Genomic DNA, 57,671 nt, shown 5'->3' on the forward strand with positions numbered 1-57,671 from the left:
AACAATTCCACTTCGCAAGGTGATTGTTCTTGATCCTGAAGCCCTAAACAAACACAGGCTGGATTGACATACACACGGGTTTGATCCACATAAGCGCCACGCACTGATAAATCATATGCATAGACATCATATTCAACCGTAATCAGTTCATGGTCGGTATTGAATAAACGCCAGCGATTCTTTTCTGTTTTTTTAATACTGAGTAAACGCCCTGCTTCATCCGATGCTTTCACCGACTCGATATGTTTTGAAAACTCACGAATCAGGTAACTCCCTGGAATCCAAGTGGGCAGCCAAAGCTCTTGATTTGGATTGGCGAGAAAACGAAGCGTGACATGAATGAGGTGTTGGCGATAATCATCGAACTCAATTTGATAGTGCAGCATAGTTCAAAATAAAAATAGAAAAATTTCTCACAGCTTATCATTTTTTTACAAAGTCTTGCGCAGTTGTCGAAATTGTCTGCAAAAGTTGCTAGATTCTTCAGCAGAAAAGTCATAGCATGCTTTCCTTGCGTTCATGCCACTGGATCGGCTGTATAAGGTATTTAAGTGAAATTTCTCCTCTCCCTCTGTCTATTCCTTAGCGTGTTTTTTGCTCAGCTAACACATGCCAATTTACTCAACATTATGCCTGAAACAGTCGATGCTCAGGCATGGTCGATCATTGATGTACAATCCGGACAAATCATCGCTGAACATAATAGTCATGTACAGCGCGCCCCAGCGTCTTTGACCAAAATGATGGTCGCCTATATCGCATTAAAAGAGATTGAAGCAGGTAAATTAAAAAAAGAAGAAATCATCACGGCTACACCGATTGTTAGCACAGTCATGTGGGATGAGTCACAGATGTATTTAAAAGCTGGCGAACAAATTTCGGTGGATCAGTTGTTAGCAGGTCTTATTATTATGTCGGCCAATGATGCTGCGCTTACACTGGCTGAAAAAATATCAGGCAGCGTACCGCAATTTATCGTACGCATGAATCAGGAAGCGCAAGCTCTCGGCATGAAAGATACCCATTTCAGTAATCCTGCTGGAATCACCATGGTGGATCATTATTCGACAGCAGCCGATCTTGGTTTATTGGCGCAAGCGATTGTGACTCAAGCACCAGACTATTTACATTATTCAAAAATGCCTAGTTTTAGTTACAATCAGCGCTTTCACCGTGCAACTAACCTTGCGCTTAAAACAGACCCAACCGCTGATGGCTTAAAAACAGGCTATACCAAAGCGGCAGGCTACAACTTGGCTTTAACCGCAGAGCGCCCTACTTTTGACTCAGTCGATAAGCGTCGTTTGATTGTGGTTGTACTTGGAACACCAAATGCAGTAAAACGCGCTGAAGTGGCACAGAAATTAATGAGCTTGGCTTATACTTATACCCGCGATGAAGAAGTCATTCCAAAGCAAAGACTAATTGCAGAGCTTCCCGTCATTAAATCGACCTTGAAAATGTTTAAAGTAGAGACTCAACAACCCACCATTGTGACCACGTCTTTATATGCGCAATCCACACCGATTGATTTAAATACTTTTGATTTACTCACGCAACGAATTCATCTGCCTGATCTAAACCAACAAATCACCTCAGTTGAACCACTGCAAAGTACCAATACCCATATCAATATTGAATTGAATCAACAACATTTGACTGCGCCATTGACCCAAGCTATGAATTTGGCCACAGTTTCGATTTATCAAAATAATCAGTTACTTCGTAGCTTACAAATTGAAAATGATGTGCAAATAGAAGAAGCCAATCTTTTTCAAAGAATCATAAACTGGTTTTCAAACCTATTTTCGTTATTTTCAACACATGATTCTTCCAAGACTGCCAAACTCTACCCACTAAATCAAGGTTAAAAACAGACTATTTTGCTCAAGATTAACCATACAGCCTTGTACATAAGGATGGCATAATCTAGCCATCCTTTCACAAAAATAATGAGGCTCATCATGAGCAAAACCTTACATCATATCGTGATTGTGGGTGGTGGCGCAGGTGGTTTAGAACTTGCGACACAACTAGGTGAACGTTTTGGTCGACGAGAGAAAGCCAAAATCACCTTAGTCGATCAGAACCTCACTCACATATGGAAACCGCTCCTTCATGAAATCGCCGCTGGCTCGCTAAATCCTCACGAAGAACAAACCAATTATTTTGCTCATGCAGAAAAACATCATTTTGAGTTCGTTCTCGGAACCTTACTTGATGTTAATAAAGATCAAAAACAAATTACTATTTCTCCTCCCCAACTCTCCAAAGAACACACCCCACTCATTCAAAACTTAAGCTATGACACTTTGGTGCTGGCGGTTGGCTCAGTCTCCAATGATTTTGGTACTGAAGGTGTGCGTGAATATTGTCATTTCTTGGATAGTCGTCAACAAGCCGATATTTTCCAACAAGATTTATTCCATCTGTATATTGAAGCACAAAATCAACCGACTGAACGCGCCTTGAATATTGGGATCGTTGGTGCAGGTGCAACTGGGGTTGAGTTAGCGGCAGAATTGATCGAAACCACCAAGAACTTTTATCGTTATGGATTAAAGAAAATTAATCCAAAGCAAGTCAAAATCACGCTCATTGAAGCATCTGACCGTATCCTGCCTGCACTCAATGAAAAGACTGCGGCACATAGTGCCAAGCAACTCAAAAAAATGGGCATTGAGGTTCTGACTCAACACAAAGTGCAAAAAGTCGATGAGTCCAATGTCTATTTCAGTAATGGCAATGTCATACACTCAGATATTACGGTATGGGCTGCTGGGGTAAAAGCACCTAAAGTTTTAGAGTCATTTGATGATTTTAAACGCGATAAAATTAATCGCTTAATGGTCTATGCAACCCTACAAACCTATTCAGATCCAAATGTATTTGCATTTGGTGACTGTGCAAACTGTCAATTAGATGCACGACAACCGCCGCTCGGTCCTCGCGCCCAAGTTGCAAGTCAGCAAGCAACCTTTTTGGTTGATGCAATGGCAGCACGTTTATCAGGCTCACCTCAACCGATGTTTGTCTTTAACGACAAGGGATCACTGGTGTCGTTAAGTCGTAATCAAGCTGTAGGCGAATTGCTTGGTGATGTAAGTGTGCAGGGTTTTATTGCCAAAACCATGTATGTTTCTTTATATCGACTACATCAAGCCAATATTCATGGTTATACCCAAGCGGGAATGCTCACCATGAAAGATTTGCTTACAAGACGCGTCCGTCCAAAAATTAAACTATATTGAGTTGAAATTTGATATTTCGTGCCTATTTATAACGAAATCGTTTCAAAAAGTGGAAAATGGTCTACAAAAACCATTTTTCACTTTATGATATACACCTAAATTAATGACATGGATTAAAAACATGACTGCTATTGCAAATAATCACGTGGTTTCATTCCACTACACTTTAACAAACGCTGAGGGTGAAACACTTGATAAATCTCAAGGTGAACCACTTGCATATTTGCACGGCGCAGGCAATATCATTCCAGGTTTAGAAAATGCACTTACAGGTAAAACTGTTGGCGAAAAATTCACAGTAAACGTTCCAGCTGCGGAAGGTTACGGTGAATACAACCCTGACCTCGTTCAAGAAGTTCCAGCTCAAATGTTCCAAGGCGTGGACAACATCCAACCAGGTATGCAATTCCAAGCTCAAACTGATGACGGCGTACAGATCGTAACAGTTAAAGCGATTGAAGGTGACAACATCCTTGTTGATGCAAACTTCCCGCTTGCAGGTCAAGATCTTACTTTTGAAGTTGAAATCGTTGAAATCCGTGATGCTTCTCAAGAAGAATTAGATCACGGTCACGTTCATGGTGCAGGTGGTCACCACCACTAATTCATTTTTGAATTAGATGATCAAAAGCAAAGCTTCGGCTTTGCTTTTTTATCAGCTACTACTTTTACAAAACAACAAAATCACTTAAGGTCATTCTATTCAATTTTACTGATTTTGATTTATGTCGCATGTCCATCAATTGATTTGGTTCCGTCAAGACCTAAGAATCCGTGATCATGCTGCACTTTGGCACGCCACTCAAGCTGGCTCATGTATTGCGATCGCTATAGTGTCGCCTGAACAATGGCAGCAACATGATGATGCCCCAATTAAAATCGAATTCTACTTACGCCAACTACAACACTTAAAACACGAGCTTGCTGCGTTCAATATTCCACTCATTATCGTGACAGTTCAGCACTGGCAACATATCCCTGAATTCTTCGAAAACCTATTCAAACACATTCATTTTCAACATGTATACGCCAATATTGAGCTCGGCGTAAATGAGTTAAAACGTGATCATGACACTCAACGCATGTTAAATCGACATCAAAAAGATCTTATTTTACTCAATGACCGTACGCTTTTCCCTGCCACCTCTATTCGTAATCAATCCAATTTACCTTATCAAGTCTTCGGGGCATTTAAGAAAACCTGTTATCAACGTTTACAACATGGTTTACCCCAATGTTATCCCACACCTGCGACTCAACCCCGAATTACGTGTGATTTTCCATCACTCATGCAAACTGATATTGAGGCGTTACAGCATCACTATGCGGCAAAGTTTAATCCATCATGCATGGATACTTGGAACATTGGTGAAACACATGCACTGCATTTACTCGACCAATTTATCGATGAAAAATTAACAGACTATAAAAATGAACGTGATTTGCCTGCCCTATCAGGAACCAGCCAACTCTCGGCTTATTTGAATATCGGAATCATCTCCATTCGCCAATGTATCCAAGCCTTGTTTCGCCAACAACAAGGTGATTTTATTATCCAATCAGAAGGTCAACAGACATGGCTGGATGAACTGCTATGGCGTGAGTTTTATCAACATATCCTCTTTGATTTCCCGAAAGTTTCGAGACATTTGCCGTTTAAACCATCTACCCAAAATATTGGCTGGCGTAATGATCCCATTGGACTGGAAAAATGGCAACAAGGGCAAACAGGCATTCCGATTGTGGATGCTGGTATGCGCCAACTACTTGCCACAGGTTGGATGCACAATCGAGTCCGGATGATCTGTGCCATGTTCTTAAGCAAAAATCTACTCATTGACTGGCGTAAAGGCGAACAATGGTTTATGCAACATTTGATTGATGGTGACTTGGCTGCCAATAATGGTGGATGGCAATGGTGCGCATCAACAGGTACCGATGCTGCACCTTATTTTCGTATTTTTAATCCAGTCAATCAATCGCAGAAATTTGATCCACACGGAGATTATATTCGCAAGTGGCTACCTGAGCTTGTTGATTTAGATGACAAATCAATCCATGAGCCTTATGCTAAAAATGCAGTTAAACGCCTAAATTATCCAGTGCCGATAGTCGATTTAAAAACCAGTCGTGTACGTGCAATTGAAACATTCAGAGCATATCTGCACGAAGCTATATGCAATGCCAATAAACTATAATCCAATAAAATAGACGTTGTTTTTATTTCAAGTCTTGTGCAATAAAAATACAGAACTCACTGTATCTTGTTGTTTATAACAACTATTCCATAACATTAATAACAGAAAAACTATCGTAATCATCAAAAAATAATGATAATTTGATCACAAAATAGACTAAATAAAACTAAAACTACTATGCAGAAGAATCCCGCTCCAGCACTCCTCTTGTGGATTATCTCAGCTCAAGTATTTATGGGTATAGTTGCTTACGAGTGGCTGCCAGCAAGTTATCGCGGCAGTTGGATCCTCCTTCTGATGCTCGTCATCGCGGGAGCATATTTAAATGTCGGCAAGGCGCTCATCCTGGGCTTGGTCACTTTTATTGCAATTGCAGTCTATTTCTTTTTAGATCTGGCCAATCAAACCTATATTGAACGTCAACTGCTACTCTTATTTGTAGCACCAATCGCTCCCATCTTTTTAAGTGCAATCCGCCATAACATCAAAAATGCCTTAGCAAGCTATCGTGCAATTCAAAGTTATGATCGAAATTATCAACACGATATTCTCCCACTAACGGCATTAAAACACTTTCAAGATGAGCTCAAGAAATTATTAAAACTGACACAAAAAAACCAATATCAAGTCATTAGCACCCAGATTGCAAATACATTGCTGATCAGAGAAATGTTGGGTGAGGATATTTGGAAAGAAACTCAAAATAAGATCATGGCAATCTTATCGACTGAACAAGATAGTGTGATTTATCATTTCATCAATGAAGAGCTCAGTGAAATTAAAAGTATTGTTATCCACGAAAATAAAACCGATCAACAATACGACCATCCTCTGTTTATTCAACAACTACAAGAACTCACAGTATTAAAACTTAAAATTGAACAACACACTGAGTACCTATCCCAAGCAATGAGAGAGGTGCCCTGATGTCAATACTGCTTAATATTTGTGGTTTGCTGATAGCAACCGAGCATTTTCCTGATACGACTCTGCAACAGTTTTATCAGCAGTATTATCATTGCACCATTCAGCCAGCAAAAACTGACTTAAGATCACAGATTCAATCTCCTCAAGCGGTTACACAACTATTTTCTTATCCTGAAACGTGGTGGCCAATTTTTACCGCTGATCAATTACAATCAGATAGTTTCAAGCAATTAATTGAAAAAGGCGTCAAACCAGGAGTCATTCTGCCAGATAATTATTTTAGTCTCATTGAATATTATCAAATTAAAAAGGCGGTCAATGCGGGTGCCATTCCAATTGCGCTCTTTCAAATGCACCATTCAAAATATTTTGCGTCGAAAGCAACCTTCTCCACTGCACTAGGTCTCAGACCTCTAGCTGCACTGATCGAAACAGGTTGGGATGAAAACCTGATTGCTCAACCCGCAGGTAATTATATTATTCAATCAGATGATCGCAATCACTTGTCTATTCCTGCACGCAAGATTCAGCACCATCAGCATTATTTTTATCAGGCCAGTACCGATTCATCACAGACCTCAGGCTATCAAGTGCTCATTAATCCGCCAATAGATATGCCTGTAACCAATATCGAATATCCGCAATTAGGCATCTCATGGAACTTAAACAAAATTAAATATACCAGCACAACGACAGGCGTCGAAACCAACATATTCGGTTATTTGATGATTGTGATGAGCACCATTGTGATTCCACTAGACTATTTGTTGACATCCCACTTTCCAAGTTTACTGAGTAGCTTTGGAAGTTCGATCTCATGGATTTCACTTTTACTCGGAGGAATCCTGTTGCTTCTCTTGAATATTGCCATCATTCGGAGGAGAAGAATAAATGCCCGCAATTGATATTCTTTTCTTATTTGGCTTTCTCGGAATCTGGATTCCACAGGCATTTTGGGCATGGTTGAGTTACCAAGCGTGGAAATATTCAAAAAAAGCAGCAAAAGAGCTAGAAAACTTACCCATTCCAGCCGAATGGCCCATGTTAAGTGTGCTCATTCCAGCCTATAACGAAGGCGTAGTGATTGAAGCCACCTTACATGCCATTGCACAGCAAGACTATCCAGCACATGCCTACGAAGTCTTATTGATCAATGATGGCTCTAAAGACGATACGCTTGAAATTGCCGAACGTATGGCAGCGATTTACCCATGTATTAAGATCGTCAATGTCCCTAAAGGTATGGGCGGTAAAGGTAAATCTCGAACACTCAACAACGGTCTACCACATGCCGAAGGCGAACTCATCATTGTTTATGATGCTGACAGTACCCCTGAACCTGACTGTGTACGCCTACTCGCCCAAACCCTACTTGCTGATAAAAAACTGGTTGCAGTGAATGGTAAAGTACGTACCCGTAACTGGCGCGATAGTATTTTGACTCGCTTTATTGCGATTGAATTTATTTTCTTTCAATGGATCTTTCAGGGAGGCCGTTGGCAACGCTTTGAACTTTCAACGCTCATGGGAACCAACTATGTAATTTGGCGTGATGCCTTAGAAACACTAGGCGGTTTTGATGAAAAATCATTGGTTGATGACACCGAGATGAGTTTCCGAATTTTTCTCGGTCAAAGGCGGATTAAATGGGTCCCTTATGCAGTGGGTTGGCAGCAAGATCCACCATCATTAAGCGTTTTTATCAAACAACGATCGCGGTGGACACAAGGCAATTTCTATGTGACCAGCAAATATTTGCCCATCGCTTTAAGGAAACCCTTTCCTATTGGCATCGAAATTTTTAACAACATCATGTGCTATGTGTTATTCGTTCCTGCACTGATTTGGAGTCATATTACGCTTACTTTAGGCTTACTCGGTATTGCTGGTATTACCTTACCTGGACCCTTTACTCTGTTATGGGGCTTATCTTTTTGCCTATATGTGGCACAAATGTGGTTCACCTTATCTTTAGAACGAGCGAAACCTCAACTATATTTCTTCTCAGTTTTATCCTATGTCACTTATTCACAAATATTTTTGTTTATCGTATTTAAAGCGGCTTATGACATGCTGAAAAATAAGATACAAGGAAATTCATTACAGTGGTATAAAACTGAACGTAGCAAGGAGAGAAAATAAAATGAAAAAAAACCAATTGCATCATCCCATTTTCAAAACATTATTAGCAAGTGCTGCCCTCTCTTTGCCCATATTTGCTTTTGCAGACACATGGAATACGTGGACATTTGACAATATTAGCACCTCCAACAAATACACCATTGAGCCGCACTTCTTTTATGTCGGTAAAGGGTCTGAATGGCAAAGTATTCGTTTTAGCAGTGACTATTCAACAGAACATTCCACCACCTTATTAGTCAAATATGATGATAAGTTGATTTATAACACCATTCTAAATGGTTCTGGTGAATTGAATTTTGATATTCCAGCTGCCGCAAGTGGTTTTCACCGTTTAGATTTTATTTTACAGCAATATTCTCCTCGAACATCTCCAGCAGCAGATCGGACGACCTTCTGTAGTGAGGATATTGATCAGGTCACTTATTTAAGCAATTCGAAAATTGATTACACACGACACCGAGCACTTTATCGGTTAAAAGATTTACCCGATGCCCTATTTAATCCACAGGTCGTCCGCCCAACACCCTTTAATGGCGTACTGAAATACAATTCAGCCAATATTCATGAGGCCTCTATGCTGGGACGTTTAATCAGTGCTTGGGGATCTGTTACGCCAGTCAAATGGTATGAACAAACACCACCCACTGATCAGACCGCAGATTTTTTCATTGAAATTTCTAAATCAGCAACCCCATTACCCAATGGAACTTTAGTACAAATTAGCGCGCAGAATAATGTTCCAACTTTACATATCCAATATGATCAACCTAATAAGTTAGTATCTGCAATTAATGGACTGTTAAATCCAGCCTACTTACAACAACTGAATACCTCGGCAACTTTTTTACCCGATAAACTTGCGGCACCCACATGGGCCAAAATCAAACAAATCAATACGCTTGCGGACTTAGGGATCAGTGACTTTCGTTTAAACCAAGCTGAAAAAAATCTTTTCCTGACCTTTCCTGCGGTTTGGCAACCCACAGATATTTTGCAGGGACAAATTGCACTACGGGTGCAAAGTGGTTTACTGGAAGGTTCTAATATTACCACTTGGATTGATGGTGGGCTCGCAGGTAGTCTAAAAACGGCTGAATTAGATTCAGACCCTGTCAATCGTCAATTTAATTACTTTGCGAAAACGATTTCAAATAATACAACCTTCAGTATGAAGTTGGAAAACTCCGTGATTGTCAATTCACAATGTTTACCAACCGCAAAAGGTTCTTTATGGATTGATACTAAAAAATCAACGGTTAAACTGCCGCATAAACTCAAAAATGGAGTTGCATCACTGCCCATGACCTTTGCAACACATCCGAAAATTGCAATTGATGGTCGACCAGGAAGTTTGGAAATCGCTTTGATCGTGAGCCAAGCGGCCAAAAGAATGCTAATGACCAATGATCCTGTTCCATTAAATTTTGTTAAATTTGATCCAGCAAAACCAGAGCTTATTAATGTGCATGTCAATCCGAATATCTATCGTCAACAAGTCTTAATGCATCAAGACAAGGTTTATCTCCCTGCTGCAACCAATGGATTCTTAGTGAGTGTCAATGATCAGCGCTTTGACATTCTCACTGATTCAGTCAACGGTGCTCAGAATTTCACTAAACTTTGGGAGAAAATTCAACAAAATATTCCAAACAATGCCAGCAAGATATTGGTTACTGAAAATGGGCAAGTATTTACTTTACAGAAAATTATTGTAGGAAATCAGAAAGTACCATTAGTTCAACAATCCTCCTTTTTTATCTTGGTTTCGATCATCTCTGCTATTATGATTCTTATCATCTTGCTCTGGTACTGGCGAAAAAAACCAAATGCTAAAAATAAGGCCGAATAATTTAAAATTTATAATTACTTTAATCTTATCAACTTTAATATTTTTGGGAGGTTGCATGCATTTTCTTCAATCAGAAATGCAGCCTCCACAAATTGAAGGTGTGTTTTGGCAGCCCGATTTAAAAACAACCCCACCTACAGGTAATTGGGATTTATTGGGTGTTTCAACCTTTGTCCCACAATGGTCTGTTGTGCAAACCAAATCTTGGTTCGACCATGATATTGGTTTTACTAAATGGGAAAAAAACATCAACCTGAAACAGCTCAATCAACAGCCATGGGCAGAAAATATTATATTGGGCTTGGCTGGTGAATATGATGAAAAATTAGCGCGTTCTAAGGTTGTTCACCTTGCAGAAAACTCTCAACAGATTATTGATAAAACCCAGTCAATCCCATTGAAAGGATACTATTTTCCAATAGAGGCCGACCCAACTTGGCTCGGTGTGGGGATTTTAGGACAGGCCTTAAGCACGCTCCCAAAACCACTTTGGGTCAGTATCTATAGCGCTGAAGCAATGCCACAACACTTGGATGTATGGTTGAAAAGTTGGCTACCTGAACAAACCAACGTATTTTTTCAAGATGGCGTTGGTGTAGGCACGCGTTCACCTCAACAAGCCAGAGTCATCTTAGATGACTTACAACAAGAATTCGGACAAGAAAATATTATTATTGTGTTAGAAGCCTTTCGAACCACCAAAAACGGTAAGTTTCGTTCAGCCTACCCTTGGGAAATTATTGAGCAACTGAACGCTTATGAAGGGCAAACCGTCTATATTTTTGACGGTCCACATTATATGAACCGTATGACCGTCTATATGGTGGCATTGTGGTATAAACTTAAATATGGCTCAAATGCAAAGCCGAAATCAGCATATTAACCTTGAGCAATCTGATCCAGAATGCGTTGGGATGCTTTACCATCACCAAACGGATTCGGCACATTTGCCATACGGGCATAATGTACTTGATCTGAAAGTAGTTTTTCAGCTTCTGCTACGATTTTGGCTTGATCTGTACCCACTAAAATTCCTGCACCGACTTGAACCACTTCAGGACGCTCAGTTGTTTCTCGTAGAATAAGCACAGGCTTATTAAATGAAGGGCTTTCTTCTTGTAGGCCACCTGAGTCTGTTAAAATAAATGCTGCACGATCAATCACCGCAAGTAGACTTGGATAGTCTAATGGTTTGACGAGATGAACCTGTGAATAGTGAGGAAATTTACGATGTACCACATCATGTACTGCTGGATTTAAATGCACTGGCCAAACGAAGTGAACGTCAGGATAGTGTTGTGCTAAATATTCAACCGCATTACAAATATTTTGTATGCCCTCACCAAAGTTTTCACGACGATGGGCTGTGATCAATACAATTCGAGCATTTTCAGGAAAGACTAAACCATGCTGCTGTAAATGATCTTGTTGCGTGGTTTGTTGATGAATCAGCGCTCGGCCAAGATATACGGCATCAACAACCGTATTGCCTGTTACAGTAATATTTTCTGTTGGAATATGTTCCTGTAATAAATTCTGTTTAGACTGCTCTGTTGGAGCGAAATGCCATTTGGTGATTCTTGAGACCAATTGGCGATTTCCTTCTTCAGGAAATGGATGATCCAAATCATAAGAGCGTAAACCGGCTTCCACATGCGCCACAGGAATTTTCATTGAAAATGCCACCAATCCCGCCGCTAAGACCGTGGTGGTATCCCCTTGAATCACAATTGCATCACGTTGTTGCCCATCATTAAAAATACCTTCTAATTGACTCAGACCTTGAATCAACAATTGATTTAAACTTTGCCCAGCATTCATCATTTTTAAACGGTGATCTATTTTGATTTGGAAAAACTCAATTGCATCACGTACCAACTCATCATGCTGCCCCGTAAAAATAACTTCGACTTGAAAACGCTCATCTTGTTGAGCTAATAAAATGACGGGTGCAAGTTTGATCAATTCTGGACGAGTACCAAACACAATTGAAATTAATTTTTTCATGATTAGAAATCCTTATAAAATACAAGTTCAGTACGTGTGTTGTTATAGCGATCTTGACCGTTGGCCAAAGCATCTTTGAGGTAATGTCCATATAGCCGTTCTACTCGTAGTTTTACGGGTACATAATTAAAAGGCTGCCAAGCCACACCTGCACCATATTCAAATAAATTATTGTAATTTTTACCTTCTGAGTCAGCTAATGTATGCAGTTTAGCGTAAGCCTGTACCGTACCTGTGTCACCACGATAAATATTAAAACCTGAACGCAATCGCAGGTCAGCGATCACATTATAATCTTCACGTGAATAACTCGCGACATTGCCATACAGATCCGTAAAATAATCATTCCAAATGTAACTTTGCTCTAGGCTTGGATTGGCATACCATTCCTGATAGCCCGTTACCCCACCAACCACACTTTCACGAAACCTATCTCGATTTCGATCAATCAAGTCATAACTACCACCAACTTCTAAATATGCTCGAATAGGTAAAGATAACCACGGCTGGTAATTCGCCCCTACACCGATAGTCGCAGCATTTTCATCAATGATTTCTGGACGGACACCGCCTTTAGATTTTGTATCGCGGTTAAGATTTACAAAACCATAAACCTGTGCACGACCATTGTCCAAGTTACGCCCATAGCGCATTTTTAACGGAAAAATAAAATCGTCATAGCGTGACTCATAAGAGGGAGCAAAATAAATATCTTTAAATATAGGTTTAACCGTTGCGCCACTTAAATTTTGTACCGCTTGTTGTGCTTTAGCCGCAATATCAGCATCGCTGGAGGTTGTTAAACTTTTGAAAATCGACAATGCTTCTTTATTGTTTTTTTGTTGATTGAGTAAGTAAGCAAGTTGTAATTTGAGTTGCTCATCTTCTGGTGCAAGCTGAGATGCCTGACGCACACTTTGCAGCGCTTCGTTTTGTTTATTCAAACGAATTTGTAAATAAGTCAGGCTTTTCCAAACTTTGAGGTCTTGTGGCGTCAGTTGCGCAAGCTCCTGTAAGATTTTTTCTGCTTGCTCAGGCTGGCTTTGTTCAATTTTATAAAAAAGATCCCAACGATCATAGATTGGATTGCCTGGCTTATAAGCACCATCCCCCTCTTTGACAAAATCAGACTCGGCACTCATCACCTGCTGTATCGGGAATAAAAGACCCAACATAAACAAGGTATGACTCAGCAGCTTAATTTTTGATTTTTTCATCGCAGATCTCAACTCAGAATACCGATATAGAATGTTAGGAAAGGTCAATTCAACTCAATTTATAATGTTATGTTATTCACATATTATAACTAAATCATCGTTATCGAATGGTTAAAATAAGTTATTTTATAAGCAAGTTAAGTTGATGAATCATTGATAAAAATCAATATCTATAACTCAAAAATGAGCTGATGCTCTGTTTTTTTGTATTCAAAATTAAATGAAATGTAAATAGAGAACATTATGACTTTTTCACACCATGCTGAACCTCATGCGATACAACGTTCTGGCTGGCTTCGTGCGGCAGTACTTGGTGCAAATGACGGGATTATTTCTGTTACCAGTTTAGTCATGGGCATGGCAGCCAGTGGCGCGCACGCTCAGACGCTGTTAGTCACCTGTATCGCTGGACTGATTGCTGGTGCAACCTCAATGGCGGCAGGTGAATATGTGTCAGTAAAATCACAAGAAGATATTGAAAAAGCTGACTTAAAATTTGAAGCTAAGGAATTAAAAAGGAATCCTGAAGCCGAATTAAATGAGTTAACACAGATTTATATCACTCGAGGATTAGCACCAGCATTGGCTCTAGAAGTTGCAACACAATTGACTGCGCATGATGCTCTGGGCGCGCACGCTAGAGATGAAATCGGCATTCATGAAAATACAGCAGCCAATCCGATTCAAGCAGCGCTCTCATCTGCTGCCGCTTTTTCTTGTGGTGCAGCACTTCCAATGTTCGCGATATTGCTTAGTGCTGAAACCTATATTTCGCAGACGGTGATGTTCACTGGAATTTTATCTCTCGCGTTATTGGGTGCAATGTCAGGATATATAGCCAACACCTCAATACTCAAGAGTAGCCTACGCATTACACTGTGGGGAATTCTCGCTATGTTATTTTCTAGTTGGGTCGGTTCTCTATTCAATGTGCAGACCCTTTAGAGATGCTTGCTTTTTCGAAATCCGAGTGGATGTATAAGAATTAATTTACGGCGGAATAAAGCTTTTTTTATCGTTTGGTTGTATGATCAGAGATAACTGAATGATCCATAATTAGTGTGAACATTCCACTAAATTAGATTCTCGCAGTTCTGAACTGACCAATGTAGAGAAGTGTTTTGATACATCGACTTGGGATATTGTTTGCATTTGCAACAATTGCATTACAGATTGCTGTTTTTCTACAGCCACTATTGCCAGAGAAATATCAAATTTCTCCTGCATGTGAGACTGTGTTGCATTTGTCATCCCAATTTAGACCTCAGCAAGATCTGCATGCACATCACTCACATGCTGAACATCATCATAGTATTGCCTCAGATCAGGTCGTTTCAAATTCAACCAATCATGGACATCAACATGATTTTAACCATCAATGTCCATTCTGTTTTTTCTACGGACAATTGGTTGTTCCTCCAACATTAGGTGTTAAAGAAGTTTTGGTTCGCTTACAGGTGCGTTATGTGCATCTACAACAAGTGTTCATCAGCTTCTTCTTTTCTTTACAACGACTATTTCTTACGCCCCAAGGTCGTGCTCCACCACTTGCTTTTTCAGTGATTTAGTTTGTCTAAAATTATTTATTGAGAAAGTGAGTTATATATGCTTTATCGAGTCTCTTTTGCTATCGTTCAGCAAGAGCCAGCGATATACATCGCTAAAAAAATACAGTGTTTAGATGATATTCAACAGACTCCCTCTGTACTGGAGAATTCGCTATGGACTTAGGTTTAACTGCATTAGAACTGGCACGTATCCAGTTCGCTTTTACTGTTTCATTTCATATTATTTTTCCTGCTACCTCTATTGGACTGGCTTGTTTCCTGGCGGTTTTAGAATGGAAATGGCTAAAAAGCCACGATCCAATTTACAAAGATTTATATAAGTACTGGCTTAAAATCTTCGCCGTCACTTTTGGTATGGGCGTGGTTTCAGGTGTGGTGATGAGCTATCAGTTTGGCACCAACTGGAGTGAGTTCTCCCGTATTTCAGGAAGTATCACAGGGCCATTACTGACCTATGAAGTGCTTTCGGCTTTTTTCCTCGAAGCTGGATTCCTCGGCATCATGTTATTTGGCTGGGGGCGAGTCAGTGAAAAAGCGCATTTCTTTGCGACGCTGATGGTAGCCATCGGTACATGTATCTCAATGTTCTGGATATTATCCTCCAATAGCTGGATGCAAACACCGCAAGGCTTTGCGATTGAAAATGGCATCATCGTTCCTACAGATTGGTTTGCGATTGTCTTTAATCCGTCATTCCCATACCGTTTTGCACACATGGCAGTGGCTGCATTTCTTGTTTCTGCATTAGTTGTGGCTGCTACGGCTGCTTGGCACTTACTTCGTGGTCGCCGTGATGCATTGGTCAAAAAATCGTTTTCAATGGCGATGTGGATGATCTTATTTGCTGCACCAGCACAAGTGGTGATTGGTGATCATCACGGTTTAAATACTTTGAAATATCAACCTGCAAAACTCGCTGCGATGGAAGGACACTGGGAAACCAATGTCAATGAACCTATGCCGCTTTACCTTTTTGGTATCCCTGATATGCAAGCAGAGACCACCAAATATGCAGTGGGTATCCCCTATTTGGGCAGCTTGATTCTTACACATAGTCTCGATGGCGAAGTCAAAGGTTTAAAAGAGTTTGCACCTGAAGATCGACCAAACTCAACCTTGGTGTTTTGGAGTTTCCGTATCATGGTGGGTCTCGGCACACTGATGGTTTTATTGGCGCTTGTCGGGTTAATCCTACGTAGAAAAGATCAAATTTATGAGAAAAAATGGTTTCATAAATTCGCTCTAATCATGGGACCAACGGGCTACATCGCTTTATTGGCAGGCTGGTTTACCACTGAATTAGGGCGTCAACCATGGGTGGTTTATGGTGTTTTACGGACTAAAGATGCCTTATCCAGTGTTTCTGCTGAGCAAGTTGGACTCACGCTGATTATCTTTGTAGTGGTCTATACCATCGTCTTTGGTACAGGTATTTACTACATCCTCAAGCTAATGCACAAAGGTCCTCAGTTTATCGATACACCAATACCAGAGACTGGAGGCGTTGGACATTTTAAAACTCCAATGCGTCCTTTAAGCGCTGTTGATGACAGTCTTGAAAACAAAGATCAAGGCAAAGGAGAATAACATGTTGGATATTTCTCTCATTTGGGCAATGATCATTGCCTTTGGTGTATTGATCTATGTGGTGCTCGATGGTTTTGATCTCGGTATCGGCATTTTGTTCCCTTTTATAAAAGGAAAACAAGAACGAGACGTGATGATGAATACCGTTGCACCTGTTTGGGATGGTAACGAAACATGGATGGTATTAGGCGGTGCGGGGTTATTCGCTGCTTTTCCAATCGTGTACGCCACTGTTTTATCTGCCCTATATATGCCAATTACCTTAATGGTCATCGCCTTGATCTTTAGAGGCGTGGCATTTGAGTTTCGTTTTAAAGCCAATCGTTCTAAAGCACTTTGGGATATGGCATTTATCTGGGGTTCAACACTGGCAAGCTTCTTTCAAGGTGTCATTTTAGGTGCTTATATTCAGGGCTTAAAAACGGAGAATGGCATATACATCGGTGGCGGTTTAGATTGGCTAACACCTTTTGCACTGTTTACTGGGTTTGGCGTGGTGGTAATGTATGCCGCTTTAGGTTGTGGCTGGCTGATCCTGAAAACGGATCAGGAATTGCAAAATAAAATGTACAACCTGATGCCAAAACTGATCTTTACGCTATTGGCTATTTTCGCTGCCGTCAGCCTGTATACCCCCTATAGCCAGCCCGCTATCGCTGAAAAATGGTTTGCCTTACCGCAACTGCTTTATTTTAGCCCTGTGCCAATTTTAGTGATTGCATTTACGTTTTTAACATGGCGTGCGTGTATCAAACGCAGTGAATACAAACCTTTTGTTTATACCCTCATGTTAATGTTTCTTGCGTACTCAGGCTTTGTCATCAGTCTTTGGCCATACATCATCCCGCCGTCAGTCACGATATGGGAAGCTGCTGCACCAAGAAATAGCCAACTATTTTCCTTGGTTGGTGCGGCCATTATGATTCCAATTATCTTGGTCTACACCTTTTGGGGTTACTGGATTTTTAGGGACAAAGTTCGTATTGGTGACGAAGGCTATCATTGAGGTGAATTGAAATGAAATTTTCGCAAATCAAATGGTTTATTGGCTTATGGATCGTCGGCTTTTTAGGTTTAGCAATCATTGCTGGGCTCTTTAAAGGCTTATTGATGCTTGCTTACCAATAATTTCTTTTCTGGGTGTTTGACTGACTATTGGTCAAACACCTATGGACTTCTCCACTACGCGTTCCATTCTTCAATAAAATAACCACTATTATTTGCTATTTTTTTTAAATCTAAGCTATGTTGAGTCAAAAGCAATTAGGTGAATAACATGACAATTTTAGAATTATTAGAAATAAAACATCCTATTTTTCTTGCACCTATGGCGGGTGTTTCTACACCAACACTCGCGGCTGAAGTTTCCAATCAGGGTGCTTTCGGTTCATTAGGACTCGGTGCGAATAGCCCAGAATCAGCCAAAGAGCAAATTTTAAAAACCCAACAATTGACTGATCGTCCATTTCAGGTCAACTTCTTTTGCCACCAACCACAACCACTCGATGCTGAAATCGCCAAACAATGGATCGAATATTTACGACCTGAATTTGCGAAATTTGATGCTGTTCCACCAACACAATTGAACTGCATCTATCCCAGTTTTTTAGAAAATGATGATTTTCTCAATGTCGTCTTAGAAACTAAACCCAAAGCCGTCAGTTTTCATTTTGGAATTCCACATCCACATCAAATTCAAGCACTCAAAAACGCTGGAATTATCACCATGGTTTCAGCCACCAACCTGATAGAAGCACAGGAAATTGAAGCTGCTGGCATTGATCTCATCATTGCGCAAGGCATTGAGGCGGGTGGACATCGCGGTATTTTTAATCAACATTTTGATGCTGCCATCAAGACCAGTGACCTTGTTCAACTGCTCAGCAAACATTGCACCTGTCCTGTGATCGCAGCAGGTGGCATCATGAATGGTGATCAAGCAAAAACCATGTTTAAACTGGGTGCTGTAGCGGTACAATTAGGCACAGCCTTTGTACAATGTAAAAGTTCGAGCGCCAACACAGCCTATCGCAAAGCTTTATTCAATCAAAAGATTACCCAAATCAGTGCCAGTTTATCAGGACGTCCTGCTCGTGGTTTGCTCGGAACATGGCATACCCAAGTTGATACACCACATCGCCCCACTGTTGCTGCGTACCCATATAGTTATGATTTAGCCAAACAACTGATAGGAATCGCAAATCAACACGATGATTTTAGTTACGGTGCATTTTGGGCAGGCAGTAATGTTTCACAGATTCGAGAGTTGGAAGCTGCGGATTTAGTTAATCAGCTCATTGTAGAAATCACAACACGTTAAAAATAGTCATAAAAAAAATCGACCTGTATCGGTCGATTTTTCATTCCTGTTTATTTAAACAGTTCTAACAACTCTCTTTGTGCATTATAAGGTGCTTCACCCTCTGCTGGTGTGGCACGTTGCCAACGACCATCCGCTTGTAATAACCACGCTTGTTGATTGTCTTTGAGGTAATTCAATAGACCCTGTTGATAAATTCGTTTTTTCAAGGCCGGTTCCTCAATTGGAAAACAGGCTTCTACACGATTAAATAGGTTGCGATCCATCCAATCTGCACTCGAACAATAAATACGTGGATTACCATTATTGCTAAAATAATACACACGGGTATGTTCCAAAAAGCGTCCTACAATTGAACGAACACGGATGTTTTCCGACAAATTGGCCAAACCTGGACGCAAACAGCAAATAGAACGGATGATTAAATCAATTTGTACGCCTGCTTGCGATGCTTCATACAATTTATTAATGAGCTGCACTTCAGTTAAGGCATTCACTTTAATAATAATTTGTGCGGATTTACCCGCTTTCACATTGGCAATTTCATCATCAATAAAGTTAATCAAATGTGCATGTAAGGTAAACGGCGCATGCAGTAACTTTTTCAGTTTTGCCATCTTGCCCATACCCGTCAACTCTTGAAACACGCGATGTACATCTTCACAGAGTTCTTTATCGGTGGTCATGAGTCCATAATCGGTATAGATTCGAGCATTACCTGCATGGTAGTTTCCTGTGCCCAAATGCACATAACGAACCAATTTATTGTTTTCACGACGGACTACCAAAATCATCTTGGCATGGGTTTTATACCCCACGATACCATAGACCACCACTGCGCCTGCTTCTTGCAACACATTGGCGACTTCGATGTTGGATTCTTCATCAAAGCGTGCACGCAGTTCAATGACCGCAGTCACTTCTTTGCCATTACGCGCAGCTTCAGCAAGTACCTGTACAATTTCCGAATCTGCACCACTGCGATATAGTGTTTGTTTAATCGCTAACACCTGTGGATCACGAGCCGCTTCTCGTAATAGTTGAATCACAGGTGCAAAAGACTCAAACGGATGATGTAATAAAATCTCTTGTTTTTGCATCGCTGCAAAAATGTTTTCTGATTTCTTAAATACTCTTGGTAAAACTGGAGTATGTGAGTCATAACGCAAATGCGGACGTTTAAAATTGGATAATAAACGCGCTAAATTAACAGGCCCATCAACTTTATATAGTTGCTCTTCACCCAACTCAAACTCAGCTAATAAATAATCATAGATATGCTTTGGACAATTCTGTGTGACTTCCAAACGTACCGCACGCCCAAAACGACGTGAACTCAACTCACCTTTTAATGCTTTGGCCAAATCCTCAACATCTTCGTTCAATGCTAAGTCAGCGTTACGCGTGACTCGAAATTGATAACATCCTGTTGCTGTCATTCCAGGAAACAAGTCCGATACATGCTCATGGATAATGGCAGACAACATCACATGATGCTCTTTACCATCTGTGAGTTCATCTGGTAAACGTACCACACGCGGCAAAGAACGTGGCGCAGGAACCACCGCCAAATCAATCTGACGACCAAAAGCATCTTTACCTTCTAAGGTCACCACAAAGTTGAGGCTTTTGTTCACCAAACGTGGAAATGGATGTGCTGGATCAAGACTAATCGGTGTTAGAACAGGGGCAACTTGTTCTTGGAAATATTTTTTAATCCAAGCAGACTGTGCAGGTGTTAATTCACCACGGCGGAGGAAGCAAATGTCTTCTTCACGCAACTTCGGTAAAATTTCTTCATTGAGAATACGATATTGATGTTCAATTGCAGCATGTGCAGTGATGGAAATTTGCTCCATCACCTGCTTCGGGGTAAGACCATCAGGCGTACGGCTTTCATTGCCTAAAGTCAATTGCTCCATCACGCCTGCCACGCGAATTTCAAAAAACTCATCTAAATTACGTGAGAAAATCAGCAGGAAATTCATCCGTTCCAGTAATGGATGAAGTGGATCAACCGCCTGTTCAAGCACACGTAAATGGAAATCGAGAATAGAGAGTTCTCGATTAATATAACGATCGTTGTAACTATATTCTATGGGCGCTGTTGTCGTCACTGCAGTATTCATACCGAACCTTGTGCATTATCATTCATCAAGTGATAATTTAAGTATGCTGCAAAATTATTTCAATTTGGTAAAAAAGCCAAAAAATATTGCGTTTTTTCTCATTTAAATATCTTACTGAGGCTTTTGTGTCCCATTCATATATTTCAAGATCACACTTTTGCGATATTGCAGCTTTCGATCATTGCGATTGTCTTGGTAATACTTAGGATTGGGTAATAATGCAGCAAGAAAGGCCGCTTGCTCACGCGTTAAACTTTTAGAACTTTTACCATAATAAAACTGCGCTGCCGCCTCTACGCCATAAATGTTCTGTCCAAATTCAACCGAGTTCATATACACTTCTAAAATTCGGCGTTTTGACCACATCCGCTCCATCATCCATGTCGCGGCTGCTTCTTGTCCCTTCCGAATGAATGAACGCTTGTTATACAAGAATAGGTTTTTAGCCAACTGTTGTGAAATGGTTGAACCGCCAGCAACGACCTCGCCCTTTTTATTATTTCGTTCTAAGGCAAATTGAATGCCCGCCCAGTCAAAACCATGATGATGAATAAATTTAGCATCCTCTCCAGCTAAAACAGCATGTTTAAAGTTATCGCTAATCTGATCATAATCGCGCCAGTCATGCTGAATCGGTTTCAAGTCTGACCAATAGTCTAAACGCATAAACATGGTTGTATTGACAGGATGAGTCCGCCACCAAACCAAACTACTAAAAATCCAAAGCTGGATCAGTAAAATTACACCGATGACCAGCATCACAACACGGGCTAAAAAGGCTTTCATTAAAGTGCATCACTCCTTCTGCATAAGGCCTATGAAATATCAACAGACCTTGATTCATGCTAAGCTATTTTTTATTTCAATGACTCGCCAAGCATATGACTGAAACAACTCCACCACAAATCAATCAAAAATTACAGATACAAACATGGTGGTTTACTGCGCTATTAATCGCCGTCAATGTCGGATTATTTAGCTGGCAAATTCTTTCAGGTGTGAATATTACCGATCCTTCACCCGTCGACGCAATTGCTTGGGGTGCTGATTTCACCCCACTGACCTTCTTAGGTCAGCCCGAACGACTATTCAGCAGCATGTTTTTTCATTTCGGCATGATTCACTTGATGCTGAATATGTGGGCATTATACATTTTTGGTAGTATTGCCGAACAACTGTTTGGTCGGACTTATTATGTTGCCATGTATTTTCTTGCTGGGTTAATGGGCAGTGTACTTTCCAGCTATCTCAGTATTTTAGATGCTTATCAATTATTACAACACTTTGATGTAAAGCTATTACCTCGAATCAGTGCAGGTGCATCAGGTGCAGTTATGGGCTTAGGTGCGGCACTCACAGTTATTTCACTATTTCCAGCTTTAGCAAGACAACGATTTTTGTTAGATAAAAAATCCTTACTCTTTATTATGGGGATTAACCTTGTGTTTGGCTTTACCGTTTCAGGCATCAATAATGCTGCACATATTGGCGGTATGATGATGGGTGCCTTACTCGCAGGCGCTTGGTATTTCAGTCAAAAAGTCGTAAAAACAAATGTCGTCCAAGTCACAGCCATCATCATTGCTACGTTATTGCTAGCTGCATTTTATTTTTACTGTACTCAATTAGGCACCGAACTTCATCCATTATGGCATGAGATTTTGATGCAGAATCAATTATATTAACAACATGTTATCTGAACTTATCTAGGTATCAGCTATGCAGGGCGGCATCCATGCCGCCCCACGATAACAAATGATGATTAGACTCCAATTTAAAATCTCACCATATTAAATCTCAAGACTGATTCATTTCCCTCAAGCTCTGCAACGGTGGAATATCACACAAATAGCTGAGACGATAACGTCCAATCAAGGTACAAATCAACATCATTGTTAACGGTAAAATCAACCAGATTTCAGGATGCCATTGCACTGCCATTTGCATCTTATGACTGGCTATCGCACTGATGACTTCGGCAAAAAGACATGCCACTATCCCTGCCAACAACCCAATAAAACCAATTTCTAAACTCAGCATCCGCTTTAATTTATTTTTGGCGATCCCAAAGGAACGTAATAAAGCCACTTCTTTACGACGCTCATCCATCAACACATTCAAGCATGCGATCAAGACCAATATCCCCGATAGCCCAACGAGCATGGCCAGTACTGTCACGATCTGAACCAATACATTCATTAAACGTTTCACTTCATCCAAAATCCGTCCAACATCGATAAATACTGTATTGGAAAATTGTTGAATCAGTTGCACCATTTTTGTCTGCTCAGCAGGTGGTACATAAAAGCTGCCTAAGTAACTACCCGCATTCTCATCCATCGTTTCAGGGGAAAAAATAAAGAAGAAGTTTGGACTAAAACTTTCCCACTCAACGGTACGCAAGTTAATCACTGTTGCCTGTAAAGTGCCCTCTGGTAGACTAAAACTAAGTTGATCGCCAATGTGAATACCAAGCTCATTGGCTAACTTTTCTTCCACCGAAACTTGAGCAACTTGGCTAAATTCAGTCGCCCCTTTTGTAATGACATTGTCCGTTGGAAAATGCGTTGATTGAGTCAAATTAAGTTCACGGCGCAACGAGTTATTTTGCTGAATCAATTCAGGTGCAAATGCTTCACCATTCTTGGCAATCAAGCGTCCTCGAATATTCGGGTAAAGTGGGGTTGATTGCCATTCATTTTGTTCAAGTTGTTGCTTAAGCTGTGGCATATCAAAAGGAGGCAAACCATAGACAAATTGATTGGGTGTTCCCTCTGGCAATTGCTGCTGCCAACGTTCGAGTAAATCAGTTCGCAAAACGCTCAGCACCGTAATCAAACTCAAACCTAAAGCCAATGCAGTAATTTGTAATGCGGTTTGATGTGGTATGCGGACATAAGCCGATAAAGGGTGTTTCAGTTGTTTAATTGCTTTGAGTAATAACCAAATCAGCACATACAGAACGGCACAAAGCACTAAAATTGCAGTTAACACCAACAAGCTTAACTGGATGTTATCACTCAAGACCAAACTAAAAATTACTAAACTGGCAACACCTACTGCAAACATGGCAATATGAGATTTACGCGAACGCTCTTGTTGGCGTATCACTCGAATAGGTGGGGTATTCAGCAACTCCCAAATACTCGGCAAGATAAAACCGATCAGTACCATCACACTAGTAAAAATTGCAATAGGCAATGCCAAGAGTAAATCACCCATTGCAAAGCTCAGTTGTAATTGTGGAATAAGCTGCAACATCAATTGCAATAGGCCATAGCCCAAAGCAATCCCCATTAAACTTCCAATCACAATCGACAAAGCACTGACAATACCAAGTAAGACCAAATACGCCACCAAGATTTGCCATTTACTCGCGCCCAAACAACGCATCAATGCAATATGATCTTGGTTTTGTTGCACATAACGTTGACTGGTTAATGCAATCGCAATACCGCAGAGTAAAATGGTCAATAAATTGGCGAGCTGTAAAAAAGTATCTAGATTTTCAATGGGTTTCATCAATCGCGTATTGGATTGACTGGCATCACGTAGTTTTAATGTGGTTTGTTCAGTATTTTCGATCTGTTGATCTATCGCCTGATTGAAGGGTTGCTCATGACCAGTGTCTTGTTTGAATATCTGTTGAAAGGCATTCACGTGTTCAGGCAAACCTGCCATTAACAAGCGATATTCAATACGACTACCGATTTGAACTGCATTGGTTTTTGCAATATCTGCACGATGAATGATGACGGTAGGTGAAAAACCTGAAAAACCAAGTTCTTGATTTGAATCATGCTCAATCACCCCTGTGACCGTAAATTCACCGTCCGCAATTGCAACCTGATCACCAAGCTGCGTATGCAATAAATCCATTGCTCGTGGACTTAACCAAACTTGTCCTGGCTGAATGGATTCGGTCTGAGGTGAGATCTCTAATTTCCCTCGTAATGGGAACTGCTCGTCTACAGCTTTGACATTGACCATGACAAACTGATCTTGAGTATGTGCCATCGAGCCAAATATGGTCACAAAGGCCTGTTGTAAATTCAGTTTTTCGGCATGCTGCAGCCAGTTGGATTGAATCGGCTCATGATCGGACAGTACCAAATCTGCGCCGAGCATTTCCGCTGCTTGCAAGGTAACGGCATTTTGGACTTGAGTATTACTAAACTTTAAAGCGGTGGTTGCACTAATCGCGAGGGATAGCGCAATAATCAATAAATATAATCCACCCGTACGAAAGCTTTGCAGGAGTAAGGGTTTTACAATCGAATTCATACCCTTTCCTCAGTGCTCTCGTCTTCAGCTTTCACAATTTCTTGAATTTGACCATCCACAAGTCGTACATGACGTTGGCACAATGCAGCTAGATTTTGGTCATGCGTCACCAGCACTAAAGTCGTGCCTAGCTCTTTGTTTAAATCAAATAGAAGCTGCTCAATCTCTTCTGCTGTTTGTCCATCCAGATTTCCTGTCGGCTCATCGGCGAAAATGATTTTAGGTTCAGCGATCAATGCACGTGCAATTGCCACGCGTTGTTGTTCTCCACCTGACAAGACTTTGGGTGTTTGTTGCGCCTGACGAATTAAGCCTACACGCTCTAACCACGCCAAGGCTTTTTGTTCCGCTTGTTTGAAATTAAAATCGGGTTGTAAACGTAATGGCAACATGACATTTTCTAGAGCACTGAGCTGTGGTAAAAGCTGAAATGACTGAAATACAAAACCAATATTTTCCAACCGAACTTGCGCTCGTTGTTCTTCAGTTAAAGCATGTACCGCCTGTTCACAGACCCACAACTCGCCCAAACTTGGTCGATCTAGAGTAGCTAAGATCCCCAATAGAGTTGATTTTCCTGAACCTGAACGACCTGTAATGGCAATTTGCTCACCCTGATAAATGTCTAAATCAATCTCTTTTAAAATGGTTAAAGTTTGCTGATTAATTTGAATATTTTGTGTAACTTTTCGGGCAGAAATAATCGGTTGTGGCATGATGTCACGTATCCTATAGAACAAATTTTAACAGTTATGCAAACACCTAAAGTGATCTTATCTATATCTAAACTGCTTGCCACAATGCTGATAGCTTTGCTACCAACGCTGGTTTCGGCAAAGACGATTTTGATTCTGGGTGATAGCCTGAGCGCAGGTTATGGTATTGAGGCCAAACAAGGTTGGGTTCATTTATTACAGCAACGTTTAGACCAACAGTATCCGAAACAGCATAAGGTGGTCAATGCAAGTGTCAGTGGAGAAACCACCAGTGGCGCACTGGCAAGATTACCTAAACTATTGCAGACCTATAAACCTGAGGTTGTGGTCATTGAACTGGGCGGAAATGATGGATTACGTGGTCAACCACCACAAATGATTCAGAAGAACCTAGCTCAGTTGGTACAACTCAGTCAAAAACAAAAAGCCACAGTTTTACTGTTTGGTATGAAAATACCACCAAATTACGGAACGGCATATAGCACCGCTTTTGAAAATAATTATAAAGTTGTCAGTCAGCAATATCGTATTAAGCTACTGCCCTTCTTTTTAGAGGGTGTTGCTGGCAATAAAAGTTTAATGCAAAACGATCAGGTTCATCCGAATGCCAAAGCACAAGCGATTATGTTGAATTTAGCTTATCCATATATTCGAGGGGCACTATAAATAATCGCGCTTCAAGTTTAATTGATCTATCTTTTTATTAAACTAACCAACTTTCTGAAAACCAAAAAAGAAAATGGCTAACTTTCAGGTTAGCCATTTATATTAATTTTAAAAATCAAAGAAAGTGACTTCACCCGTTTCTAACGAATACTCTGCACCAACCACAATCAACTTACCTTTTTCAATTAAACTTTCCAATACCGCTGAACCATGACGTAATTGATTGACGGATGCAAATACATTTGAACGCACGGCATGTGCTGATAACTTTTTCAAATCATCTTTTAATTCCGTTTGCATCAAAATTTCAACAGAAGGACGTACCCGATTAACAATCGACATCAGATTTGATGACGGTGGCTGATCAGGATGCATCAATGTATCAATCGTCGCTTGAATCGCACCACAAAAACTATGTCCCAATACCACAACGACAGCACAATCATATCGCTCCGCGGCAAACTCCACGCTGCCCACTTGTGAAGGCGCAACAATATTTCCTGCAACACGAATTACAAACAAGTCACCTAAGCCTTGATCAAACACCATTTCTGCAGGAACACGCGAGTCGGAACATCCTAAAACGATGGCAAAAGGATTTTGTTCTCCAGCCAATGCTGCACGCTCTTGGTGAGTAAGATGATTTTGTGGGGTGGCTTCTCCTTTCACAAAACGAGCATTACCAACTTTTAAACGTTCTAAAGCTTCTTTCGCGGTGAACATGCGTACAATCCATCTATGATTAACATGAGCAACGAGTTTAATCTGCGTAAGTTTGAAAGTCACTGACCAAAATAGAAACTCATCGGCCAAAGGACACGCCTTTGATCATAAAAATAACCTTTATATGATGATTTCATTGGCAAGAATTTCCATACATCTGTAGATTATGCAAATGACTCTCAGAGCAACATCCTCAATAATCAATTGACTGAAGAATAGATCAAGGACTGAGCAAAAATGAATATCCTATTTTCGGGACCATTACGTAAAACATTATCCGCCGCCTTACTGGCATGCAGCCTAAGCGCAGTGACAATAAGTACAACTCAAGCTGCTGAAATAGAAATGAGTTTCCAAAACCTATTACAACAAGAACGTGCTTGGGCGCGCTTACAAAGCAAAAGCTTAAAAGTAGGTGATATCACTTGGTCCTATAGCGAAGGTGGTCAAGCTGGAAAGCCAATTATCGTCTTGATTCATGGCTTAGCAGGCAGTCGTGACAACTGGAATCGTGTCGCACAAGCATTAACTGCAAACTACCACGTGATTATTCCTGATTTACCAGCAAGCGGTGAAACTCAGGTTCCGAAAGACTTTGATTATTCAGTGCCAAACATGACTGAGAAATTACGTCGTTTCATGGAAGCTGCCAATCTCACTGGCCCAGCACACATTGCAGGTCATTCATTGGGTGGTTCTGTTGCGATGCTCTATGCAGGTCAATACCCATTTGAAACCAAGAGTTTATTCTTAATCAATGCAGCGGGGGTTTATCGCTCAGCAACAACATCATATTTAAAAGATCCGAATCAAATTAGAAATATGGTGGTGAGCAAAAAAGGCGATTTTAATTTCCTCATGCAACAAGCCATGTACGCGCCTCCTTTCATTCCAAAAGAAATTGCGCAAGCACAAGAACGGATGATGATTGGGCAAGCGGAACAAACAAAGAAAATGGTTGATCAGGTGATCGCGCTCAATAAATTGTACACACCTGATTCCTTTGCTTTATTGACCAAATCTATTGATGCGCCAACCCTGATTTTGTGGGGAAAACAAGATAAGATCATCAATGTAGAAGTTGCATCTGAACTGAAATCACTGTTGAAAAATGCCCAGCCCCCTGTGATTTTGGATAAAGTCGGTCACATGCCGATCTTAGAAGCAGATCAATTGGTGGTGCAGCAATATTTGCCCTTCTTGAACCAAACTCAGGCAGCAAAGCCTACCACTGCTCCATCGCCATAAATTTAAAGAAGTGATTTGAACTTTTATGTCTAAACATCCAATGATAGAACAACTGATCGATGCACAACTTAACTTCCTCGATCATGAGTTTGCACAAACAGAAACCATTCAACATGAGTTTAAACAGTTCTATCATTGGTTACGTTTACAACAACTCCAACATATTTGGTCATTTCCACAGATTTTTGCATTGATTGAAAAACAAATCTTAGCAACGCCTGCAAGTTCATTTTTGGTTGAACAAATTGCGGAACATATTCGTTTTGCTTTGATTCATCCACTCAATGACCAAACGACAATTGAAGATGTGATTTCAGTATTAACTATTGATTCGATTGCCCAATACGTTGCCAGTAAAAGTGGACATCGCCAACGTTTGATTAAAACCATTGTCAATAATCCAGCCTTTTCAGCTCTGATTACACAATTGATTCAACACTCGATTCAAGACTATTTAGATAACTCCGTGATGTCTAAACGAGTTCCAGGGGTTGGGCATTTTATGAAAATGGGCAAATCAGTTTTGGAAACGGTGACTGACTCCAATCTGAATGAAACCATTGGACATTATCTACAAAAGAACATTCTTAAAATCAGTCAAATGAGTGAAAAAGTTTTAAATCAACATTTTAATGATGACAAGCTCTACCACTTCCAAGCCAATCTTTGGCATAAAATTAAAGTGATGCCTTTATCGGTATTACGTAATTATGTCGAAGTACAAGACTTACCTAAAACGGTAAGCATGGGACACGAGATTTGGGATCATATGCGCCAGACACCCTACTTGAAGCAACAAGTGCATGATGGGGTTTATGCGTGGTATGCACGTAATCAGGAGCGAACCTTTGATTTGTTATTACGTGATCTCAATATTGATGAAGATTTAATTGAAAACGAATTAAGCCAGCTCTTAACGCCTGTTTTACAACAAGTGATTCAAACAGGTTATTTAAGACAACGCGCTCGTACTTATTTAGAACAGTTTTATTATTCGGAACAAGTCACTGAGATATTCAAAAAACAAGGCGCTTAATGCGCCTTGTTTGCTCTTATTGTCTACTTAGAAACTATAAGTCACACCAAGATTGTAACGGCGACCATCTAATACATAATTATAAGTCTCTGTATCAATCTCTTTATCAAACAGATTGTAAACACCCGCAGCAATCGCGATATTTTGTGTTGGTTTATAGTTCAATCCAACATCAACCATGGTATACGCAGGTTTACCTTTTGCCATCGCAGTACGACTTAAATAATCCGATGTTTTACTACGGTAATTAACACGTCCCCAACTTGAGAACTGATCATTGATGTCCCAGTCTGCCGTGGTATTGAACATATGTTTTGGCATTTCATTTAATGGTTTACCTTTATTTATACCACTTTTTTGTTCTGTATCAGTAAAGGTATAATTGGCACTCAAGTTCACATTTGGCAAAACTTTCCAGCCAAAAGTCATTTCTGCACCACGCATATTGGCTTTATCAACATTTTCTTTTAGGCTAACAAAATCAAATTTTTCACCTAGCCAATCACAGCCACGTGACCCTGCATCGCCCTGACATGTTCTTACCTCAGTAATTTTATCTTTAAATTCGCTGTTAAAAATCGTTAATCCAGCATTTAAAGTATCGAGATTATCCCAGTTAAATGAAACTTCATAGTTAATACTTTTTTCAGGTTTTAGATTCGGATTTCCAACAATCACACCATTACTTTGACTTCCACCTGTTGCTTGTCCCCATTCAGCCACAGTTTCACGTAATGTTGGTGTCTTATAACCCGTCGATACGCCACCTTTGATCACCCAATTATCATTTAAGCCCCAAACCCCATAAACTTTAGGACTCCAATGATCTCCGAAATTTTCATCTTTATCCAAACGAAGTGAGCTGGTTAGAGTAAAGTCATCGACAATATTCCAAGCATTTTCAGCAAATAATGCCCAGCTATAACGATCAAGATTTGAAATAGGTTGTGCGCCGCCCACACTTAACTGGTTGCCTTTATCATCTAATTCTTCTTTTAGGTACATCCCACCAAAACTGAGGCTATGACGATCAAAATTAACTTTATTGATTGTATTAAATGTGGTGTTGGTCGCTTCCATATTACGTGATGGATTTTTATTTTCTTCACGCTGGATATAGGAATGGGTTTCAACAGCACCAATTTGACCACGATGTGTCAAGCTATATTCAGTACGATAATAGTCTGTTAGTGAATCTACAGGCGGATTTCTGCCTGTTTGTACTGGTGAAATACTTTTCCCAACTGTTCCATTTCGATTTTGAATAGAACGCTGATACTCTAAATCAATGGTGTGATCATCATTTGGTGTCAAACTCAATGCAGTTCCACCCGCACGGATTTTTTGCTTCTTATATCCGCCATAGATCTCGTCCTCATCTCGTTGAGAATACAATCCATTGGCTTTAAAAGATAACAGATTGGCAATCAATGGGCCTGCAATATAAGCATTTGTTTGATAAAGATGACCTGAATTTGAATCTTCTTGTAGTGTCGTATCGAGTTTAATCGACCCTGTCCATTCTGTCGTATTTTTCTTAGTAATAATATTAATTACACCACCCATTGCATCTGAACCATATAAGCCAGACATTGGACCGCGAATCACCTCAATACGTTCAATTGCACCGATATTGGGTAACCAACCTTGTTCAATACCTGAGTTATCACTGTTTGGTCGAACTGAGCGTGTATTTACTTTCTTCCCATCGACCATAATGACCGTATAAGCACTACCCATACCACGAATACTAATATCGCTTGAGCTACCACCACCCGTCACAACAACGCCAGGTACATCTTTTAGCGCATCAGTCACATCACGATATGCTTTTTTATTAATTTCTTCTTGAGTAAGCACAGAAATAGATGCTGCTGCTTTTTTAATATCTTGTTCAAATCCACTTGCAGTAACTACAATTTTGCCAAGTTGAGCCGTATTATTCCTATAATTATCATCTTTATTATTCGTTTTTAATTCAGCTTCATTTGCTGAAGCATTCCCAACTGAACACATCCCTATTAGAACAGATATAGATAGCAATGAGAGAGCTGATTGTTTAGACATACAAATTCCAATAAATTAACATATGATTTAAAAGTGGATATTTCACATATTATGGTAACAATATTGGATATCAATGTAAACAGTAGTGATAATTACTATCATTAATAAAACTGGTTTTGATAAAAAAATAGCCTCGTATAAGAGACTATTTAGATCTTACTTTTAGCGCTTTATTACTTAAAATAAGCACCTTCTGCTTGCGTATGGTCAGTCTGATCAACCACACGTTTTAATTCAGGGATATGCTGTTGCAAAGTCGTTTCAACGCCCTGTTTCAAGGTCACATCAATGGCAGAACAACCTTGACAGCCACCACCAAATTTCAAGACAGCAGTAAGGCCGTGTTCAGGATCATCTTTAACCTCAACCAAACTACAATTACCGCCATGCCCTTCCAAGCCTGGGTTAATCTCAGATTGCAAGATATAGGTAATACGTTCTTCAATAGATGCATCAGGTCCTACACGCGGCACTTTGGAGTTCGGCGCGCGGAAAGTCAATTGACCACCAAAACGATCTTTATTGTAGTCAATCACCGCATCGACTAAATACGGAATTGATGGCGCATCTACATAAGCAGGAAAATCTGGATAATCCTGTTTGTAGTCCGTTGGTGCAACCTCATCTGGTGCGCTGTAAGCCATACAGCACTCAGCACGTGGCGTACCCGGATGCTCTACAAAAACACGAACGCCAATTCCTGGAGTATTTTGCTTTTCTAATAAATCGCTCAAATACTCTTGTGCAGAGGGAGTAATTAAAAGGTTTGGAATTTGTTCTGCTGCGGCAGTGTTGGTGTTCTCAGTCGACATAACATTAATCCTCAAGCTGATGTCGTTATATTAACCGAAGATGGAGGGTAATTAAAAAAAATCAACCATTTTTGTAGGAATTCTATGCAAGATCATTGTTAATTCGCTTTTTAATGGCATTATTGCCTAGACACTGATCAATTCGAAACGTTTATGTTACATCTACCTTTTAACCATACTGTGACCCTTATTATTATCACAGTCGCAATTTCTTTACTGGCATTCTCCAACGCACGTGTGATGAACCGTTTGATCTTTTGGCCTCCCGCGATGCAGCGTGGGCAATATGATCGTTTTATCTCACACGGTTTCATCCATGCAGATGGTACACATTTACTTTTCAATATGATCACGCTGTTTTTCTTCGGCAATATCATTGAAAGTTTTTACCGTCAGTTTTTCTTTGACATGGGTTTTGTGCTGTTTTATTTAGGTGGACTAATTTTTGCCATTTTACCGAGCTATTTAAAGCATCGACATGATACACATTGGGCAAGTCTTGGCGCATCAGGCGCGGTTTCTGCGGTTCTATTTGCTTATATTCTATTTCAACCTTGGAACCTAATTTTTGTGTTCTTTATTCCAGTTCCAGCCATTATCTTCGCTATTTTGTATGTGGCTTATAGTATCTGGTCAGGCAAGCGTGGTAACAGTAACATCAACCATAGCGCTCACTTGTGGGGAGCTGCCTACGGTATTGTAGTTACGATCATCTTAGAACCAAGAGTGGTTCCTCATTTCCTAAATCAACTGACCAAATTACCATTCTAAAATAACAAATATATAAGCACCTAGGCTTAAAAAGCACTCCAAAAGTTAGACACGCTTGCTCTAATTTAAGGGGTGCTTTTCTATTTTTTTGATTAACTATTAAAAATTAATTATTTTTTTAATAAAAATCATATCTCTAAACTCGCTCTATTCTTCCAGAAAATTAGATCGACTCCAATGCCTCATAAAAATCTCCTCTCAACGCTTTCAATTGCGTTATTCAGCCTTGCCATCACAGCCTGTCATACCAGTGATTCTAATCGTTCAAATACGGTTGTTGAAACGAAAAAACTGCCTAACATCTTGTTTATTATGGCCGATGATTTAGGTTATTCAGATCTAGGCGCATTTGGTGGAGAAATTAGTACGCCCAATATTGATGCCCTGACCAAAGAAGGGCGTATTTTAACGGATTACCATACCGCGCCAACCTGCTCTCCTACCCGCTCACAATTGATCTCAGGCACAGATCATCACTTAGCTGGTATTGGTGCAATGGCAGAGCTCACTCCAGCACACCTAAAAGGACAACCCGGTTATGAGGGTTATTTAAATGAACGCTCACTCTCGATTGCGGAAGTACTCAAAGACAATGGTTATCGTACCTATATCAGTGGGAAATGGCACTTGGGTTTAACGGATGAAACCAATGCGCATGCCAAAGGTTTTGATCACTCATTTACGTTATTACAAGGTTTGGATTTACACTTTAAACAAGCCCCTTCTGCCTATAAACGTAATGCCACCTACACAGAAAATGGTAAACAAGTTCCAATTTCATCATTACCCGACGATTTCTTTTCAACTGACTATTTTACAGACAAGTTAATTAGTTATTTAGAGTCTGGAAAAAACTCAGGTAAACCATTCTTTGCTTACGCGGCTTATACAGCTCCACACTGGCCGATTCAAGCACCAGCAGAATACCGTGACCGTTATCGTGGGGTCTATGATGTGGGATATGACGCCATTCGTGAAGCACGTATTGCACGTCAAAAACAACTCGGACTTATTCCTGCAAACTTTATAGCGGCTGAACCCATTGCTACACAAAATACACCACAAAAATATGGCAAATGGAATGAACTCTCTGCTGAACAAAAAGCCTTAGAAGCACGCAGAATGGAAGTCTATGCAGGCATGGTGGAAAACCTCGATGCCAATATTGGTCGAGTCATTCAATATCTAAAACACAATAATTTATATGACAACACCTTAATCTTCTTCGTTTCCGATAACGGTGCTGAAGGTTTTATTCGTGGCAGTTACGGTAGTGAATCAGGCTTTGATAATCGCGTGGAGAATGTCGGCACGGCTAGCTCTTATCATTATGTTGGACCCCGTTGGGCTGAGGTCAGTGCGGCACCGTTTCACCTATGGAAAGATACTGCAAGTGAAGGTGCAACGACAGCACCCGCAATTGTAAAACTACCCAATCAAACTAAAGCACAAGCAACGCATCATAGCTTTGCCTCTGTTTTGGACGTTTTCCCAACTGTTTTAGATTATGCCCAAATTGCTGTTCCACAAGGTGAATACAAAGGTCGGAAAATTAATACGCCAAGTGGTTACTCTTGGAAATCCGTACTAGAAAACCAAGCAGCAACCATTCGACCAATAAACTTTAGCTTTGCAGATGAATTACATGGCAACAAATATGCTCGTCTCGGTGATTGGAAGATTGCGTTACAAGCTAAACCAGAGCTAGGGACCTCAACTTGGGAACTCTATAACTTGAAAAATGATCGTGGTGAAACACAAAATCTTGCTCAAGAAAATCCAGAGAAAGTTCAGGAGCTAGTTGATATATATAACAAATACACTCAAAAAAATGGTGTACTGGAATATAATGCACCATGAAGTTAAACTGCTTCCTCACAGTACTCTGTAGCCTGTCCATGACAGGCTGTAGCAAAGTTAAGCCTGACTCCTCTCATTCACAAAACGATGTTGCCACATCGCTTGCACAATTAGGTTCATTACAGCAATGCCAACAATACTCGGGTCTACCCGATCAATGGCAGCAAAACCAAACTGCGGGAATGGTTTGGATTCCGAAAGGCACTTTCCAATTGGGATCAAATCAAGCCTACCCAGATGAATTAAACTTTGGTCAAAAAGAACGGCAAGTTAATGGTTTTTGGATAGACCAAACTGAAGTTACGGTTGCCCAATTTTCGAGTTTTGTAAAAGCAACAGGCTATATAACCGATGCAGAAAAACAGAAACAGGCTGCGGTCTTTTTACCAGACACCAATACCCCCAATCAATGGTGGCAACTGAAAGCGGATTATACGTGGAAAACACCGAATGGTACTGCTGGTGATTCCCCAAACCCTGCTGAAGCTGTTCGTTATATCAGCAAAAATGATGCTGAACATTATGCAATTTGGTTAGGACGTGACTTACCCACAGAACAAGAATGGGAATATGCTGCCAAAGCTGGCTCAACAACAGATACACCTTTACACCAAGCCCCTCAAGATGCACATCAGCACCCACAAGCCAATTATTGGCAAGGCGATTTTCCATTTAAAAACACGACCGAAGACCATTTTGAAGGTGTCGCCCCAGTTGGATGTTATCCAGCAAATGCATTTAAGTTATTCGATATGATCGGTAATGTCTGGGAGTGGACTTCCTCTGTCTACCAAGGTGCTCATGATCAACACATGGGAAATTATGCCGATCTACGTCAACACAGCATCGCCAGCACGCAATATGTGATTAAAGGCGGTTCTTTCTTATGTGCTTCAAACTATTGTTCTCGTTATCGTAATAGCAGTCGCTATCCCCAAGAATTTGACCTAGTTGCAACTCATGTTGGTTTTAGAACTGTGTTAAGAACACCTTAAAATCGGGAAATCACCTCAATGCAGCTTGGATCCCTCTTATAGCTCAATCATGCGCTAAAAGTAGAACGATATAGAGGTATTCCAAATACCTCTATGATCATCAATTTATTCACTTAGGCTATTTCAGCAGGAAATGCAATCACTTGATCAATTTTGACTTGATTCATCGACACCATCAGTAAACGATCTATACCCAAAGCAATACCTGAACATTCTGGCATATGCGGTAATGCAGCCAATAAATACTGATCGGTTGGGATCACAGGCAAATCTTGTTGAGCACGTTCCGTATTATCTGCCTCAAAACGAGAAGCTAATACATCGGCATCAAGCAATTCATCATAGGCATTGGCCAGCTCTAACCCCTCAATATAAACCTCAAAACGAGCTGCAACTGACTCACCATCCTCATCCTGTTTTACTTTTGCCAGTGAAGCCATTTCAGGTGGAAAATCAGTTAAAAATACAGGCGCATCAAAGCCCAAACTTGGTTCGACAAAGTGTGAAAATAGTAGATCCATATACCCTAAACGATCATCACCCAAATCAAGATTTAGCCCCACGCGATGAGCCGTATCTTTGAGTTGCTTTAACGTTGCCTGTAAAGGATTAATGTCTAAACGATCCTGAAAAGCATGCTTGTAACTAAGGATAATGGGACGAATTTCTCCAAACCGATGTGCTAAACAGCTTTCTAATAAATCAGCAGTTTCATGCATTAACGCTTTTAAATCTAACGCGGGTCGGTACCACTCCAACATAGTAAATTCACTATTGTGCTTGCGCCCATGTTCATCATCACGGAATACTTTACAGATTTGATAAATCGCACCACTACCACTCGCTAACAAGCGTTTCATTGGAAACTCAGGCGAAGTCTGTAAATATTGGGTACTTAACTTGCCATGAATGTGTCGCTGCACTTGCACCGAAGCCAAATGCACATCGGTTACACCTGCTTGAGACAAGATTGGTGTTTCTACTTCCATCACATCCCGCTCAGCAAAGAACTGACGGATCTTCTGATACATGGCGGCACGCGCTTTTAATGCTTCGACAGAACACGTCGGTTGGTAAGCAGCCTCATTTATCATAATTTTGCTCATGCCTTTGGCCCTCCGTGCGCAGCCCATTCACGGCGTAAAGGATAATTCTTACGGAGTAAATCAAATGCTGTCTGCTCCACTTTCCCAGCTTGAACACAGGCACGGAGTTGCTGATCATCTTCAGCAATATTATAAATTTGTGAGAGATGCTGCTTGAGTACCGCTTTTAAATCTTGCTGATCAAAGTATGGCTCAACATTCGGCAGTTGGCTTTCAAAGCGCTTGGATGCATCATAGCCAAATCGATTGCAGAAGGCTTCATAGATCATTTGAGTACCTCTGGCCTTACCTTCCAAACTATAGCCTGCGATATGGGGAGTCGCTAAAGCCAGCATGTCTAAAAGTTGCTGAGAAATCTCAGGTTCAAACTCAAATACATCCAGTACGACTAGGCGCTTGGTTTTCTCAATATCGGCCATGAGTGCGGATTGCTTGATCACTGGACCACGTGCGCTATTGATTAAAATAGCGGATGCTTTCATATTCTCAAATGCAGCTTCATCAAATAAATGCTGGGTTGGATAATCACCTGATACCGTCAAAGGCACATGAATTGAAATCGCATCTGCACGTTTCAACAGTTCATTAAAAGAGATATTTTCAATGCCTGCGAGTTGTACATAAGGATCATAACCAATCACCCGCCAACCAAGCAATTGCGCCATCACCGCAAGGCGTTTTCCGACATTGCCTAGACCCACAATCGCTAAGGTAAATTGATTGTCTTTTTCTAATAAGTCGATATTTAAATGCAGTAACGCGGTAATCACATATTCAGCAACCGCTTGGGCATTACAGCCTGCGGCATTACTCCATGCAATATTTTGTTGTTCTAAAGCTTTTATATCAAGATGATCTGTACCAATCGTTGCACTACCGACAAATTGAATTTTGGTTTGATCAATCAAACGATGATTGACTTTGGTGACTGAGCGAACCAACAGCGCATCAGCATCGTGTACATCCTCATGCGTCAATGTACGCCCTGCTTTATGCTGTATTTCTGCAAATTCCGCAAAGAAATAATCGGTAAATGCCAAATTTTCATCTGCGATAATTTTCATGCAGTAAATACCATAAATTAAAAAAGGGAAATTCCTAAAATGAGAACAATTTTTTATGACAACCAAGTGTTAGTCATCATTTGCCAATGCTCCTAAAACATTATAATAACAATACAGAACGTATTCTTTATTTTTCTATATCACAAATGAAGCAATCGGATAATTATACAGTATTATTTTGAACGTCCAAGTTTTTTAATAAATTTGTAGTCACTATTCTAAATTACTATGAAGCAAAAAATGCCCAAGTGTTGGGCATTTTTAAATATAGTGTTAAAGGGATTTAATGAATACGTCCCTGCTGAACAACCCATTTGTATAGCATTGAATTTTTAATCGTTGACTGCGCAACGAGGACTGCACTTTGTTGACCACATAAGTTTTTCCCTTCTATCTTATTAATTCGCTCAGCTTCAGGGTTCGCAGCAGGCCGATAAATAGTAAGCAAGGTATCTTGATCATTTGAATAAAAACAGGTGCGCTGACTCATGTTACCTGAGTGATCGAAACTAATGGTTTCTACTTTTCCATCATCAAAAATATATGACATCGACATAGTACCTTCTTTATTTGTTTGATAAGACATCGAAGATGTCGCCGCTTGAACAGTCTTTCCTGAACCACGAGATGTATTTAAATCGACGCCATAAGTATATTTTTCCGCTGAATTAAATGATAAAGGAGACAACGTTAAATTCTCAGTATAGCGCATGATATTAGTGTTTGGCCAATAACAATTCAAATTATACGAATTGCGATTCAAACTCGTATCTATAATACGACAATCTGATTCAATTTTGATACTCACCCGTGCAGGCTTAGATTCACCAAAATCATTTTTAGCAATATAGATGAAGTGATCATCAACCATTTTAAAAGCATCTGGTGAATAGCTAAATTCACCAGTGACACTATTCAAACTCAGTTTGCCATGTTTAGGTAGTTCTATCAGTTGAATCGAACTAAAGTTTTCAGCATCTAAAAACTGACTCAATGTATTGTTATTAAGCAAGCTAAAGCCTTGGCTATATGCATTTGGTAATTCAACATTCAACTTGGCATCAATTGAACCAAAACTGACATTATCTTTACGGTCAACAATTGTAAAACTAAAAGGAATCGGGCTATTTTCAGGCTTTTTCGCTGTATTGTTTTCCTTATAGGTAAATTTAAAATTCAGCCCAGCACTTGATTCCATCACATCACCAACAATGTTCGGATGATTAGTTGTCACAGTGAAATCTTGTCGATTTAAATCAAGATCAATGTAGCGCCCAAATTGTCGAATTTGCTTTGGTATATTGCTATAATAATCATTTTTTAACAGTGTTTGAATCTTCTTCATCCCCGTCAAAATACTTTGGAAAGATGAGATTAAGACATCAGGTACCTGATCACTTAGTTTCAATTTAAGCTGTGCTTTTCTAAAATCTGCCACATTATGGGTAAATAAAATATCTGCATTACGTGCTAGAGATACATCTGATACTACCCGAAAACTACTGGTTGTCATTCTACGATTTGAAATAGCATCAAAATCTTGTTCAAACGCCCTAAAGGTTTTACCAATTTCACAATGTTCTATAATATCTGCCATCAACTTGACTACTTGGTTCTTTTTCTTATATAGAACTGCGCCACCAGCAACCATCAGAACAATCCCCGTTGTGGGATCACCTTTTAACATCATCCAACCAATCCCAAACATCGCTGCACCTACAGCGGGTTTAATATTGGCCGTAGTCCAGATCAAAGAGGAACATTCATCATTCAATGCACTAAATGTTCGCATTTGCATGGCTTGTTGAACTTCATTGTACTGATTAGCCTGTAAAACTTGTGCCAGCTTTTGTTTATTCGATGCTGTCATTTCACTTAATGCCAGTTCTACATGAGAGAATAACATAAGCCACTCTTGACGTTGTGCTTCGTCTTCAAGGCTTGACCCTTCTTCAGGATTCTCTAGCTGCAAGTAAAGCTCATTGAAATAATCTTGAAGAAATTGATCAGCATTGGCAATCGCGGTCATATGTTGACCAATTTCAAATTGATGTGTAATACGCTGATCGTCCACTTGAACTTCTACTTGATGTTGTCCAACACCAAGTTCAGGGAGCAAGATATATAAGTTTTGATCTTCTAAACTGTACTCTACAATTTGACCATTCACTTTCACATTTAACTGATAATACGGCTGAATATTTGGAAAATTTAAAGTCATGATTTCATATGAAGTATAAACATTATTTTCCCTGAGACTTGGCAGTACAGTAAATACAAGGTCGTCTTTGCTGATCGTGCGTTGTTTTGCAATATCTAGCGAGGGCTGAGGATTACCTCCAGCATTGTTATTTCCTTCGCTACTACTTCCGCCACCGCCACATGCACTCAGAAGAATGCCCATCGATATCAGAGCAGATAAACTCATTACGGTACAAGATTTCTTTAACATTGCTGACACTCTCCTTTTTTACTTACTGTTGACCCCGTACTGCTTTTCGCTATGTTCAATGTGACAATACGACCTCCAAGAACCTTATTCCAAACTATTTTAAAGATATAATGCATCTGTCTTCCTCTTGCACTACGCTATATTTGGATAGCCTCATCACGAATTTTCATGAAGCAGAAAGAAAAGGAAGAAAATTATTTGTTATGTGCTTATTTTCTTCACTTATATATTGAGGTTAGAAGATTATTTTTTTACACAACATCCCCATTTGGGGATATTGTCATTTTTCTAATCATTTTCTGATGGAGGTACAATATCGAAAGTCAATGCGAGACAGCCAAGAAAACAGTCGCCTCGGTACATGGATAGCACCACATGGAGGTCAGGTGTTTTTTACTTACAAATACACCATAAATAATACTAACTTGATAATTAATGACATAACCGTAGAGACTAATCAATGTGCAGGGTTATCTGACGGAGAAAGTAATCAAACGCTATCATTTAAAGTTGAGATTGATAAACTCTCCTTTACACCTCATGGTGAAACAACTTTTACAATTGACCGTTTACAATAACAATATCCCCCAGCCGACTTAAAATCGGACCGGGGAATTTAAGCAATATGCTCGAAAACCACAGTTGTACTCATAAGGAGTTTCATCAATTCAGCCTGTGTTTTACACGCAGTTTTAGCATAAATCTGTTTAAAATAAGTTCGTACCGAATTTAAAGTTAAACCTCTTTGCTCTGCAATTTCTTCTAAGTTATAACCATTAACAAACAATTCACAAATTTGTACTTCTCTGTTAGAAAGCATATATGCTTGTTTTAAATATACTGCTGCTAGTTCAATATATTGATTTGTTTCAGTGATAAAAATAGCTGCTTTCCGAAAAATTTGTTCGCCAGCTTTTGTTTGATATAAAATTTTTGCAAAAGGGACTACACTTAACATCAGTTTTTGTTCGGATTGTTTATCTATTAATGCCAATACTCCACCTATAGATGAAGCCTCTAATTGACTTAAATCCGATTGAAGTTGATCATAGAATAATGCACTTTGTATATATTGATTTAATTCCATCTGGAATTCTTTCAATATTTTAATCCGATTAAACTGATCAATTTGAATTAATTTCGATTTTTCAATAATTTTTTGAGCTTGTTGATTGGAATAGATTAACTGTGCGTTTTGATCAAGCAAAACCATCCCGATTTTCAAACAATTCAGTAATCTATATAAATCTTGATTTTTCTGTTTCACGAGAGATAGTTGACGATGGATCTGCAATGCGCGACGTAGATGTGTACCTATACGTCTCAATATATCAAGCTCTCGTTGATTATATTTAGATACTGCTCGATGTACCCCCAATACTCCCCAACGATACTGTCCAGCATCCAATAAAACTGCTGTAATATAGTAAACCTCAGTAGGTTTTAAACATTTATCATAGAAAATAAACTCATCTGAACTTTGTGGCATCGAGGCATAGCCACTTAAATCCATATTAATAACTCCACCCACCCCGACTTCTTGCCATAATGGTGTATGCAGTCGCATATCAATCACTTTGACACGCTCATCCTGATAAGCGGCTAAACCCACTTCTGGAATTTGATGGCTATAAACAAAATCATACTCAGGATTAAGTTGATCAAGAGATACAAAAATCGCTGTCTTGCTTTCCGTATACACCACAAGCTCCGCTAACACATCCGACCATCGTGTTTCATCCAATGCGGCATCATAGATCATACCGATCAGTTTACTTTCCTGTTCTACCATATCCCCACCATAAAAATTAAATCTCTTATCTTTTCAATAAGATTATTACTTTTTGTTATTTTAGAGAATGTAGGATATTTGGTGGAAAGTCAAAAAAATGTGGAATATACAACACAACTCTAAGAGTGTTTAAAATAAAAATCCAATAAATAAAGCCACCATACTATCTAGATCATAATAAGGTGGCTGATGAGAGAGGAAGAATCTGACATAAAATGTCATTTAAAACAAAATTAAAACCATGATTTATCATTTGTAGATATTCTGGTTTAGGTGAAAATTAGTATAATTATTTTACATCACAACTAAAGCGTGTTGCCTGAACAATCAATTGCTCAGCTGGACAACTGACATTGACAGTCACATCATCCCCTACGCCGATACAGGCATTGTTCAATAACCAACCAGACCTAGAGGTATGTCGCCAATTTGACTCGGAAGGACAACGATAGCGTACTTCCTGTAACCTACAAGCATTATAGACATGTTTAGGGCGTTGTGCTTTGCCAAGTACTCCTACAATACGTGTACTTTTTCCACCGTGACAACTGATTGCCCCAACTCGTGTTCCTGCTCGAATAGCACGATTATAATTTTCCGCCTGCTGTTTTTTCTGAGCTTCTGCGGCTAATCTTAAGTCTTCCTGTTTTTTACGCTCAAGCTCTTTTTGGCGTTTTTCTTCCTCCTGTTTTTTGACTAAAGCCTGCTGTTTCTGTTCAGCCTCTTGTTTGCGCTGTTGTTCTTGTTTCTTCAAAAGCTCTTGTTCATCTTTTTTCACACCTTCTTTTGATTTATCAATACTGCTACTTTTTTGTGAAGAAAATGCATTAGACGAAGTACTCCTTGTTTGATTTACTTGCTCCATATGCTGTCGTTGTTGCTGAGCATTACTTATCGTCTTAGAGATACGAGCATTAAAACGAATACGGTCATTTTCAGCTTGTTGCATTGTACTATTCAAAGTATTTAAACCATGAAGTGTAGCATTTGCCCACATCTGTTGATTTGCTTGTCTTTCAGCCGCTGCTTCGCGTCGCTGTTGTATTTCACGTGCTTTTCTTTCACTTTCTACACGTAACTCATTTTGTCGCTCTGCATTCGTCAACGCTAAGCTGCGCTCTAGACGTTGCTTATGCCAGTCATCTACACGTTGACCAGCTTTAAATTCACAAGAACTATTGATCCATTCAGATTTACCCAATTCTGTTAAATAGAGCGTACGACAGCTTCCTTTACCATGGGGAATACCATCTTTGAGTTGCCCCCTAAACCAATACGTTGCGTATTTATAATAGCCATCTACATCTTTTTGCTTATTTTGTAAAGTAAATTGAGGAATGGGAGGCGGAGATGTATTACTTGTACATCCCACAAGTCCCATAAATATGATCATTATCATCAAATGACGAGACATTATGGAGCTCCCTGCGTTAAAACAGACATTACTTTACGGACCCGGATATTAGCTGAGGTCTGCGCATGGGTTTCATTCATACTTTTACTTGCAAAAAGATACGGTATAACGAGCCAACCATTGCTCACGATTCGATAATCCAAATAAGCAGTTGTTGATGCAATCTGCATCCCATTTTCATACATCGTGAGCTTACAGCTTTCTTCCGAAGTTTCATCATTTGCAGGGAATGTTCCTGCGGTGATTAACCATAAAAAACCTGTAAGAAATCCATAATCCTCACTCCAACGATCTTGTTGACAAGCCACTCTTAAAAAGTATCCATGAGTAGATGGCTGATCTAAGTTTGTACGTTTGACTGAAGAAAATAATTGTGTGGCTTCCCATGCTCTAATGTCAGCATTTACATAACTGTGACTGGATAATTTTTGAAAATAGATTTCTAAAGGCTGTTCTTTAGTAATATTCAAATTAAGTGATTGCGATATTGTAGGAGCTTTCCGCTCATGAACACCTAATGTTGCTTGACAGGCTGTTAAAGCAATCCCCACCAATACAACTAAAACCCTTGAAAGATATCTCATATAACTCCCCGATCATCTAAATTTAGAAAAAATTCAATTTATCATCTGTATTTAAGATTCAACATCACCAAATGGAGATATCACTGCATTTTTTCTAATCAAATAAAAATGCCAGTCAATTAAACTGACTGGCATTGGATACGGACTTTTTTAATTTAGACGAGATGTAATGCCTTACATCATGCCGCCCATACCACCCATACCACCCATATCAGGAGCAGATGGTTTATCTTCAGGAAGATCAGTAATCATACATTCTGTTGTTAACATCAAACCAGCAACAGAAGCTGCGTGCTCAAGTGCAGAACGCGTTACTTTAGCAGGGTCAAGAATACCCATTTCTAACATGTCGCCATATTCGCCAGTTGCAGCGTTATAACCAAAGTTACCTTCACCTGCTTTTACTGCATTGATGACAACCGATGGCTCATCACCTGAGTTCGCAACGATTTGACGAAGTGGCGCTTCAATCGCACGACGTAAGATATTGATCCCCGCTGTTTGATCGTCATTTGCACCTTTCAGATTTTCAAGAGCATTGACAGCACGTACTAGCGCAACACCACCACCCGCAACAACACCCTCTTCAACAGCAGCACGTGTTGCATGAAGTGCGTCATCTACGCGGTCTTTTTTCTCTTTCATTGCAACTTCAGTCGCAGCACCGATTTTAATGACGGCAACACCACCTGCTAATTTAGCAACGCGTTCTTGAAGTTTTTCTTTGTCATATTCAGAGCTAGACTCTTCGATTTGACCACGGATTTGTTGCACACGTTCAGAGATTTGAGCTGCATTACCAGCACCATCAACGATCACAGTATTTTCTTTAGATACAGTGATTTTATGCGCAGTACCTAAGTCTTGAAGAGAAGCTTGTTCTAAAGACATACCCACTTCTTCAGAAATCACAGTCGCGCCCGTTAAGATCGCGATGTCTTGAAGCATTGCTTTACGACGGTCACCAAAGCCAGGCGCTTTAACCGCACATACTTTGATGATACCGCGCATGTTGTTTACAACAAGTGTAGCAAGCGCTTCGCCTTCAACATCTTCAGCGATAATTAAAAGTGGCTTACCTGTTTTAGCAACCGCTTCCAATACAGTGATCAATTCACGGATGTTGCTGATTTTTTTATCAACAAGAAGAATGAATGGGTTTTCAAGTTCAGCCGTTAAAGTCTCTTGTTTGTTCGCGAAATATGGTGAGATATAACCACGATCAAACTGCATACCTTCTACAACATCTAAAGCGTCTTCGAAGCCAGAACCTTCTTCTACAGTGATAACGCCTTCTTTACCTACTTTTTCCATTGCTTGCGCAATCAACTTACCAACTGTTGTATCAGAGTTCGCAGAGATTGAACCCACTTGTTCAATTGCTTTGAAATCATCAGCAGGTTTTGCATTGGCACGGATATTTTCAACTACAGTTTTCACTGCGATGTCGATACCACGCTTCAAATCCATTGGGTTCATACCTGCGGTTACAGATTTGATCCCTTCATTTAAAATTGCTTGGGCAAGTACAGTTGCAGTTGTTGTACCGTCACCAGCGATGTCATTGGTTTTGCTTGAAACTTCACGAACAAGCTGAGCACCCATGTTTTCAAACTTATCTTTCAATGAAATTTCTTTCGCAACAGTCACACCATCTTTAGTGATGTGCGGCGCACCGAAAGAACGATCGATCACAACGTTACGACCTTTAGGGCCTAGCGTTACTTTTACTGCGTCTGCAAGAATATTTACGCCTGCAATCATTTTTGAGCGAGCTGAATCACCAAATTTTACGTCTTTAGCTGACATATTAAACTCCGAATCTTTAAAATACTGTATCTGATAATTTGTGAGTTATGTGTCGATTAGCCTTCTAGCACAGCTAAGATATCTGACTCTTTCATAATCAAGAGTTCTTCACCACTCACTTTAACTGTGGTACCTGCATATGCACCAAACAATACTTTGTCACCAACTTTGACATCCAAAGCACGTACGCCGTTATCTGTGACTTGACCGTTACCAACTGCAATCACTTCACCTTGTAATGGTTTTTCAGCAGCAGAACCTGGCAATAAAATACCACCAGCAGTTTTGGTTTCTTCTTCTACGCGACGAATCACAACACGATCATGTAATGGACGAATGTTGCTCATAATTAACTCCATCAGACTTAGTCTTTTTGATTAATTTGTACTGCTACTCCAGTAGCAATAAACAAAATTTTGATATGCCACTTTTGTGGGGTTAAAAAAAAAGGCTTCAAGGGGGAAAATAAAAAAAAATCTACTTTTTGGTGCTTTTTCAGACATCATCGTCATTGCGATTCAAATTGATCGCTTTTTCATGCTTTTCGAACTGTTTTTTTTGTTCATCAAACCAATAATGCTCAATCGTGCCATTGGCTAAAATCACATTAAAACTATTGCTTGCATCATGATGCAAACGATTGGAAATCGCTGTGCCTGCGTGAATATCGTAAACGGGATGCTCAATATTCAGTTGATAGACTTGGGTGAGATCATAGACCGCTGCCTGATGTAAATGTCCATGTAACAGTCCAAACAATCCCGTGTGCCCCCATTGCTCTAAAGCAATCTGACCAAGTACAGGGCAATCTTTATCATGATGTTCATCAGGCGCGATGTAAAAAGGTTGATGAAACACCACCAATTTAATTTTATTCGCTGGGGCTTGTTTGAGTTTATCGTATGTTTCATGAATTTGCTGCGCGGAAATATGCCCTCGCGTATGGTAGCGCCTGCGAATACTATTCAAGCCAACAATATAGAAATGCTCTGTTTCTAAGCTTTGTTCCATGTTACCAAAAAATATTTGATAACGTAAAAAAGGCGAAAAAAAGCGATTCCAGACATGATACAAAGGAATGTCATGATTACCCGGTACAACCAGATAAGGAATCGACAAAGCATCTAAAAATTGACGACACGCATAAAACTGCTTAAAACGAGCCCGTTGCGTCAAATCGCCACTTACCACAATCGCTTCAGGATGATGTTGCTCACAAAACAATTGTATTGCGCGCATACACTCTGCACGCTCAGTACCAAAATGTAGATCAGACAGATGTAACAACATTTGGAACCATCACTTTTAGAGCCGATTTTTTAACAGCGAAGTTTAATGGCGTTTGCATTTCCCTTAATTCTCCATCTACTGCTACCGTTATATTTGTCTTTTTACAACCCACCTGTATCTGCTCAGCACAGAAGGTATATACGTCAGACGCTTGATCAATTTTTCCTTGAATTAACTTCCACAACATTTTTAATAAGCTAAACCGATCACTTTTCGCAACCACAACCCCAGCCAGTTTGCCATTGGCAGCACAATCCGCAATTCTGAGCTTCAAGTCACTGAGTTGCAGTTGATTATTACCAAAGAAAATCAACGGTGTGCTTACTGGATGTTTTTGTCCATCGACCGTGACAGCCAATTTTAAAGATCTATGTTCGCGTAACAGCACATCTAAGCCCGACGTATACGCATGCAAAGGAAATCGTCCGAAGCGTTGATTGTATAACTCACGTTTCTTAATAAATAATGGATACAAACCTAGGCTGGCATTATTCAAATAAATTTGATCATTTATGGTTGCCACATGCACATCATGGATCATTCCAGTTGCAATGACTTCCGCGGCTTGCTGAACATCTATCGGAATATTGAGCGCCCGAGCCACATAATTAAATGTGCCTAGCGGTATAATTCCCATAGGGATATCCGTATGCATCAAGCACTTTGCAACCGCATTTAGAGTCCCGTCTCCACCGGCAGCGATGACCACGCCCCGAGCATCGGCTTGTTGATGTCTCGCTAAAACGGCTGACATCATTTCATCAAAATCAACGGATTGATTTAATTCAAAGACCTGAATTTCAAAACCATATTGCGTCCAAAATGTCATGAGACGTTCATATTCTTCATCTTGTTGTGCAGCATGAAATCCTGATTTTTGATTATATATAATAGAGAGTGGACGCAAATCTAGGCTCATAAAGATCAAACTTAAGGCTGTTATTAGCTGTATTTTTGTGTACAAAAGCAACAAATGAAAGCTTGTTTATGTAAATTTTGAATGAGCATAATTCATTTTATCAATAATAATTCTCAAGAAAAGCATAAACAGTAAGATATTGTTATTTATTGGCATTTTTAATAAAAATAACACCTATAAATAAAACATATACTGCATTAAAAAAACATTCAACCGATCAAAAACAATCACTTAGATAGATAGCAACAGGTTTTAATTAACACGAGATAACATTCTTGGCTCTTATTTTTTTTTCGATTTTATGCTTTAATACAGCCACTTTTTTTACTTCATCTATTTTCATTGTATCCCAATGAATAGAATTGTACGTCGTACACACTTTAAAAAGGCATCACCATGACCCAAGTGAACGCACCAGAATTCGTTCGTCACCCTAAGCTTATTGCATGGGTGGAAGAAATTGCAAAATTAACTAAACCAGCAAAAATTGAATGGTGTGACGGAAGCGAAGAAGAATATCAACGTCTGATCGACTTGATGATCGCTAACGGCACCATGCAAAAACTTAACCAAGAAAAACATCCTGGTTCGTATCTTGCAAATTCTGATCCTTCTGATGTTGCTCGTGTTGAAGACCGCACTTATATCTGCTCTGCAAACAAAGAAGATGCTGGCGCAACAAATAACTGGGTTGCACCTGCGGAAATGCGCACAAAATTAAATGGATTATTTGATGGTGCAATGGAAGGCCGTACCATGTATGTGGTTCCTTTCTCAATGGGTCCTTTAGGTAGCCACATTGCACACATTGGTATCGAATTAACAGATTCACCTTACGTTGCAGTCAGCATGACTAAAATGGCACGTATGGGTAAAGCAGTTTATGACGTATTGGGTACTGACGGCGAGTTTATCCCATGCGTACACACTGTTGCTGCACCATTAAAAGATGGCGAAAAAGATGTTGTTTGGCCATGTAACCCTGAAAAATATATCGTACATTATCCAGAAACACGTGAAATCTGGTCTTATGGTTCAGGTTACGGCGGTAATGCATTACTAGGTAAAAAATGCTTGGCATTACGTATTGCATCTGTCATGGGCCGTGAACAAGGCTGGTTAGCTGAGCACATGCTGATTTTAGGCGTGACCAACCCACAAGGTGAAAAACATTACATCGCAGCGGCATTCCCTTCTGCATGTGGTAAAACAAACTTTGCAATGTTGATTCCACCAGCAGGCTATGAAGGCTGGAAGATTGAAACTGTAGGTGACGATATCGCATGGATCAAACCAGGTGAAGATGGTCGCTTATATGCAATCAACCCAGAAGCTGGTTTCTTCGGTGTTGCACCAGGTACAAATACCAAAACCAACCCGAACTGTATTGCAACGATGCATAAAGATGTCATTTATACCAACGTTGCAGTGACTCAAGACGGTGAAGTATGGTGGGAAGGTCTAACCAAAGAAGTCCCAGCAAATCTGGTCACTTGGAAAGGTCAACCGTACGTTGAAGGCGAAAAAGCTGCACATCCAAACTCACGCTTTACCGTTTCTGCTGGTCAATGCCCTTCGATTGATGCTGACTGGGAAAATCCAGCAGGCGTACCAATTTCAGCATTTATCTTCGGTGGTCGCCGTGCGGACACAGTGCCTTTAGTATCAGAAGCTTTTGACTGGGTTGATGGCGTTTATAAAGCTGCAACTATGGGTTCTGAAACAACTGCTGCTGCTGTTGGTCAACAAGGTATTGTTCGTCGTGACCCGTTTGCGATGCTTCCATTTGCTGGTTATAACATGGCTGATTACTTCGGTCACTGGTTACAGCTTGGTCAGGAAGTCGGTACTAAAGCTGAAGCTGCTGGTAATAAATTACCAAAAATCTTCAATGTAAACTGGTTCCGTCGTGATGCTGAAGGCAACTTTGTATGGCCTGGTTTCGGTCAAAACATGCGTGTTCTTGAATGGATCATTGATCGTTGTGAAGGTCGTGCTGAAGCAACTGAAACGCCAATCGGTCTTGTTCCAACTTATGAGCAATTGAACTGGGAAGGTATTGATTTCTCTAAAGAGCAATTCAATACGGTTACTGCTCAAGATAAAGACCAATGGATCAAAGAACTTGAAAGCCACACTGAGTTATTTACTAAACTTGGTGATCGTTTACCTCAAGCACTTAAAGATCGTCAAAATGAATTATTAAATGCAGTTAAATCTGCTTAATAATGAAAAATACAAAAAGGTCGCTTAGGCGACCTTTTTTATTGTCTGATTATTTTAAATTTTAATTAGCCACTATTTAAATTTCTACTTACTTATTAATTTAAGAACAAACTAGCTAACTGCGAAATAACTCATTTGAATTAATTTTTTGCTTTAAAGGAAAAAAAGATTGGGGCCGAAAACTTCTTTGAGGTTTCCAAATCAATTGCACAATAATCCATAAATGTTAATCGAACAATATATAATGGGAAAACTAATATTTTTCCTGCAATACGAAATACTCCCTCGCTACTTTGCTCATATTGATCAATAATAACCAATGAATAAGATAAATAATCCTCTACAGAATGCTCTACCATTTGCCAACCAATATCTGAATCTGGATATTGATCTAATGTAATTTGAGCAAGCTGTTTAGCAAAAGTTTGGTGATCAAGTGTTGTGTCTGGTCTATCTAAAATAGTTACAAACACCTCCTTTTCAATTTCTTTCTTTTCCGAATTATAATAAGCAAATTCAAATGCCGAATTATTGCTTTGAGTAAGTTGCCATTTTTCATCCAACTCAATCTGCCAATGCTCGCCTTCAATAACATTACATTTTGATTTTTCCATTAGTTGCTCGAATACGTCAGCTTGCTCATTACTTAATTGTATCACTTCAGGCCCCCGTTCAACCGCAAAAATTTCATCTTTAAACAAGTTCCTCATCTCACTTTGACGTTGTGAAAAGGTTTTAAAATCATCTTCCACATCTTCTAAGCAATCTGTAACTGTCACTAAATAGCCATTTGGCCATTGCTCAACGTGAAAACCCGCTTGCTGCAATTTCGCTACATTGACCTCTTTAGCAAACTCATCACCATAATACATTGCCCAACCTATTTTTGATATTTGAGGCTCTATTAAGGCCCCAAACTCTCCCAATTGATTAAGAGAAAGTTGCTTCACTCCTTTACATTCATGTTCTGTAAAAAAATGTAGCATAGCTAATTGCGGTGGAAATATCCCACACCAATGTCTGAATAATTCAAACCAGTTAATTTCTTTATAATAATCAACTTTAAAGTCAATTTCTGCTGGAATTAATTGGTGTAATTGATTAATCATCTTGTGAGTAATCCACCCTTTTCCTTTCAATTTATTTTTTCTTCTCCAAGCAAAATCATTATGAAATTCTGAAACCTTTTTACCATCTATATGAATCTGGCCAAGCCCTGCCCAATTATTTTCACAAGCCTCCACACTCTCAAATTTTTGTTTAAACCGTTCAGGATTTGTAGAAATGTGCTCTGGAGTTAACCATCCTTTAGATGTATTCACTAGAGACTCAATGAATGGCCAGCCATAATCTCGCCATTCAAAAGTATCTACTTTGCTTCTAATTCTAATCTGTATAAATGGCTTCATTACAAACTTAACTCCGCTAATGTTTTTTGGTTTGAATCAAAAACATATACCTTACCATTATTTCTCGATATGGCTTTTCCCAAAAGTTCAGAAATATACTGATTACGCTCACTAATAACTAAAGGGGCTGTAGTAGATAAAGTTAAATTTCGGTCCATTTTAATAGCATTTTAAGCTGTTGTTTTGGACTGCCATAATTGAATCTAAACTCACATTCCTTAATAAACAACGGAAAGGCATTTCGGTCAATCCCATTGTATTTTCGCAGTACTCTTTTTGCTTGATTCCAAAAGTTTTCAATCCCATTGATATGATTCTGACCATCAGCAAAATGACTTGAATGATTGATCCGATGATGGCTAAATCCTGCAACATCCAAAGCATTATAACTATGCCAGTGATCTGTATAAACAATACTATCTGGAGTGATTTTGTTCGATATTACAGGCATTAAGGTACTTGATTTGGTATCAGGAACTATAACCGTATAAACTTTACCATTACGTTTGAGCAAACCAAAGACAATCACCTTGCCCGCAGCACCTCGACCACGTTTTCCTTTACGTGCTCCACCAAAATAGCTTTCATCTAATTCAATTTGTCCTTGAAATACTTCAATGGCATCTTGGTCAAGGTGATACATAATAATTTGACGAATTTTTCTATAGAACAATGCAGCAGAGTTGGGTTGAATTCCCAATAAATCAGCGGCAGTTCTAGCGGTAACTTCAGCAATGAAAAACTCTAATAGCTTTATTTGAATTTTTCTATTTAATTTACATCTAGTTATCTTCATAAAAGTAGATTATCACAATGCTAATCTACTACAGCCCCTAACTAAATTAAAAGGTTGACCACTATCTCCAGCCAATTTAATTTGAGCTTGTAGTTATTTACTCAATGAAAGACTCATCACATCTTTTACTTCAACAATGCCTCCCGAACTTTTACCCCATAGATCAGGAATAGTTCTAACAGCAGTACCATCTGGCAATTTTACGGTTGCAAGTTGATTATTCTTATGAGCCCCTAATGCTTCGATTAGACTTTTCTCAAACGCTCTCCCTCTTGCCATAGCAGTTGTTGTCTTAGATACGTTTTTAATAGTTGTATTGACACCCTGTACTCTTGTTACCCGATTACCGAATCCAGCCGATACAATATTAGCAGCAGCCAGTAAACGGTTCTGCTCTAAACCTGCTATACCTGTTCCAGTTAATAACACTTTAAAGCTATCTGCCATACTCATTGCATTACCTGCTACAGGCATCCACGCAATGATATCAAGCGCATTCTGTAATTCTTCTTTTCGTTTTACATCTAACGCATCATATCTACTTTTACAAACAGTTTCACTTACACCACTACCACAATTCGTGTTTGCACAAGTTGTAAAAATATTAGTTGCTTTTATCTCATCTGCTTTCCATTGGATGGTATTGTCAAATTTTCCAAGGCTATTGAATGCCATGTATTAATTTCACATTTTGTGCTTGTGATAAACCCTCTAACAATACATTAATATGTCCTGTATAAGCGCCTAAACCACTACACGCTGCTCTTAATGCCGCATCATTGGCATCACTAACTACTTTACACTTCATAAATGCATTTGAACCAACACTCTATTTTTTCTACTGTTGGAAATCCTTTTAGATCAATTTTAAGATTCCCCCCTCTTAACACCTAACTTATTTCTATCAACTTCATAACAAAAAAATTGCATTGATAAACAAATTTAAAGATAATTGTAATAATAATATTTCTCATTTACATGGTTGTAAATATGAGCTCAACTCTCTCCTTCAAACGAAACTCACTCTTTCTTGCACTATCAAGCTTAGTCAGCATTAGCCCCTACAGCTTTGCAGCAGAAGAAGTATCACAGCAACTCCCAACGATTCAAGTCAAAGCCACTCAAGCTGAAAATACCAGTTCTGAAAGCACCAAAGCCTATACCGTTAAAAATAGCTCAAGTGCGACCAAGCTCAATATCGAAGCCAAAGAAACGCCGCAAACCATGAGTGTCATCACTCGCCAACAAATCGAGGACTTTGGCTTAACATCAACACGAGATATTTTAAATAATACCCCTGGCGTGACAGTCAATGCACTTGAAACTGAACGCGCAGTATATATGGCTCGGGGCTTTGAAATTTCCAATATATTAATTGATGGTGTGGGTTTTCCATTAACCAATTGGAATACCACAGATACCAACCCTGACAGTTACTTTTATGATCGTATTGAAGTCGTTAAAGGCGCAAATGCACTAACCAATGCTTTCGGTGATCCAAGCGCAACCATTAGCTATATTCGCAAACGTCCCACCAAAGCGTTTCAAGCCAGCAGTACGCTAAGTTATGGATCATGGGACACTCAACGCTATGAAGCAGATGCATCTGGCAGTTTAAATGATCACATACGTGGACGATTGTCAGGTTTTCAACAAACAGGTGATTCACACTTAGATCGCTATTCCTCAGAAAAAAATGGCATTGCAGGTGTTATTGAGACTGATATTAACGACAGTACTCTTCTCACTATTGGTGCAAGCCAAGAAAAGAATAAACCGAATGCCAACAACTGGGGCGCGATTCCTCTGATGGATAGTTCTGGTAAACAACTCAGTTATGACCGATCATTTAACCCAAATCCAGACTGGACCTATTGGGACAACACTTCTCGCAATGCATTTTTCGAACTCAAACAAAAGCTCTCAGAGACTTGGTCTGCCAACCTGAACTATACCTACAATGAAAAAAACCGTGAAAGCAAACTTTTATATTATTATGGCTATCCGATGGCGAACGGTGCCGATATTGATCTTACTGCTGGCGGCTATCTAGAAAAAAACAGACAACACAGTGTTGACCTCAACCTAAATGGAAAATTTGAATTATTTGGTCAACAACATGAAGCGATTGTTGGTTATAACTTCACTCAGAATAAACAAAATGATGCTCAAAGTAGTGGCACTATCCAAGATAGTAATATTGGAACATGTATCCGTGGTACAGGCGAAAATCAATATCAAGCACAATGTACAACCGACTGGGCAAGCTGGACACCGAACAATGTCACTTGGTCTGATTTCGTTAAACAAGCCGATTATACTCAACGCAACCAATCTATTTATGCGGCTACACGCCTTCATTTAAATGATGATCTCAAACTGACACTTGGCGCAAACTACGTCCAAGCAAAAAGTGAAGGCTCAAGCTATAGCGCGCCAATGAATTACGATGAAAGTAAAGTTTCGCCTTATGCTGGGATTACCTATAACTTCACCCCTGAATATACAGGCTATATGAGTTATACCTCAATCTTTCGTCCCCAGACCTCAGTAGACCAAGCAACAGGAAAAGTGGCTGATCCAATTGAAGGAAAAAGCTACGAAGTGGGGATCAAAAGTGCATGGTTAGATAATCAGCTTACAGGAACTCTAGCGATCTTTAGAACTGAAGAAAACAATTATCCGCTTCGCTCAACAGATGGACACCCTTTAAATCGAAAAGTTGGCATTAGTGACTTACGTTCACAAGGCGTTGAGGTCGGCTTGGCTGGGCAATTAACCGATCAGGTCAATGTCTCTTTAGGCTATGCACAATTTAGTTTACAAGATTTAAAAAATGGCGGCGCTGCTCGAACTTATAATCCAACTCAGACTTTTAATCTGCTTACCACTTATACACCAACTCAGATACCAAAACTTAAAGTAGGCGCTGGACTACAATGGCAAGGGAAAACCTCTATTTTTGATAATGTAAAATCAGCTTACTTAAAACAAAGTGATTATGCTCTGCTTAATCTCATGGCAAGCTATGAAGTCAACAAACACTTCACCGTTCAAGCCAATGCCAACAACGTTACGGATAAAAACTATTTAAATAGCTTCACTTACAGTCAAGCATTCTATGGCCAACCTGCGAACTATACAGTTGCGCTTAAATTTAAATATTAATAAATTTAACCCCTTATCTCAATGCAAAGATAAGGGGTTATTGCTTTTATGCAGCGTTCGGGGTCAGTCTTTTTGATTCCAAGTAAGCATCCAATAATGCAACTTCATCATGATTCATACTTAAACCGAGCTTAGAACGTCTCCAAAGAAGATCTTGGCTGGTCATCACCCATTCAAAACGACACAAATAATCAACCTCTCTCACATATAAGCCTTGACCGAAATGCTGTCCAAGCTGCACGACAGAAGTTGCTTCACCCAGAATATTCCACACCCGTGTACCATAAGCAGAAGCCCAACGTTTTGCTAAAAACTCAGGAGCATCGGTCACCTGTAGAAGAATTTCCTGAACCAACTGTTCAACTGTATCCATCTTCTCACCACCCGGTAAGACTTCTTTTGCTGTCCAACGCCCCTGCATTTCAGGGAAGAAAGCTTTAAGCTGCTGCATCGCAGATTCAGCCAACTTACGATAGGTTGTCAATTTACCACCAAATACCGAGAGTAATGGCGCTTGACCAACAGGTTGCTTTGACAAGGCCAAAGTATAATCACGTGTCACCGCAGAAGGGTTATCTGACTCATCGTCACACAATGGACGCACACCCGCAAAAGTTGAAATAATATCTTCTTGGGTTAATTGCTTTTTAAAATGCGCGTTACTCACCTTAACCAGATAATCGATTTCAGCTTGAGTAATCTTCACCTGAGCAGGATCACCTTGGTATTCATGATCCGTTGTTCCAATCATGGTGTATTGATCCAAATAAGGAATCGCAAACACAATACGACGGTCATCATTTTGCATAATAAAGGCTTTATCACCTTCATAAAGCTTCGGCACAATAATATGGCTACCTTGAATTAAACGGATACCATATGGTGATTGAAGCTGTAAATCCTGTTTGATAAATTGAGCAACCCACGGACCTGCTGCATTGACCAAAGCCTTGGCTTTAATTTGAAATGTTCCCTGTGCATTTTCCAGATCAACAATCCAGTATTCCCCGTCACGCTTCGCAGATAAACAACGTGTACGCGTCACAATGTCAGCACCTTTTTCACGTGCATGCATCGCATTGAGCACCACTAAACGCGAATCATCTACCGCACAATCAGAATATTCAAAACCACGTGTAATCGCTGAGTTTAATGGACTATCTTCTTTAAAATAAACGTTATTTGAACCCAATAATTTCTCGCGCTTTCCTAAGTGGTCATAGAAGAATAGACCTGTACGAATCAGCCAAGCTGGGCGCAAATGAGGAC

49 protein-coding genes (2 of these 49 cut by a window edge) are annotated in these 57,671 nt (G+C 39.8%); 24 read left to right on the forward strand and 25 right to left on the reverse strand.

Annotated elements, in window-relative coordinates; all coding sequences use genetic code 11:
* Nucleotides 1-386 carry the 5' end (the start) of a PDZ domain-containing protein gene (locus MMP72_RS10330; RefSeq protein WP_241316990.1) on the reverse strand. It extends 1,318 nt beyond the left edge of the window, so only the first 386 of its 1,704 coding nucleotides appear in the window; the start codon lies at nucleotides 384-386; its stop codon lies off the left edge, out of view.
* A gap of 165 nt (nucleotides 387-551) precedes the next feature.
* Between MMP72_RS10330 and MMP72_RS10335 the strand changes: the two genes are divergently transcribed.
* The 9 genes from MMP72_RS10335 (at nucleotide 552) to MMP72_RS10375 (ending at nucleotide 11,250) form a co-directional block, all read left to right on the forward strand.
* Nucleotides 552-1,871 carry a D-alanyl-D-alanine carboxypeptidase PBP6B gene (locus MMP72_RS10335; RefSeq protein ID WP_241316991.1) on the forward strand — a complete coding sequence of 440 codons (1,320 nt, stop codon included), beginning with the start codon at nucleotides 552-554 and terminating at the stop codon, nucleotides 1,869-1,871.
* Nucleotides 1,872-1,964: 93 nt separating this feature from the next.
* Nucleotides 1,965-3,251: an NAD(P)/FAD-dependent oxidoreductase gene (locus MMP72_RS10340; protein WP_241316993.1), complete on the forward strand. Its 1,287-nt coding sequence runs from the start codon at nucleotides 1,965-1,967 to the stop codon at nucleotides 3,249-3,251.
* A gap of 121 nt (nucleotides 3,252-3,372) precedes the next feature.
* Complete coding sequence (locus MMP72_RS10345; RefSeq protein WP_005197827.1) at nucleotides 3,373-3,855, forward strand: peptidylprolyl isomerase; 483 nt, start codon at nucleotides 3,373-3,375, stop codon at nucleotides 3,853-3,855.
* 121 nt (nucleotides 3,856-3,976) lie between these two features.
* A complete protein-coding gene (locus MMP72_RS10350; RefSeq protein WP_241316995.1) occupies nucleotides 3,977-5,449 on the forward strand; it encodes a deoxyribodipyrimidine photo-lyase in 1,473 nt (490 codons plus the stop codon).
* A 177-nt stretch (nucleotides 5,450-5,626) separates the two neighbouring features.
* The gene (locus tag MMP72_RS10355) at nucleotides 5,627-6,376 is read left to right on the forward strand and encodes a hypothetical protein (protein WP_241316997.1); all 750 of its coding nucleotides are present in this window, start codon (nucleotides 5,627-5,629) and stop codon (nucleotides 6,374-6,376) included.
* Nucleotides 6,376-7,281: a hypothetical protein gene (locus MMP72_RS10360; protein WP_241316999.1), complete on the forward strand. Its 906-nt coding sequence runs from the start codon at nucleotides 6,376-6,378 to the stop codon at nucleotides 7,279-7,281. Before MMP72_RS10355 ends, MMP72_RS10360 begins: the two co-directional genes overlap by 1 nt.
* A complete protein-coding gene (locus tag MMP72_RS10365) occupies nucleotides 7,268-8,518 on the forward strand; it encodes a glycosyltransferase (RefSeq protein WP_241317001.1) in 1,251 nt (416 codons plus the stop codon). The genes MMP72_RS10360 and MMP72_RS10365 overlap by 14 nt, the downstream gene beginning before the upstream one ends.
* 1 nt (nucleotide 8,519) lies before the next feature.
* On the forward strand, nucleotides 8,520-10,367 hold the full coding sequence (locus MMP72_RS10370; RefSeq protein ID WP_241317003.1) for a hypothetical protein: 1,848 nt from the start codon (nucleotides 8,520-8,522) through the stop codon (nucleotides 10,365-10,367).
* The gene (locus MMP72_RS10375; protein WP_241317005.1) at nucleotides 10,345-11,250 is read left to right on the forward strand and encodes a hypothetical protein; all 906 of its coding nucleotides are present in this window, start codon (nucleotides 10,345-10,347) and stop codon (nucleotides 11,248-11,250) included. The genes MMP72_RS10370 and MMP72_RS10375 overlap by 23 nt, the downstream gene beginning before the upstream one ends.
* Here MMP72_RS10375 and wecB read toward each other — a convergent pair.
* Both wecB and MMP72_RS10385 read right to left on the reverse strand, forming a co-directional pair.
* Nucleotides 11,247-12,374, reverse strand: coding sequence for a UDP-N-acetylglucosamine 2-epimerase (non-hydrolyzing) (wecB, locus tag MMP72_RS10380; protein ID WP_241317007.1), 1,128 nt, complete (start codon nucleotides 12,372-12,374; stop codon nucleotides 11,247-11,249). The genes MMP72_RS10375 and wecB overlap by 4 nt on opposite strands.
* Nucleotides 12,375-12,376: 2 nt before the next feature.
* Nucleotides 12,377-13,591, reverse strand: a complete 1,215-nt coding sequence (locus MMP72_RS10385; RefSeq protein WP_241317009.1) for a BTAD domain-containing putative transcriptional regulator — start codon at nucleotides 13,589-13,591, stop codon at nucleotides 12,377-12,379.
* Between the two features lie 243 nt (nucleotides 13,592-13,834).
* On the opposite strand from MMP72_RS10385, the gene MMP72_RS10390 reads away from it, so the two are divergent.
* From MMP72_RS10390 to MMP72_RS10410, 5 genes are all read left to right on the forward strand, one after another.
* On the forward strand, nucleotides 13,835-14,536 hold the full coding sequence (locus tag MMP72_RS10390) for a VIT family protein (protein WP_130161788.1): 702 nt from the start codon (nucleotides 13,835-13,837) through the stop codon (nucleotides 14,534-14,536).
* Between the two features lie 176 nt (nucleotides 14,537-14,712).
* Nucleotides 14,713-15,159 (forward strand): DUF2946 family protein, encoded by a 447-nt coding sequence (locus tag MMP72_RS10395; protein WP_241317011.1) that lies wholly within the window; start codon nucleotides 14,713-14,715, stop codon nucleotides 15,157-15,159.
* 153 nt (nucleotides 15,160-15,312) lie between these two features.
* Nucleotides 15,313-16,746 carry a cytochrome ubiquinol oxidase subunit I gene (locus MMP72_RS10400; protein ID WP_005197855.1) on the forward strand — a complete coding sequence of 478 codons (1,434 nt, stop codon included), beginning with the start codon at nucleotides 15,313-15,315 and terminating at the stop codon, nucleotides 16,744-16,746.
* Between the two features lies 1 nt (nucleotide 16,747).
* Complete coding sequence (cydB, locus tag MMP72_RS10405) at nucleotides 16,748-17,752, forward strand: cytochrome d ubiquinol oxidase subunit II (RefSeq protein WP_241317013.1); 1,005 nt, start codon at nucleotides 16,748-16,750, stop codon at nucleotides 17,750-17,752.
* A 270-nt stretch (nucleotides 17,753-18,022) separates the two neighbouring features.
* Nucleotides 18,023-19,066: a nitronate monooxygenase gene (locus tag MMP72_RS10410; RefSeq protein ID WP_241317015.1), complete on the forward strand. Its 1,044-nt coding sequence runs from the start codon at nucleotides 18,023-18,025 to the stop codon at nucleotides 19,064-19,066.
* Between the two features lie 50 nt (nucleotides 19,067-19,116).
* Here MMP72_RS10410 and ppk1 read toward each other — a convergent pair whose 3' ends face one another.
* Together ppk1 and mtgA are read right to left on the reverse strand one after the other, a co-directional pair.
* Complete coding sequence (ppk1, locus tag MMP72_RS10415) at nucleotides 19,117-21,195, reverse strand: polyphosphate kinase 1 (protein ID WP_241317017.1); 2,079 nt, start codon at nucleotides 21,193-21,195, stop codon at nucleotides 19,117-19,119.
* Nucleotides 21,196-21,306: 111 nt separating this feature from the next.
* Nucleotides 21,307-21,981 carry a monofunctional biosynthetic peptidoglycan transglycosylase gene (gene mtgA / locus MMP72_RS10420; RefSeq protein WP_241317019.1) on the reverse strand — a complete coding sequence of 225 codons (675 nt, stop codon included), beginning with the start codon at nucleotides 21,979-21,981 and terminating at the stop codon, nucleotides 21,307-21,309.
* A 95-nt stretch (nucleotides 21,982-22,076) separates the two neighbouring features.
* Here mtgA and MMP72_RS10425 point away from each other — a divergent pair, with 95 nt between their 5' ends.
* Nucleotides 22,077-22,880, forward strand: a complete 804-nt coding sequence (locus tag MMP72_RS10425) for a rhomboid family intramembrane serine protease (protein ID WP_241317021.1) — start codon at nucleotides 22,077-22,079, stop codon at nucleotides 22,878-22,880.
* A 112-nt stretch (nucleotides 22,881-22,992) separates the two neighbouring features.
* On the opposite strand, the gene MMP72_RS10430 is transcribed toward MMP72_RS10425, so the two are convergent.
* Nucleotides 22,993-25,479 (reverse strand): FtsX-like permease family protein, encoded by a 2,487-nt coding sequence (locus MMP72_RS10430; protein WP_241317023.1) that lies wholly within the window; start codon nucleotides 25,477-25,479, stop codon nucleotides 22,993-22,995.
* Nucleotides 25,476-26,195, reverse strand: coding sequence for an ABC transporter ATP-binding protein (locus MMP72_RS10435; protein WP_241317025.1), 720 nt, complete (start codon nucleotides 26,193-26,195; stop codon nucleotides 25,476-25,478). The genes MMP72_RS10430 and MMP72_RS10435 overlap by 4 nt, the downstream gene beginning before the upstream one ends.
* A 36-nt stretch (nucleotides 26,196-26,231) precedes the next feature.
* Here MMP72_RS10435 and MMP72_RS10440 point away from each other — a divergent pair, with 36 nt between their 5' ends.
* The gene (locus tag MMP72_RS10440) at nucleotides 26,232-26,861 is read left to right on the forward strand and encodes an arylesterase (protein WP_241317027.1); all 630 of its coding nucleotides are present in this window, start codon (nucleotides 26,232-26,234) and stop codon (nucleotides 26,859-26,861) included.
* Between the two features lie 108 nt (nucleotides 26,862-26,969).
* Here MMP72_RS10440 and MMP72_RS10445 read toward each other — a convergent pair whose 3' ends face one another.
* Complete coding sequence (locus MMP72_RS10445; RefSeq protein ID WP_241317029.1) at nucleotides 26,970-27,584, reverse strand: carbonic anhydrase; 615 nt, start codon at nucleotides 27,582-27,584, stop codon at nucleotides 26,970-26,972.
* A gap of 237 nt (nucleotides 27,585-27,821) precedes the next feature.
* On the opposite strand from MMP72_RS10445, the gene MMP72_RS10450 reads away from it, so the two are divergent.
* Both MMP72_RS10450 and MMP72_RS10455 read left to right on the forward strand, forming a co-directional pair.
* Entirely contained in the window at nucleotides 27,822-28,832 is a 1,011-nt protein-coding gene (locus tag MMP72_RS10450; RefSeq protein ID WP_241317031.1) for an alpha/beta hydrolase, read from the forward strand.
* Nucleotides 28,833-28,857: 25 nt separating this feature from the next.
* Nucleotides 28,858-29,868 carry a hypothetical protein gene (locus tag MMP72_RS10455; RefSeq protein WP_241317033.1) on the forward strand — a complete coding sequence of 337 codons (1,011 nt, stop codon included), beginning with the start codon at nucleotides 28,858-28,860 and terminating at the stop codon, nucleotides 29,866-29,868.
* A 27-nt stretch (nucleotides 29,869-29,895) separates the two neighbouring features.
* Here the strand turns inward: MMP72_RS10455 and MMP72_RS10460 are convergent, their stop codons facing one another.
* On the reverse strand, nucleotides 29,896-31,935 hold the full coding sequence (locus tag MMP72_RS10460; RefSeq protein ID WP_241317035.1) for a ligand-gated channel protein: 2,040 nt from the start codon (nucleotides 31,933-31,935) through the stop codon (nucleotides 29,896-29,898).
* Nucleotides 31,936-32,108: 173 nt separating this feature from the next.
* Complete coding sequence (gene nfuA, locus MMP72_RS10465) at nucleotides 32,109-32,747, reverse strand: Fe-S biogenesis protein NfuA (RefSeq protein ID WP_004670351.1); 639 nt, start codon at nucleotides 32,745-32,747, stop codon at nucleotides 32,109-32,111.
* A gap of 153 nt (nucleotides 32,748-32,900) precedes the next feature.
* On the opposite strand from nfuA, the gene MMP72_RS10470 reads away from it, so the two are divergent.
* The 3 genes from MMP72_RS10470 to MMP72_RS10480 all read left to right on the forward strand — a co-directional run bounded on the left by MMP72_RS10470 (nucleotide 32,901) and on the right by MMP72_RS10480 (nucleotide 36,373).
* On the forward strand, nucleotides 32,901-33,518 hold the full coding sequence (locus MMP72_RS10470) for a rhomboid family intramembrane serine protease (protein ID WP_241317037.1): 618 nt from the start codon (nucleotides 32,901-32,903) through the stop codon (nucleotides 33,516-33,518).
* Nucleotides 33,519-33,695: 177 nt separating this feature from the next.
* Nucleotides 33,696-35,378 carry an arylsulfatase gene (locus tag MMP72_RS10475; protein ID WP_241317039.1) on the forward strand — a complete coding sequence of 561 codons (1,683 nt, stop codon included), beginning with the start codon at nucleotides 33,696-33,698 and terminating at the stop codon, nucleotides 35,376-35,378.
* Nucleotides 35,375-36,373, forward strand: a complete 999-nt coding sequence (locus MMP72_RS10480; RefSeq protein ID WP_241317041.1) for an SUMF1/EgtB/PvdO family nonheme iron enzyme — start codon at nucleotides 35,375-35,377, stop codon at nucleotides 36,371-36,373. Before MMP72_RS10475 ends, MMP72_RS10480 begins: the two co-directional genes overlap by 4 nt.
* Nucleotides 36,374-36,486: 113 nt before the next feature.
* Here MMP72_RS10480 and epmA read toward each other — a convergent pair whose 3' ends face one another.
* The 3 genes from epmA to MMP72_RS10495 form a co-directional block, all read right to left on the reverse strand.
* Nucleotides 36,487-37,467, reverse strand: a complete 981-nt coding sequence (gene epmA, locus MMP72_RS10485; protein WP_241317100.1) for an EF-P lysine aminoacylase EpmA — start codon at nucleotides 37,465-37,467, stop codon at nucleotides 36,487-36,489.
* An 8-nt stretch (nucleotides 37,468-37,475) separates the two neighbouring features.
* A complete protein-coding gene (locus MMP72_RS10490; protein ID WP_241317043.1) occupies nucleotides 37,476-38,543 on the reverse strand; it encodes a 4-phosphoerythronate dehydrogenase in 1,068 nt (355 codons plus the stop codon).
* A gap of 283 nt (nucleotides 38,544-38,826) precedes the next feature.
* On the reverse strand, nucleotides 38,827-40,995 hold the full coding sequence (locus MMP72_RS10495; protein ID WP_241317045.1) for a hypothetical protein: 2,169 nt from the start codon (nucleotides 40,993-40,995) through the stop codon (nucleotides 38,827-38,829).
* A 326-nt stretch (nucleotides 40,996-41,321) separates the two neighbouring features.
* Between MMP72_RS10495 and MMP72_RS10500 the strand changes: the two genes are divergently transcribed.
* Nucleotides 41,322-41,573: a hypothetical protein gene (locus MMP72_RS10500; protein ID WP_241317047.1), complete on the forward strand. Its 252-nt coding sequence runs from the start codon at nucleotides 41,322-41,324 to the stop codon at nucleotides 41,571-41,573.
* Between the two features lie 38 nt (nucleotides 41,574-41,611).
* Here the strand turns inward: MMP72_RS10500 and MMP72_RS10505 are convergent, their stop codons facing one another.
* From MMP72_RS10505 to MMP72_RS10535, 7 genes are all read right to left on the reverse strand, one after another.
* Entirely contained in the window at nucleotides 41,612-42,787 is a 1,176-nt protein-coding gene (locus MMP72_RS10505) for a helix-turn-helix transcriptional regulator (RefSeq protein ID WP_241317049.1), read from the reverse strand.
* Nucleotides 42,788-43,076: 289 nt separating this feature from the next.
* Entirely contained in the window at nucleotides 43,077-44,201 is a 1,125-nt protein-coding gene (locus MMP72_RS10510; RefSeq protein ID WP_241317051.1) for a hypothetical protein, read from the reverse strand.
* A complete protein-coding gene (locus tag MMP72_RS10515) occupies nucleotides 44,201-44,785 on the reverse strand; it encodes a hypothetical protein (protein WP_241317053.1) in 585 nt (194 codons plus the stop codon). Before MMP72_RS10515 ends, MMP72_RS10510 begins: the two co-directional genes overlap by 1 nt.
* A gap of 174 nt (nucleotides 44,786-44,959) precedes the next feature.
* A complete protein-coding gene (gene groL, locus MMP72_RS10520) occupies nucleotides 44,960-46,594 on the reverse strand; it encodes a chaperonin GroEL (RefSeq protein WP_241317055.1) in 1,635 nt (544 codons plus the stop codon).
* A 56-nt stretch (nucleotides 46,595-46,650) separates the two neighbouring features.
* Nucleotides 46,651-46,941, reverse strand: a complete 291-nt coding sequence (locus MMP72_RS10525) for a co-chaperone GroES (RefSeq protein WP_241317057.1) — start codon at nucleotides 46,939-46,941, stop codon at nucleotides 46,651-46,653.
* A 148-nt stretch (nucleotides 46,942-47,089) separates the two neighbouring features.
* Nucleotides 47,090-47,884 (reverse strand): metallophosphoesterase family protein, encoded by a 795-nt coding sequence (locus tag MMP72_RS10530; RefSeq protein WP_241317059.1) that lies wholly within the window; start codon nucleotides 47,882-47,884, stop codon nucleotides 47,090-47,092.
* Nucleotides 47,865-48,803: a diacylglycerol kinase family protein gene (locus MMP72_RS10535; RefSeq protein WP_241317061.1), complete on the reverse strand. Its 939-nt coding sequence runs from the start codon at nucleotides 48,801-48,803 to the stop codon at nucleotides 47,865-47,867. The genes MMP72_RS10530 and MMP72_RS10535 overlap by 20 nt, the downstream gene beginning before the upstream one ends.
* Nucleotides 48,804-49,199: 396 nt before the next feature.
* Between MMP72_RS10535 and MMP72_RS10540 the strand changes: the two genes are divergently transcribed.
* Nucleotides 49,200-51,029 carry a phosphoenolpyruvate carboxykinase (GTP) gene (locus MMP72_RS10540; RefSeq protein WP_241317063.1) on the forward strand — a complete coding sequence of 610 codons (1,830 nt, stop codon included), beginning with the start codon at nucleotides 49,200-49,202 and terminating at the stop codon, nucleotides 51,027-51,029.
* Between the two features lie 140 nt (nucleotides 51,030-51,169).
* On the opposite strand, the gene MMP72_RS10545 is transcribed toward MMP72_RS10540, so the two are convergent.
* From MMP72_RS10545 to MMP72_RS10560, 4 genes are all read right to left on the reverse strand, one after another.
* Nucleotides 51,170-52,438 (reverse strand): hypothetical protein, encoded by a 1,269-nt coding sequence (locus tag MMP72_RS10545; RefSeq protein WP_241317065.1) that lies wholly within the window; start codon nucleotides 52,436-52,438, stop codon nucleotides 51,170-51,172.
* Nucleotides 52,439-52,580: 142 nt separating this feature from the next.
* Complete coding sequence (locus tag MMP72_RS10550; protein ID WP_241317067.1) at nucleotides 52,581-53,234, reverse strand: IS1595 family transposase; 654 nt, start codon at nucleotides 53,232-53,234, stop codon at nucleotides 52,581-52,583.
* A gap of 93 nt (nucleotides 53,235-53,327) precedes the next feature.
* The gene (locus MMP72_RS10555; RefSeq protein WP_241317069.1) at nucleotides 53,328-53,909 is read right to left on the reverse strand and encodes a putative toxin; all 582 of its coding nucleotides are present in this window, start codon (nucleotides 53,907-53,909) and stop codon (nucleotides 53,328-53,330) included.
* A complete protein-coding gene (locus MMP72_RS10560; RefSeq protein ID WP_241317071.1) occupies nucleotides 53,896-54,042 on the reverse strand; it encodes a hypothetical protein in 147 nt (48 codons plus the stop codon). Before MMP72_RS10560 ends, MMP72_RS10555 begins: the two co-directional genes overlap by 14 nt.
* 170 nt (nucleotides 54,043-54,212) lie before the next feature.
* Here MMP72_RS10560 and MMP72_RS10565 point away from each other — a divergent pair, with 170 nt between their 5' ends.
* A complete protein-coding gene (locus tag MMP72_RS10565) occupies nucleotides 54,213-56,402 on the forward strand; it encodes a TonB-dependent siderophore receptor (RefSeq protein ID WP_241317073.1) in 2,190 nt (729 codons plus the stop codon).
* 46 nt (nucleotides 56,403-56,448) lie between these two features.
* Here MMP72_RS10565 and glpD read toward each other — a convergent pair whose 3' ends face one another.
* Nucleotides 56,449-57,671 carry the 3' portion of a glycerol-3-phosphate dehydrogenase gene (glpD, locus tag MMP72_RS10570; protein WP_241317075.1) on the reverse strand. It continues 298 nt past the right edge of the window, so 1,223 of the gene's 1,521 nt are visible here — the last part of the coding sequence; its start codon lies beyond the right edge, outside the window; its stop codon occupies nucleotides 56,449-56,451.

Origin of the sequence: Acinetobacter sp. NIPH 2699 (assembly GCF_022549355.1) — a bacterium.
GTDB lineage: Bacteria > Pseudomonadota > Gammaproteobacteria > Pseudomonadales > Moraxellaceae > Acinetobacter.

What these genes read in the sequence shown, in the direction of transcription:
- MMP72_RS10460 (WP_241317035.1), bottom strand. Translation starts at nt 31,935, where the DNA reads ATGTCTAAACAATCAGCTCTCTCATTGCTATCTATATCTGTTCTAATA.
- cydB (WP_241317013.1), top strand. Translation starts at nt 16,748, where the DNA reads ATGTTGGATATTTCTCTCATTTGGGCAATGATCATTGCCTTTGGTGTA.
- MMP72_RS10385 (WP_241317009.1), bottom strand. Translation starts at nt 13,591, where the DNA reads ATGAAAAAATCAAAAATTAAGCTGCTGAGTCATACCTTGTTTATGTTG.
- MMP72_RS10530 (WP_241317059.1), bottom strand. Translation starts at nt 47,884, where the DNA reads ATGTTGTTACATCTGTCTGATCTACATTTTGGTACTGAGCGTGCAGAG.
- MMP72_RS10555 (WP_241317069.1), bottom strand. Translation starts at nt 53,909, where the DNA reads ATGGCATTCAATAGCCTTGGAAAATTTGACAATACCATCCAATGGAAA.
- MMP72_RS10360 (WP_241316999.1), top strand. Translation starts at nt 6,376, where the DNA reads ATGTCAATACTGCTTAATATTTGTGGTTTGCTGATAGCAACCGAGCAT.
- MMP72_RS10345 (WP_005197827.1), top strand. Translation starts at nt 3,373, where the DNA reads ATGACTGCTATTGCAAATAATCACGTGGTTTCATTCCACTACACTTTA.
- MMP72_RS10400 (WP_005197855.1), top strand. Translation starts at nt 15,313, where the DNA reads ATGGACTTAGGTTTAACTGCATTAGAACTGGCACGTATCCAGTTCGCT.
- epmA (WP_241317100.1), bottom strand. Translation starts at nt 37,467, where the DNA reads ATGATAAATGAGGCTGCTTACCAACCGACGTGTTCTGTCGAAGCATTA.
- MMP72_RS10550 (WP_241317067.1), bottom strand. Translation starts at nt 53,234, where the DNA reads ATGAAGATAACTAGATGTAAATTAAATAGAAAAATTCAAATAAAGCTA.
- groL (WP_241317055.1), bottom strand. Translation starts at nt 46,594, where the DNA reads ATGTCAGCTAAAGACGTAAAATTTGGTGATTCAGCTCGCTCAAAAATG.
- MMP72_RS10410 (WP_241317015.1), top strand. Translation starts at nt 18,023, where the DNA reads ATGACAATTTTAGAATTATTAGAAATAAAACATCCTATTTTTCTTGCA.
- MMP72_RS10515 (WP_241317053.1), bottom strand. Translation starts at nt 44,785, where the DNA reads ATGAGATATCTTTCAAGGGTTTTAGTTGTATTGGTGGGGATTGCTTTA.
- MMP72_RS10355 (WP_241316997.1), top strand. Translation starts at nt 5,627, where the DNA reads ATGCAGAAGAATCCCGCTCCAGCACTCCTCTTGTGGATTATCTCAGCT.
- MMP72_RS10370 (WP_241317003.1), top strand. Translation starts at nt 8,520, where the DNA reads ATGAAAAAAAACCAATTGCATCATCCCATTTTCAAAACATTATTAGCA.
- MMP72_RS10535 (WP_241317061.1), bottom strand. Translation starts at nt 48,803, where the DNA reads ATGAGCCTAGATTTGCGTCCACTCTCTATTATATATAATCAAAAATCA.
- mtgA (WP_241317019.1), bottom strand. Translation starts at nt 21,981, where the DNA reads ATGAAAGCCTTTTTAGCCCGTGTTGTGATGCTGGTCATCGGTGTAATT.
- MMP72_RS10430 (WP_241317023.1), bottom strand. Translation starts at nt 25,479, where the DNA reads ATGAATTCGATTGTAAAACCCTTACTCCTGCAAAGCTTTCGTACGGGT.
- MMP72_RS10525 (WP_241317057.1), bottom strand. Translation starts at nt 46,941, where the DNA reads ATGAGCAACATTCGTCCATTACATGATCGTGTTGTGATTCGTCGCGTA.
- MMP72_RS10425 (WP_241317021.1), top strand. Translation starts at nt 22,077, where the DNA reads ATGACTGAAACAACTCCACCACAAATCAATCAAAAATTACAGATACAA.
- MMP72_RS10365 (WP_241317001.1), top strand. Translation starts at nt 7,268, where the DNA reads ATGCCCGCAATTGATATTCTTTTCTTATTTGGCTTTCTCGGAATCTGG.
- wecB (WP_241317007.1), bottom strand. Translation starts at nt 12,374, where the DNA reads ATGAAAAAATTAATTTCAATTGTGTTTGGTACTCGTCCAGAATTGATC.
- nfuA (WP_004670351.1), bottom strand. Translation starts at nt 32,747, where the DNA reads ATGTCGACTGAGAACACCAACACTGCCGCAGCAGAACAAATTCCAAAC.
- MMP72_RS10440 (WP_241317027.1), top strand. Translation starts at nt 26,232, where the DNA reads ATGCAAACACCTAAAGTGATCTTATCTATATCTAAACTGCTTGCCACA.
- MMP72_RS10470 (WP_241317037.1), top strand. Translation starts at nt 32,901, where the DNA reads ATGTTACATCTACCTTTTAACCATACTGTGACCCTTATTATTATCACA.
- MMP72_RS10445 (WP_241317029.1), bottom strand. Translation starts at nt 27,584, where the DNA reads ATGTTCACCGCGAAAGAAGCTTTAGAACGTTTAAAAGTTGGTAATGCT.
- ppk1 (WP_241317017.1), bottom strand. Translation starts at nt 21,195, where the DNA reads ATGAATACTGCAGTGACGACAACAGCGCCCATAGAATATAGTTACAAC.
- MMP72_RS10475 (WP_241317039.1), top strand. Translation starts at nt 33,696, where the DNA reads ATGCCTCATAAAAATCTCCTCTCAACGCTTTCAATTGCGTTATTCAGC.
- MMP72_RS10565 (WP_241317073.1), top strand. Translation starts at nt 54,213, where the DNA reads ATGGTTGTAAATATGAGCTCAACTCTCTCCTTCAAACGAAACTCACTC.
- MMP72_RS10450 (WP_241317031.1), top strand. Translation starts at nt 27,822, where the DNA reads ATGAATATCCTATTTTCGGGACCATTACGTAAAACATTATCCGCCGCC.
- MMP72_RS10545 (WP_241317065.1), bottom strand. Translation starts at nt 52,438, where the DNA reads ATGAAGCCATTTATACAGATTAGAATTAGAAGCAAAGTAGATACTTTT.
- MMP72_RS10390 (WP_130161788.1), top strand. Translation starts at nt 13,835, where the DNA reads ATGACTTTTTCACACCATGCTGAACCTCATGCGATACAACGTTCTGGC.
- MMP72_RS10505 (WP_241317049.1), bottom strand. Translation starts at nt 42,787, where the DNA reads ATGGTAGAACAGGAAAGTAAACTGATCGGTATGATCTATGATGCCGCA.
- MMP72_RS10375 (WP_241317005.1), top strand. Translation starts at nt 10,345, where the DNA reads ATGCTAAAAATAAGGCCGAATAATTTAAAATTTATAATTACTTTAATC.
- MMP72_RS10500 (WP_241317047.1), top strand. Translation starts at nt 41,322, where the DNA reads ATGCGAGACAGCCAAGAAAACAGTCGCCTCGGTACATGGATAGCACCA.
- MMP72_RS10540 (WP_241317063.1), top strand. Translation starts at nt 49,200, where the DNA reads ATGACCCAAGTGAACGCACCAGAATTCGTTCGTCACCCTAAGCTTATT.
- MMP72_RS10350 (WP_241316995.1), top strand. Translation starts at nt 3,977, where the DNA reads ATGTCGCATGTCCATCAATTGATTTGGTTCCGTCAAGACCTAAGAATC.
- MMP72_RS10435 (WP_241317025.1), bottom strand. Translation starts at nt 26,195, where the DNA reads ATGCCACAACCGATTATTTCTGCCCGAAAAGTTACACAAAATATTCAA.
- MMP72_RS10480 (WP_241317041.1), top strand. Translation starts at nt 35,375, where the DNA reads ATGAAGTTAAACTGCTTCCTCACAGTACTCTGTAGCCTGTCCATGACA.
- MMP72_RS10560 (WP_241317071.1), bottom strand. Translation starts at nt 54,042, where the DNA reads ATGAAGTGTAAAGTAGTTAGTGATGCCAATGATGCGGCATTAAGAGCA.
- MMP72_RS10490 (WP_241317043.1), bottom strand. Translation starts at nt 38,543, where the DNA reads ATGAAAATTATCGCAGATGAAAATTTGGCATTTACCGATTATTTCTTT.
- MMP72_RS10455 (WP_241317033.1), top strand. Translation starts at nt 28,858, where the DNA reads ATGTCTAAACATCCAATGATAGAACAACTGATCGATGCACAACTTAAC.
- MMP72_RS10495 (WP_241317045.1), bottom strand. Translation starts at nt 40,995, where the DNA reads ATGTTAAAGAAATCTTGTACCGTAATGAGTTTATCTGCTCTGATATCG.
- MMP72_RS10340 (WP_241316993.1), top strand. Translation starts at nt 1,965, where the DNA reads ATGAGCAAAACCTTACATCATATCGTGATTGTGGGTGGTGGCGCAGGT.
- MMP72_RS10510 (WP_241317051.1), bottom strand. Translation starts at nt 44,201, where the DNA reads ATGTCTCGTCATTTGATGATAATGATCATATTTATGGGACTTGTGGGA.